This is a genomic window from Shewanella sp. MF05956 (assembly GCF_059758055.1).
This window is the reverse complement of record NZ_JCAYNV010000019.1, coordinates 1-57,671: the sequence shown is the minus strand read 5'-3', so window position 1 is coordinate 57,671 and position 57,671 is coordinate 1. Positions and strand designations below refer to the sequence as shown.

Below are 57,671 nucleotides of genomic sequence, written 5' to 3'. Positions count from 1 at the left end.
TATTTATCTAAAGAGCGTGTTCTTAGACGGCCGGAATCGATAGATATCGTCCAAATTTGGCTTCTGTCGGCTAATTCTACTTTATTCGTTTTAGTGCTTTTCTCCCAAATACTGATGCAATCAATCATCGTATTCACTAATAACTCAGCAAATGAAGCCGTTAATTCTGACGGTGACAATGGCAAAGTTGCCTGCTGTTGGGTGTCGTCTTGTTCTGTTATATCGTCATTAGATAATAAAAATAATTGCTGTTTATGCGACTCGATTATGGTCATTAAATGCTGCTGGGTTTTACGTTTTCTATAAATATAAAAGCTCACAATAAAGCCAATTAACAAGCCAATACTGGTAATGCCAAGGATTAAATTAAGTAGCTTATCTATTTTTTGGCTCTTCTGCTGACTGGCAACTTGCTCTTCTGCTAATGCTCGTTGCACGCGTTCATTCTCTATGTCGCTTTGAATGACTGTAATGTTCTCACTGTATTTTTTTTCCAATAAGGCTTCGTGTAACTGTTGATATTTCTTTAGATAAACCAGAGACTCGTAGGGGCGGCCATTGTCATAATATAATTCGCTAGCATAGTGATAAATGTTCATTTTTTGCAATGAGTCTTGTTTCGTGTCGCTATAGTCCATTGCACTTTCAATAAATTTTATGGCTTGAGTCGCATCTTTTTGATGTGTGGCTATTTGGGCTTTTAAATAGAAAATTACATCATGAAACGAATGGTCGTCGCGGGTTAAATATTCCGATAATGTGTCGGCGACATTTAGGGCTGGAGTAAATTCATTGGCATTGATATGGATCGTCGCGACATTAATTAGCGCAGAAAGCCTGTCGTCACCGACAAGGTTATCGTTGTACGCTTCGATGACCTTATTACTGTAGAAATTTTTCTTATTGAATTCATTGTTTATATTATATATCTCAGCAAGATTTCCGTAGAGATGTGACATATAACCGATAACATGAAGATCTACATTATGAGTGGTGTAGCGTAAATAATGTTTAAGTGATAGTTCAAAATAGCGCTGTGACTCTTTAAATTTTTCGAGCTTTTTATAGATCAAACCAAGATTGTTGAGGGTTATCGCAGTATAAAAGTCATTACCTAACGCCTCTTTAATCGCTAAACTCTTCTGGTAGTAACTTAATGCTTTGTCATATTGATTCAAATACTGTTCAGTTAGTGCTAAATCGTTATAGCTTTTCGCCAGCCAAATTTCAGACTCTTGGGCTTTAGCAATGCTAAAAGCTTGTTCAAATAAGGTTTTAGCTTCTTGATAGGACTTTCTATAAAGTTTTTCAGCGGCTTTCTTACGTAACCAAAGATATTGAATTTCGATATTTTGAGTAAAAGTAGCGCTATTTTTAACGTCATCAAGCATTTGTTCCGCAGCGACTTTGTCACCTAACTCTTGGTTAATATCATATAAGATAAGTTGTAACTTGGCGGCGATGATGGGGTATTTATCAATATCTAATATTTTGAGCTGTTGGCTGCAAAAGCTCAGGCTGGCTTGAGGGGAAATCTGTTTTATACGGGCTTTACATTGCTCTAATGTTAAGCTGGTTTGTTGTGTCGCCTCTTCTTGGGCTGTTAACTTAGCCGCGGTTGCAGGCATATGCATCGAATAGATCGATACCAATGCAAATAGAAAAACAGCTGTAAGTCCCTGCACTTAACCACCAAGTTCAATCATTAATATCATTTAAGTATTATTACACCGTCAAATAGGTGCAATTTCAGTTAACATATTAACAACATAAACCGATAGTCAACGTAAATACAAGAGATAGTAGCGATTGGCCATGTCTAGAGTTAAGTAACCGTTCTAAAATCGAAAGCTGTTTTTTTATTACTTAGCCTTTATACTTCGCAGCTGTTTTGTCTGCGTAGAAAGTAAAAATGAAAAGTTGGATATTGTTAAGTGTGGCTATTTTAACGGAAGTGTTAGCCACTTCAGCGCTTAAAGCCAGTGATGGATTTACTAAAGTCGCGCCTTCAATCATCGTTGTAGTTGGCTATGTGTTGTCTTTTTACTTTCTCTCTTTGGCATTAAAAGGGATCCCTGTCGGTATTGCTTATGCGACTTGGGCTGGCCTTGGGATTGTGCTTATTACCTTAATAGCCTGGGTGATGTACGGTCAAAAGTTGAATTTAGGTGCACTAGTGGGTATGGGATTTATTTTGATTGGTGTGGTGATAATGAATTTATTTTCAAATGTGACGCCGCATTAGCGTAGAAAGACAGGTCAATCAAAAAGGGCTTAACAATGTATGTCATTGTTAAGCCCTTTTTAGTTGAGGTTAAGTCGAAGCAACCAAATGTTGCTTCGATTACAAGCTCATTACCACGCCATGTCTAAAATCTTACGGCTGGTGGCCAAATCGACTTTGCCACTTTCAGACAGTGCTGTCATGCCGTGTGCTTCTAATGCATCGACGACTAGCGAAAGTTGCTCTTGAGTGACACCATGATCGCGTAAACGTACAGGTAAACCCACTTGTTTGAAAAAAGCCTCTGTTTTATCAATAGCTTGCTCTACTCGGCTAACTTCATCACCTTCAGTAATATCCCAAACGCGTGCTGCATATTGCACTAACTTAGCGTGTTTTTGTTCTTTCAACACACGCCATAGTGATGGCAATACTACTGCTAGTGTTTGTGCATGGTCTATATGGAAAAGTGCGGTTAGTTCATGGCCAATCATGTGAGTAGACCAATCTAATGGAACGCCTGTGCCTATCATGCCGTTTAGGGCCGATGTCGCACTCCACATTAAGTTTGCACGAGCATCATAGTTTGTTGGCTCTGCAACTGTGATTGGGCCAATTTCAATGAGGGTACGCAAAATACCTTCTGCCATGCGGTCTTGTACACGAGCATCAACTGGGTAAGTCGCATATTGCTCAAGCACATGTACAAACGCATCAACAACACCGTTTGCGACTTGAATTTTTGGTAAGCTGAAGGTGAGTTCAGGATCAAGCATCGCAAATGTTGGGTAAGCACATGGGTGGTTTACGGGGAACTTGCCACCTTGATAGCTGACGACAGCAAAGGCATTCATTTCTGAACCCGTAGCTGGCAGGGTAGCAATAACACCAAGAGGAATAACCTTATCATTTGCTACTGGAACAGGCGTGAAGCCGTGATGCAGCAATGTCGTGGTATCGCCATCAAACTGAGTTGCCAGGGCAATAAATTTAGTGCCGTCCATCACTGAACCACCACCAACAGCGAGTAAAAAGTCGATGTTTTCTTTACGAGCAACTTCAACGGCTTTAACTAGTGTGTCGTACTTAGGGTTAGCTTCAATACCGCCAAATTCAAATACTGTGCGGTTACCTAATGCTGCTTTAACTTTATCTAGTGTGCCGAAACGTTGTACGCTGCCGCCACCGTAAGTGATTAATACTCGAGCATTTGCTGGGACCAGTTGGTCTAACTCTGCGATACGGTCTTTACCGAAAACAACATGAGTAGGGTTACGATAATCAAAATTAAGCATAATGGGGGCCTTTTGGTTTAACGGTGAAACAAATAAGTGGCTTATTGTGTATACCGATTTTTGATACACAACAGCAACAATAAATCATGTGGTTATGATAATCCTTTTCGTCAAAATAAACATACACAGAACTATCGTGTTCATGCCTATTTCTACCTATATTGTTATTTTATGACTATTTATTGATTATTTTAATGCCTTTTACTGCTTTTTTGGTAGTATAGATGCAATGGTTTTTTAAGGGGGAAGGTATGAATGAGATAGCAACATTAATGGCACAGCTTGCACCAAAAGAAGGGGTTAATAATACTCATTTGGCTGGGGTACGTATGTTTCGTGGCTCTCAGTATGCTTCTCGAGGGCCATTATGCTATTCCCAGGGAGTGTTGATTGTGGGTCAGGGCAAAAAGCGTGTGTATATAGAGGACCAAAGCTTTGATTATGATCGTCAGCATTCATTAGTGATGACCGTACCGCTCCCAGTAGAATGCGAAACCTTTGCCAGTATTGAAGAGCCTGTATTAGTGTTAATGGTTGATATTAACTTAGTGCAGCTAAATTACATCATCAGGTTAATGGATGAGCATCATCAAATTCCAAAAGACTTAAATGAGTCGCGCCAGAGTGGCTTTTTTATTGCCGACAGCACTGAAGACATGGACTGCAGTGTGATTCGGTTATTGCAGGCATTACAGTCGCCGTTAGAGGCAAAAGTGATGGGCGAGGCGTTAGTGCTTGAGTTGTTATATCGACTATTAGATTCGCCAAATGCCGCGCCGCTGTATGCCTTGTCGTTAAGCCATACCCGCTTGTCGAGAGTGGAAAAAGCCCTCAGTTATATTCACAAACACTATGGTGATTCGGTCGAGGTCGATACATTAGCGGGTTTAGTGAATATGAGTCCCTCCGCGTTTCATCGCTGCTTTAAAGAGGTGACATCATCGTCGCCGATTCAATATGTTAAGAAAATTCGCTTAAATAAAGCCAGAGAGCTACTGCAATTACAAAAGCTGAAAGTGAAAGACGTGTCTAGCCAGGTGGGTTATGAAAGTACGGCGCAATTTAGCCGTGAATTTAAACGTTACTTTGATCAAAGTCCTGGTGAATGCGCGAGGTTATAATGCGCATTTACATCGCGTTCGCTTATTGATGAAGGGATTAATATGTTTGCAGTACCGACAGAAATAACATTTTTTGAGTTTTTGACGCCATTAGTCGCGTCGGGTCAAAAGACGATTACAATACGTGATAGCAGTGAAAGCCATTATCAACCAGGCAGTATAGTTGAGGTCTTTACATTAGAAACTCATGTAAAAGTGTGCGACATCGTGATTTTGGCGGTTGAACCGCTGGCATTTGGTGACATCAATGAGTTCCATGCAACGCAAGAGAGCTTGCCATTGGATGAGCTGAAGCAATTAATCAACAAGGTTTACCCTAATCAACCAAGTCTATTTATGATTTCATTTTCGCTAGTTAAAGCCTAGCACTGGCGGGAAAACAAGGTATCTCCCCGTTATTTATAACATTTTACTCGTCGTGAAAAAAATCCTTAACAGCAGTGTCTAAAACATGATCTGCTTAACAATTGATTGACGCCAACCATGTTAGTTTGCATATCTATTGGCTAACTCACGTTTTAGCTGTCTCTATGATGGTATTTTTACTCTCTGCTTACAGTATACGTATTTAGCGTCGCGCTTTTTTATCAATGGTTTGCTCTCAGGGCTTCATTCAATTAGGATTTTTTATGTCTTCAATTATTCAATCAGCCAGCCAGGAGTTGATTAAACCTTACCAAGCGAATATTACCGTGCCTAATTGGATGATCAGTTCAATGGAGCGGGTGATGCAATATTATGTCGACAAAAACCTGCGCCTTGACACTATTTCGACCGACCGTATGCCTAAGCCGGTGGAAGGCAAAAAGTACATGCTGTACGCTCACATTCCGTTTTGCCATACCTTGTGTTCGTTTTGTACTTTTCACCGTTTTTTATTCCGCGAAGACAAAGCGCGTGAGTACTTTATTGCGCTACGCAAAGAAATGCAGATGGCAAAAGATTTAGGCTATGAATTTGAGTCTATGTACATTGGTGGCGGCACTACAACGGTATTAGAAGACGAATTAGCTCGTACCATTGAGCATGCAAAGAACCTGTTTCCTGGCATTAAAGAAGTGTCTTGTGAGTCCGATCCGCAACACCTAGCCAGCCCTGAATTTAAACAACTTAAAGGCCTAGTTGACAGAATGTCGATTGGGGTACAAAGCTTTGATGACGGCATTTTAAAGATGACCGATCGTTTAGATAAGTTTGGTTCAGGCCAAGAAACATTTGACCGTATTATGGCGGCCAAAGAGTTATTTCCGATTATCAACGTCGATTTAATTTTTGGTTTTAAAGGCCAAACTGACGAGATTATTCAGTCAGATCTTGATATGGCCTCTAAGCTCGACCCGCGCCAAATTACCACTTATCCGTTAATGATTACACACCAAACTCGTAAAAGTGTTAAAGGCCAGTTAGCAGCTCCTCATGGTGAAATGGTTAATCAGTATCGCCAGATTTTAAACAGCTTAACCGGTCAGTATAACCAGCTATCAGCATGGGCATTTGGCAAAACCGATAATGAAGGTTTTGATGAATACGTAATTGATTATGATGAATACCTCGGTGTGGGTTCAGGCTCATTCAGTTTTTTAAATGACACTTTATATGTGAATACATTTTCGCTTAAAAAATATCAACAACGCATCGCGCAGGGCCGTATGGCCGTTGAACAACAGAAAAAATATCAATTAAAAGAAGTGATGCAATATCGCTTCTTATTAGGCATGTTTTCGGGGCGATTATCGCGTCAGTATTTCCGCGATACCTTTAACGTGAATTTAGATACAGCTTTGTTTAAAGAGATGGCATCAATGAAAGCCATGGGCGCACTAAAAAATGATCCGCTTAATCCAGATGAATTGATTGTGACCGACAACGGCAAAATGCTGGGCCTATTGATGATGAAAGAGTTTTATTCTGGTATGGACAATGTGCGTGCGCAGTTACGTCAACCGTTGGCTGAGACTGACATGTAATTATGTCGATAGCCGTGTGATCTATGCCGATTTTGTTATACTGAATACTCTTTTTTCGGAGTTATTTTAGGTATCGCTATGGCCAATATTTTGTTACTTGCAAATATAAACTGTGACCGTATTTTACGGCTTGATAAGCCGTTACAAACCGGTGGCAGGTTTCATTATCAAGATGGCGGTTTGCGTTTAGGTGGCGGCGGTGCCAACACAGGTTTGGGTTTGGTGTGGGCTAAGCACAATGTGTCGTTGGTTAGCGAAGTTGGCAGTGATGATATTGGCGATTGGATTTTAGCGAAAGCGAGTACCCTTGGCTTAGATTGTCGCCTGGTGCATCGCTTTAGCGGCAATACCTGCGAAATGTTACTCGTCATGACACCCGATGGCGAACGTACCATTATTCGACCACAACGACCGATATTTGAATTACCCGCGGCGCCAGATTGGCAACAATGGGACGCATTTTACATTAACTCCTCCGCCAATGGTGCAGAGCTATGGGCGCAAGATGCCATTAGCCATAATCCAGATTGTATTGTGGTTGCGCAATTAGCTAAAGACCAACGCGAGCGACCTTGTCATGTATTAATTGCTTCTATTACCGATATGCAAGGCAGATGTAACCAAGCGCCATGGCAATTTGCTCAAACCATCGCGGGAAATGCATTACAGTATTTTATTGTGACAGACGGCGAGCAAGGCGCGATAGTTTACAGCGCTGAAGCAGAGCAGCATGTTCCAGCGGTTCTTGCTGATGTGGTCGACACCACTGGTGCGGGTGATGCTTATGCTGCTGGTGTTATCCATGGGTTATGTCAAAAGATGTCGATTACTGAAGCGATGCACGAAGGGGCATTATGGGCATCATTTGCGGTTGCGACGCAAAGCTCTATTCCAGGTGAGGCATTGCAAAACTATCTTGCGTAAATTGACTAGTGAACACCTGGATTGTCATTTTTATGTCATTAATCCCGTTTAATATGTTCATGTCTGATTAACTTGTATCGTATTACGCTGAGTTAACCGCTCACCTTACTTTTAACGATACATTCTCCCTGTTATTTATCGCCTTACTATCCACTAGTAAGGCTTTTTTTTGTCCGAAAATTGGGTATATTGACTGTACGTTGAAATGTCAGCAGGGATAAGCGGGATGAATAAAAATTGGGTTAATCGTATTTCGGGTTTGTATTTAGGTGACCAAGTGCAGATGCACAATGGGGTAGCCAGCTGTATTAACCAAAAGCATTCCGTAACACAACTAACTGTGCTATTTGATCGCGTCGTCGGTAATTGTGAAGCCGATCCTAAGCACCATGGTGGTTTAGACCGAGTATTACATCATTTTCCCCGTGAACACTATGGCCAGTATCGTCGTTGGGACTTAATGTCGAGCTTTCGTGATGCGCCGTCAATGGGTGAAAATATTAGTACCGTTGGCTTAAACGAGGCACAAGTTAACATTGGCGATATTGTGCAAATCGGTGATGTGACGCTACAGGTTACTCAACCTCGATCGCCTTGTTTTAAGCTTAACTTGCAGTTTGAACACCCTAAATTTGCCCTAGCAATGCAAGAAAGCCGCATGTGTGGTTGGTTTTATCGCGTTCTGTCTGAAGGTGATATAAAGCAAAATGACAGTATTCGTTTAATTGAACGAAAAACAGACATTAGTATTGCCAAGGCAATGCAGATTTACTTTTTACCTGAGTTTGATGTTATACAATATCAAATGTTACTCGAGTGCGAAGGATTAGCTCAAAGCTGGGTTAATTCACTCCAACGAAGAATTGAACAACACAATATAGAAGATTGGGCGATGCGCTTATACGGTAAAGCCAGTTAATTAAATACTGTTAGACAATAACGTATACAAAATAACAGCATGATAAGGAACATCGAATGTCTGAACCGACAGGTGAAGTAAGTAAACAAGCAAAAGATATGGGTTTATTGATCCACGCCGCAAGCTTTGCAGGTTATGTGTTTCCATTTGGTAGCGTATTAGGTCCGTTGATAGTGTGGTTGATGAAACGAGATGAGTTTGAGTTTGCCAATCAGTGCGGTAAAAATTGCCTTAACTTCAAATTGAGTTTAATGATTTATGCGATGATTTCAGCTGTTTTGATATTGGTGGGCGTTGGGGTATTACTGCTAGCAGCGTTAGCATTATTAGATATTATTTGTACGATTATCGCGATAGTCAAAGCCAGTGACGGCATTGCTTACCAATATCCACTGTCGATTAAGTTTTTGAAATAGACCATACAAGCTCTTGGTTTTTTACTGTGTAAAATTATAAATTCTTCTTGTAAACTTATCGCGAAAAAATGCCACTCAATTGAGTGGCATTTTTATATTAACGCGTGTTAAAGCATTGAGTGTGCAACGTTAAGGTCTGTTACACCTTAAATCGTGCTACTAAGACGTCTAGTCGGCTTGCGAGTTGGTTCAAGGCTTTACTTGCTTCAGCAGCCGCTTGCGCTGTGTCAGAAGTACGTTGAGTAATATCGTTAATCTCAGTCACGTTGCGGTTAATGTCTTCAACCACAGTAGATTGCTCTTCAGTGGCCGCGGCGACCTGGATGTTCATGTCGCTAATAAGGGCAATCCGCTCGCTAATACCGCTTAATGATTGGCTGGCTTCATCTACTGCAGTCACACCTTCTTTTGAACGGCTGCTCGATTGTGCCATAGCACTTACTGCGCGGCCTGCTTCTGATTGCAGCTTATCAATCATGGTTTGCACTTCATTGGTCGATGCTGCTGTACGTGAAGCAAGGTTACGAACCTCGTCAGCCACTACTGCAAAACCTCGGCCAGCTTCACCAGCGCGAGCCGCTTCAATCGCGGCGTTCAATGCAAGCAAGTTGGTTTGTTCTGAAATTGCGCGGATAACATCTAAAATACTGCCAATCGATTTAGTGTGAGTCGCTAGGGACTCAATGACTTCACCAACCTGGGCAACATCTTTAGATAGCTGATTAATGGTTGAACGTGCACGAGTCACCACTTTTTGACCATCAACAGATTCTGTATCAGCATCGCGAGCGGTTACTGCTGCTTGTGCTGCATTAGCGGCAATTTCATTGACCGTGGCGCCCATTTCATTAATGGCAGCAACAACCATCATGGTGCGGTCTTTTTGTAAATGGCTGTCGTCAAGTGTTTGATGTGCTTGATTTGATACATCAATTGCCGACAAACCAAGTTGTTGGCTGGTTTCAGAAACCTCAATAACGGTTTCCTGGATTTTGCTAATAAAGCTATTGAAGCCACGGGCCAATTGGGCTATCTCATCGTCGCCATTTACCGGTAAGCGCTGGCGTAAATCACCTTCACCTTCGCCAATGTTTCTGAACATTTCAGCAACTTGAGCAATAGGGCGGCTAACCGAACCGGCAACCAGAATGGCAATCGCAATGAATACACCAGCAATTAACACTGTCCATAACAGGATTTGATAAGCCGATTCTTCAAGTAAGGCAAACACTTCAGCTTCAGGGACTTGCGCAACTAAATACCAATCCATCGATTTAATGTAGCTACTGGCGATTAGCATGTCTTCGCCGTTAACATTGGCTTTAACGAGGTTAAAGTCATTCTTGTTGAGTAAGCCGTTAGTATTGGCGTTAGGGTATAAATTAGTTAACGTTGCCTTACCTATTTGGCTGGTGTCTTGGTGCAGTTTGACGTCACCTTTAGTATCAACTAAATATATAAAACCGCTGTCTTCAATTTTAAACGAAGCCAGTAAGCTCACCATATCATCTAACGATTTTGCCAGACCCACCAAACCTCGTCCATCAGGCTGTTGATAATTAATGTAAAGCTTAACATCGCCGTTACTAGGCTCTGTGAATACATTTAGCATGCGTTCTTGTTTACTATCGCGATAATCAAAAAACCAAGCATCTTGCTGTTGGTTTAATATGCGCAAAAACCCATCTTGGTTGTAATAAGCTGCGGTTTCACGGTCGGCATAGGATGCTTGAGCTAAATCATATTGATTTTTTATACTATTGAGTTCAGCGATAACGATTTTTTCTTGGTCTGCAGGACGACCATTTTCAAGCCATTCAAGCAACATTTTGCTTTTGGCTAGCTGTTCACCGGCGTTCATAACACTACTGATCTGGAGATCAATTTCATTACGAATTTGCATGAGTAAACTCGGCATTTCTGATTCAAGCATACGCTGCTCAACCACTAGTTTTGCACTTCGCTGACTTAGCAACCCAACTAACATGGTTGATAGCAGCACAGCAAATGCTACTGTGAGCAAGATTTTTTGCTTAATGGTAAGGGTGTTAAATGTATTCATCTACAACGGCCTCTAGAAGTTTCTCTTGGTTATATCGGTCACAATGGCAATAAATTGATAGTTATTTTGTATTTATTACTAAAGTACAAAATCGTGAATGGTGTAGGTCTTTGTGATGTTATGACGCTAATGATAGTCGAAAAAATAAAAAAAACGCACCTATTTTTAGGTGCGTTTTTTTGACAGTAGCCAATTAATTAACTATTGGCGAACAACGAGTTATCAACTAAATCGTTTACATGTTTGGATAGTTTGGTCCGCCGCCGCCTTCAGGGGTTACCCAAGTGATATTTTGGCTTGGATCTTTAATGTCGCAGGTTTTACAGTGAATACAGTTTTGACCATTAATGACAAACTTTTTCTCGCCAGCATCTTCGACGACTTCATAAACACCCGCAGGGCAATAACGCTGTGCTGGCTCGTCAAATTTGACTAAGTTAACCGAGATGGGAATGCTTTGGTCTTTCAAGTGTAAATGGCAACGCTGGCCTTCTTCATGGTAGGTGTTCGACAAATACACCGACGATAATTTATCAAAGCTGAGTTTTCCATCTGGCTTTGGATAATCAATCTTGCTGTATTCGCTCGCTAAACCCATTGAAGCATAATCTGGCGTTGTGTCGCGGAACGTTACAGGGAACTTACCACCAAACCAATTTTGGTCGATATAGTTAAATGCGCCACCGACAATAGTGCCAAACTTATGTAAAGCTGGGCCAAAATTACGTGATTGATAGAGTTCTTCATGAAGCCAGCTTTCTTCGAAGCGCTGCTGGAAACAATCTAGATCTTTACCACCCTCTAAGCCGGCAATTAACCCTTCACCTAGGGTGGTAGCAGCAATTATTCCGCTTTTAATTGCCGTGTGCGTGCCTTTAATTTTAGCAAAGTTCAAGGTTCCAGCATTACAACCAATGATTAATCCACCAGGAAAGCTCATTTTAGGCAGAGAGTTTAAACCACCTTTAGCAATTGCTCTGGCACCATAAGTTAAGCGTTCACCACCGGTGAGCGTTTGGGCAATCACTGGATGCGTTTTATAACGCTGAAACTCGTCAAATGGGCTTAAATGTGGATTTTTATAGCTTAAGTCGATAATTAATCCCACGGCGACCTGGTTGTCTTCCATGTGATATAAAAATCCGCCACCAGACGAGCCATTCACTAATGGCCAGCCGCCAGTATGGACCACTTTACCTTGCTGATGCTGCTCGGCAGGGATTTTCCAAATTTCTTTAAACCCTAAGCCGTAATGCTGAGGGGTTTTGCCATTGTCTAAATGGTATTTCTGAATAAGCTGTTTACCAAGGTGGCCGCGGCAACCTTCGGAGAATACGGTGTATTTAGCGTGCAACTCCATGCCTGGCATATAACTGTCTTTAGGTTGGCCGTCTTCGCCGACACCCATATCGCCAATGAGAATACCTTTAACGCTGTTGTCTTCATTAAACAGCAGTTCACTGGCAGCAAAACCTGGGAAAATCTCAACACCCATGGCTTCTGCGCGGTTCGCTAACCAACGTGCGAGGTTACCTACACTAATAATGTAGTTACCTTCGTTGTGCATGGTTTTAGGCACTAAGCTATTAGGCATTAAGCGTGATTTAGTGTCTGAATTAAGTAAGTAAATCTCGTCGTGGCTGACTTTGGTGTTTAGCGGAATATCTGAGTCGCGCCAGTCGTTGAATAATTCATCTAGCACGTCTGGTTGGAATACTGCCCCCGATAAAATGTGGGCGCCCACTTCCGAGCCTTTTTCTACCACACAAACGGTGATTTCTTTTTCGGCATCTTTTGATATTTGCATTAAACGACAAGCGGTAGCTAAACCTGCTGGGCCAGCACCGACAATTACGACGTCGAACTCCATTGACTCGCGTTCCATGTTCTCACCTTTCAAAGTATCCCGTTCATCGCGGGTTTATTGTTTTTCTATAACGATAGTTAAACGATCGTTTATCCTTTTACTCACCTTACCGCAAAATTCACTTTTGTCACAGTAGCAAACACAATCTTATCTACGTGAGTCGAGTCACAAATAGTAAACGATGTAAGCATTTCGAATAAGATATTCGCCTAAAGGGGTATTTGTAAAACCATAAATAGGCCTATAATTAAGTCTGACGGTTCTCCGAGCTTTTTGCCCTACGTCAATGATATGGGTATTTAGCCGTGGTAATTTTGCCACCGGGGTGAGTAAAGAAATGCACTTACCTCCCACACTTGGAAAGGTTAACATGTCCCAGTTACAAGACAATTTTGGTCGACGTTTTCATTATTTACGTATGTCAGTTACTGACGTATGTAATTTTAAATGCACTTACTGCTTGCCTGACGGCTATCACCCTGATGGTAAACCTACGTTTTTAACGCTCAACGAAATTGAAAATCTCGTTGCTGGCTTTTCTGCTGTGGGTACGCAAAAAATTCGCATCACTGGTGGTGAGCCCACCCTCCGTAAAGACTTTACCGATATCGTACGTATCGTTGCTAACACTCCTAATGTCAATACAGTGGCAATGACGACTAATGGTTATCGTTTACAGCAACATGCTAAAGAATGGTATGACGCTGGTTTGCGCCGCATCAATGTGTCGGTTGATAGCTTAGATCCTAAAATGTTTTACCAAATTACTGGCGAGAATAAATTCGACCAAGTTATGCGCGGTATTGACGCTGCACTTGAGGCGGGTTTTGAGCGAGTAAAAGTGAACGCCGTGTTACTTAAAGGCTTAAACGATAAGGATTTACCGCGTTTTTTGCAGTGGATTAAACACACGCCTATTGATTTACGTTTTATTGAGTTGATGGAAACCGGTTTAGGTCACGACTACTTCAATGCGCATCATTTAGCGGGTGTAGACATTAAAAAACAACTTGAGCAAAACGGTTGGTTATACGATTTACCCAGTGTTGATGATGGACCTGCGCAAAACTTCAGTCACAGTGATTATCAAGGCCGTATTGGTCTTATTATGCCGTACGCCAAAAACTTTTGTGCCAGCTGCAATCGCTTAAGAGTGTCAGCCAAAGGTAAATTGCACTTGTGCTTATTTACTGAAAATGGCGTGGATTTACGTGACTTGCTGCAAGATGCCTCTCAGCGTGATGAGTTAATTTCGCGTTTACATGGGCAGTTAGCACAAAAGAAAGAAACTCACTTTTTGCATCAGGGCATTACTGGTGTCACTAAGCACCTTGCCTCTATCGGTGGTTAATCGCCACCTTTCTTCGTTTAACGTGCGTCACTAACCTGCAAATTCTATTTGATAAGGTATTCATATCATGAGTAATCGTTTTACCCACATTAATGCCGATGGCAATGCTCACATGGTCGATGTGACTGAAAAAGCAGTCACAGAACGTGAAGCCAGAGCTGAAGCGTTTATCGATATGGCGCCAGATACATTGGCAATGATTATGAGTGGCAGCCACCATAAAGGCGATGTGTTTGCGACGGCTCGCATTGCCGGTATTCAAGCGGCTAAAAAAACCTCTGATCTTATTCCGTTATGTCATCCTTTAATGCTCACCAAGGTAGAAGTCGATCTTGAAGCTCAACCAGAGCATAACCGCGTGCGTATCACGAGTTTATGTAAACTGTCTGGTAAAACCGGTGTTGAAATGGAAGCGCTAACGGCGGCATCTGTGGCGGCATTAACCATTTACGATATGTGTAAAGCGGTGCAAAAAGACATGATTATTTCGCAGGTGAGGCTACTTGAAAAACGCGGCGGAAAATCTGGCCACTTTACAGCCTAGTCACTAGTGTAAGTTATTTATTATCGATTAAATGCATTGAGAGACCACTATGATCCAAGTATTATTTTTTGCGCAAATCCGTGAGTTACTCGGTACTGCGAAAGTGGAGCACAGTAGCGCCAATATCCATACCGCAGAACAGCTTCGCGCCGCATTGGCTGCCACCGATGACAAATGGGCTAAAGTGCTCGCATCAGACAAACTGTTAGTTGCGGTTAACCAAACTATTAGTCAATGGGATGCACCCGTAAAAGCAGGTGATGAAGTCGCATTTTTCCCTCCTGTAACAGGAGGTTGAGTATGAACGCAGTAACAACGGTACGTGTGCAAACTGAAGATTTTAACGTAGCAGATGAATACGGCTTATTGGCCAACGATAACCAAGATGGTGCTGTGGTAAATTTTATCGGCAAAGTGCGCGATTTTAATGATGGCAGTGTGGTCACAGACTTAACGCTTGAGCATTATCCTGGCATGACTGAGTCGGTTTTAGCACAAATTTGTCAGCAAGCCCGAGAGCGTTGGCCGTTAAATAAAGTCACCATTATTCATCGCGTTGGTACAATGGCGTTGGGTGAGCAAATTGTGTTTATCGGTGTCACGAGTGCTCACCGTAAAGCCGCGTTTGCTGCATGTGAATTTTTAATTGATTTTTTAAAGACTAAGGCCCCTTTTTGGAAGCTTGAAGCCAACGATGCTGGCAGCAAATGGGTCGAAGCTCGTGACAGTGATGAACAGGCTGCTAAAATGTGGCAAAAGTGATGTCGTGAACATCAGTTTTGCGCTGCTGAACTCACTTTTTTGCGAGCGAATGCAACAGTCATTACAATTTAACCATCGCACTTAAATGATAGTGTCGCTCAACCATAGGGTCGGCTATACATGTCTTTCTTTACGTTATCTATAACGCGTTTAATACGCCAAAGTGCTGTTGTTGCAACGTTAGCGATAAGTTGTTTGAGCCTTATTCTCCCTGTATCAGTTGCCCATGCGGCAGAGGCTCCCGCTATTGCCGCTGCGGCAAACATTAAGTTTGCCTTAGATGATATCGCTAGCCAATTTGAGCAACAAACAGGTCTAAGTGTGCGCATCAGTTATGGCTCATCGGGCAATTTTGTCACTCAAATTCAACACGGCGCTCCCTTTGAAATGATGCTCAGTGCCGATGAGTTTTATATTGAGCAATTACATAAAGCCGGTTATACCCAAAATGCAGGGGTTATTTATGCGATTGGCCGTTTAGCGCTTGCGGCACCAAAAAAATCAGAGCTGATTCTTGATCCTGATTTAGTCGGGTTAGGGCAATTTATTACTGATGGCAAACTCACTCGCTTTGCCATTGCCAACCCTGAACATGCTCCTTATGGTGAGCGCGCTCGTGAAATCTTAAAAGCTAAAGGCTTGTGGGATGCCGTGCAACCTAAACTGATCCTTGGCGAAAATGCCTCACAAGCGGCACAATTTACCATCAGCGGTTCAACTCAAGGAGGCATTGTGCCTTTGTCGTTGGCACTCGCGCCGCAATTTATCAAAATGGCTAATTATGTGGTGATCCCCGATGATTTATATCAACCGCTGACTCAACGCATGGCGTTAATGCCAAATGCCTCAGAAACCACAGAGCGGTTTTATCAATATATGCAAAGCCCGCCAGCCCAGAAAATCTTAAGTGAATTTGGATTTAACTTACCTAATACTACAGCGATGCACGACTAATGGATTGGCAAGCATTATGGTTGTCGGTCAAGTTGAGCTGCTTTACCGTTTTATTTTTGATCCCGTTAGCCATACTGGTCGGCCGAGGTTTGGCCTATTATCAATTTCGCGGTAAATCCTGGCTAGAAGCCTTAATTCTGGTCCCATTGGTATTGCCTCCTACTGTAATTGGTTATTATTTGCTGGTGGGCCTGGGCAACCAGAGTGTTATAGGTCACTACGTTGAACAGATTTTTGGTCAACAGTTAGTGTTTCAATTTTCCGGCCTTGTTATCGCATCTATTTTAGTCAATATCCCGTTTGCTGTGCAGCCGATACAGCGTGCTTATGAAACCATTCCGATTGATATTCGTGATGCCGCAGCCTGCTGTGGTATGAGCCGTTTACGGATTTTTATCAAAGTTGAGTTACCCATGGTATGGCCTGGTGTGTTAACTGCGTTAGTGTTGTGCTTCTCCCATGTATTGGGTGAATTTGGCGTAGTATTAATGCTGGGCGGCAATATTGCTGGTGAAACTAAGACTATTTCGATTGCGATTTATGACAGCGTGCAAGCGTTTGACTTTGATTCTGCGGGAATGATGTCGTTAGTATTGCTGGTGTTTGCGGTGAGTGCACTTGCATTAACCACCAGTATGTCACGGCGTTTAGGAGGGCATAATGGTACCTCGCAACGCTGATTTAGTGTGTCATATTAGCCAAGAATCACCGATACCATTAGCTGCAAACTTCACCTGTAAAGCTGGTGAGGTGCTCGCAGTGGTAGGGCCGTCAGGTGGTGGCAAAACCACCTTGTTGAGAATGATAGCTGGGTTAACTACACCTAAAGATGGTCAGATTCGATGCGGGGACGCCCTTTGGTTTGATGCTAAAACGTCGCTTTCGTTAACCCCACAACAACGTCATATTGGCTATATGCCGCAACATTTTGGTTTATTTCCGCATTTGTCGGCATTAGATAATGTGATAGCCGGGCTTGACCATGTGCCAAAGGCATTACGCAAGCAGCGTGCGTTAGATTGGTTAGAGCGGGTTAACCTTCATGGCTTGCCAGATAGGTTGCCTGCACAGCTTTCAGGTGGTCAGCGTCAACGTGTCGCGTTAGCGCGTGCCTTAGCTCGTGAGCCTTCAATATTATTGCTTGATGAACCCTTTTCAGCGGTAGACCGTGAAACGCGTGAGCGCTTATACATTGAACTTGCAAGATTAAAGCAACAGCTGTCAATCCCAGTGGTTATGGTCACGCACGATATTCATGAGGCCTTATTATTAGCCGATAAAATGATGCTGATAAGCCAAGGTAAAATGTTGCAACAAGGCAAACCATTTGAGGTATTGTCTCATCCACATGATGAGGCCGTCGCAAGGCAAATGGGCTTACGTAATATTTTTGATGGCCAAGTCGTTGAGCAAGACATTGAACGCAATATGACGTGGTTTAAGCTGGGTGATGAATTAATTGTTAGTGACAGCGCTCCTGCGCTCGTCAATGGCCAAGCCATTCGTTGGGTTATTCCCAATCAAGGTATCCGTTTTAATGCCATTAGCAGTGGCCGTTTATGCAAAAGCATTAATAAGCTCGATGTATTAATTGAGTCGGTATTAGTGATGGGCGAGTCGTCGCGGGTGATTGCGTCGGTGATTGGTATCGGTTCGGTATTTAATGCCGATGTGCCAACGCATTTGGTTGATAAGCTCGGTTTGCAAGCCGGTATACAAACAACCATCGCTTTAAAGTCCGAGCAAATTCATATCTTAAACGCCCCATCTTCAAGTTAACCTTTGGCGATAACGCCCTGTTTTACGGTATTTATGATCAATTATTAATCTTAGATTTCTTGGGACTTTGGCCGCGGTTAGGTAGAGTAGTGCGGTAATAAAATTTTCATTAATATAGAGGCTAGTGATGGTTCGGTTGCTATTAGCAATATGCTTTCTTCCTTGTGCCGTGATGGCAACTCCATCTATGCATACTTTGTTGATCAATGGCGAGTTTTTAAAGCCAATTGTGGTCATGGAGCAATTAGAACAACAAGACAAAGGCACAATTTGTGACTTTGATGTTGATGTGGAAGAAGGGTTACTCGTTTACAAAATTTCTATGGTTAACGTAGAAACACGTAAAATGAGTAAATATCAGTACCGAGCTTTAGATGGTGTGCTGCTAAATGAAAAATCATCAGTGTATAGCTCTGATGATGTTGGCTCTGTGAGCGCGGCAAAAATGCTCCAAGCCAAGCACATGACATTTTCTGCACTGGTCGCTTTAGCGATTGAAGATCAACAAGGATATTTAACGCAAGCGGAATTGGACCACGATTTATCCATTAGTTATCTCGAACTAAAACTCCTCAATCAAGATAGTAAGAATACCATTGCTTTCGACATTGAAACCTTACGTCCACTTCCACTGCTCAAATGGGATTAAAGACTCTATGACTAAGCGCATTTTATTGGTTGAAGATGACGCCACTACATTAAAATATGTGGCTGACGGATTTACTGCACAGAAGTATCAGGTAGACAGTGCAACAGATGGTCAAGAAGGCTTAACATTAGCCAAGCACAATCAATATGACTTACTCATTTTAGACCGAATGTTACCTAAGCTCGACGGCTTAACCTTATTGTCGGCATTGCGTACCAGCGGTAATAAAACGCCAGTATTAATCTTGTCAGCACTCAGCCATGTCGATGAGCGTGTTAAAGGCTTACGTGCGGGTGGCGACGACTACATGACCAAACCGTTCGCATTTGCAGAGTTATTGGTGCGTGCAGAAAAGCTGGTACAACGTAATGTTGTAGAGCCAGCCGCAACAGATATTGAAGTTGGCGGCCTGAAAATGGAGCTGCTGACGCGTAAAGTGACACTAGATGACAGTGAGTTAATGCTGCAACCAAAAGAGTTTCAGCTACTCAAGTATTTAATGGAACACCCTAATCAAGTGATTAGCCGTACCCTGCTATTTGAAGCGGTATGGGATTATCATTTTGACCCTCGCACCAATGTTATCGATGTGCATATTGCAAAACTGCGTCGTAAGTTTGAAGAACTTGGGCACGGTGAATTAATTGAAACAGTAAGGGGTGCGGGTTATCGCCTCTGCAAAGGCCATTAAGCCATATCAAAGTAGTGCGTGGCGCATCACGCTTATTTTCTCGACGTTAGTGACCATCTTAATTGTGATGTTGGTATTAAGCCTGTATCGACAATTAGTGATAGAGCAGCAAAACCAGGTTGATAAGCATCTTGCGGCAGAAATGCAGCGCTATCAGCAGTTAGCATTAACGGTTAATCGCCGCAGTTTTGCAGCACAGATCCGCGCCGCCGATCCTAAAACGGCGCTTATCGCCTGGCGTAACAGTGTTGATATGGTCGGGGCATTGACCTTTTTACCTGAAAACATGCCGCAGTTACCTGAAACCAAAGACTTTCCTATCTTTACCGGTGGCCCAGATAAGCTGCATATCTTAACGGGTGGATTAGTGATTACACGTTACGGTCCCGTGCTCATTGCTACCCGAACCGATCACCTCGCAACCCTCATTGAAAAGTTTATCAATGCTGCTTTCTGGGCTGTAGCCTTTACCTTAGGTTTAACGTTGGCATTGGGTTATATTTTCTCAAAAGCCATCCTTAGACGACTGGTCGAATACAACCGTTTAAGTGAACAAATTGAAGCCGGACATTACGAAACACGTTTACCTGTCAGTGACAGCCAAGATGAGTTTGACATGTTAGCGCGGCAATTTAACCTCGTGCTCGATACCTTGGAGCAAAACCTACGCGCCGTGCGTGGTGTCACTGATAATATTGCCCATGACTTACGTACGCCGTTATCGCATTTACGTATTGGGATTGAGCAACTTGCTGATAAACCCACTCACCAATTAGCCGATGCGACAGCAGAGTTACTTGAAGAGCTAGATCATTGTTTAGGCACGTTTGATGCGATGTTATCATTAACTCGAATCGAAGAAGGTCAGCAAACGCTTGATTTACAGCCAGTGAGTTTACAACAGATTTGCCAAGATTTATTTGAAATGGCTGATGCCATCGCCGAATCGCGCGATCAAATATTAGAGATTTCGCTGGAAAACGATGTGCATATTAATGGTGATAAATACCTATTATTCCAAGCGCTATTTAATTTAGTCGATAATGCGATTAAGTATTCACCGGTTGGTGCAGCAATTTGCATTAAACAGCGTGGCAAGCATATTCAGATTAGTGATAATGGTCCAGGCATTTTGGATGAAGATAAAGAGCGGGTATTCGACCGTCTAGTTCGTCTTGATCCGAGCCGTCATTACAAGGGCACGGGTTTAGGTTTATCGATGGTAAAAGCGATTTTATCGCGCCATAAAGCCACTATTTCATTAGATGACAATAATCCTGGATTGTTAGTAAATATTCATTTTAAATAACCCAAGGTTTAGCTGCGGGTATTATCGAGTTGGATTCATCAATGTATCAATTGCTGAGCGAGCAACCTGACTTTATTGTCATCAATAAAGCGCCTCATGTTCACTTTCATAGTCAAGATGGTAATGCAGGCGTTATTGCGCAAGCTGAAGCCGATTTAGGCTATAAGTTGTATCCGGTTCATCGTTTAGATACTCCCACCTCAGGGTTGTTAATCGTGGCTCGTTCGCCACAAGCCGCCAATGTGTTTACACAAATGTTTACGGCCCATCAAGTGCAAAAATACTATTTAGCCATTGCATTAGGTAAACCTAAAAAGAAGCAAGGTTGGATTGTCGGCGACATGGCAAAATCTCGCCGCAGTATGTACAAATTACTACGTACGACAGAAAACCCCGCTATGACGCAGTTTTTTTGCATGGGTATTAGTGAAGGGAAGCGCGCATACCTTTTAAAGCCATTAAGCGGTAAGACCCATCAATTACGTGTGGCATTAGCCAGCATTGGCGTGCCTATTTTAGGTGACACACTTTACGGTAAAGATACGAGCGATCGTTGTTACTTGCACGCATATAGTTTGTATTTTAACTATTTAGGCCAGCAATATGCCTTCCAGCAATTACCGACTCAAGGCGAGTGGTTTGTCGATACACCATTTATGACGATAGTCGCCGAGCAATGGCAACAACCCGATAGCTTAGCTTGGCCAACGAAAAGCTAGCTTGACCTGCAATATCAGCAAATATTCTATTGGCTATAGCCTATTTATTGAGACGATATTTTCAACTCTTTGGTGCAAATAGTGTTGCGGCCGGTATTTTTAGCAAGGTACATCGCCTCATCGGCTAATTGTAATAACTGCTCTACATTGATGTGGGTTTTGCTGGTCGCATAACCAATGCTTAAGGTGAGATTAATCTCTTGCTGTTGCCACTGTACAGATGTGCTATTGATTTTAGACTGAATTTTCTTGGCAACTATGTTGGCCTCATCAGCATTGGTTGATGGCAGAATAATCAAAAACTCTTCACCTCCGTAGCGGCAAATAAAATCGACTTTGCGTAGTGATTGCTGCAATAACGTCGCGGTATGTTTTAATACGGCATCCCCTGCAATATGGCCATAAGTGTCATTGACCTTTTTAAAGTGATCCAGGTCCAGCACCAATAAGCTATAAGCTGATCCGCTACGCTGCCACAGTGCATCCACTTCATCTAATTTATCGAGTAAGGCGTGTCGGTTCCATAACCCTGTGAGTTGATCTCTATTCACTAAACGAGCCACTTTATACACCAGCCGTGTCAGGGCATTACCGTATAACACTAAGTTAGTGAGCAGCAATAAAATGATATAGCTCCACATGACTATTGGCGCGTTAAGTTTATTGGCGGCAGAGAGTTTGGCCAAATCTTCAGGGTAGAGAAACAGTGCTACAGCTCGGGTGAGAAACAGGGCGCCCATAATAAAAAAAGGCACATTAATTAAAATGGCATAAAACATAGGCATGTGTTTTTTAGCTGTTTTGACGTTATCCAGGCCTGTGAGTGAGATCAACGTGGCCGCGGTGATGCTCATAATAATCACCAGATAAACGGCATACGCCAGAGAGGGCGGAACCAATAACATCAACAAGGCGCAGCTGGTTAACAATACCAGGTCAAACAGATACGATACCGGACGTTTAAATAAATGCTGGCAACCCCAACGCACCAATGCAAACCCCAATAAAATGGTCATGTCGGCAGTAAACCAGTATAAATAGTTAATGGTTTCGCTGCGTTGCGTGTAGAGCAGCACCCCTCCCACAGTGAGGGTGTTTGCTAGGGCGAAGCGCCAACTTGCTCTAGGAGCAATGCGGAACACGCCTGCGTATATTGCCCATGCAATGGCACAACTGCTACCGATTAAGCAAAAGAATTGAACGAAAATAATACTTTGGTTATGTTCCATATGACCTATCAGTATTGTTGCATTGGCTGGAGAATAGCGCGCCGGGAATTAACCATAGCACATCGTTAATAGAATACCTTGATAAGCGCGTTGTTAAACTGTTTGTAATCTTTATTGTAAATGTGTTGTTTAACAATCTGTATCTTATGCTATTTTTATAATTGTATTCTCTTAATTAAGCAACATAATAAGGATGAAAAATGGACACAAACAAATTATTACTGGTCATCATTGCGATATTGCTACCACCGTTAGCGGTATTTTTGAAAAAAGGCTTGGGTAAAGATTTACTGATTAACGTATTGCTGTGCTTTTTCTTTTTTATCCCGGGGCTTATTCATGCTTTGTGGGTGGTGTTACAAGAAGATTTATAAACGCTAAGCTATCTGCTGGCGGTTCAGGGGTTAAGCTAAGTTAAGCGTTAGAATGAATAGAGCCTGAGGGCGTTTGACGCTATAATCGCGCTGGTATTTTGTCGATGATGTGAATTATATGAACCGTAAAAAGAAAATTAACCAAACATTGAAAGCCAAGGCCAAAAAAGCCAACGCCAAGCTACATGCCGCGAATAAAAATCCGTACGTTGCGAAAGCGGATCGTGAACGTTTAGCGCAACAAGCATTAATGTCTGCAGAGGCCAACGCCAACGACGTGCCGGTAGAATAATAAAAGCACAGGAGTATTTATCCTCTTGTGCTTTTATTTTGGTTGATTTGGGATAGGTTACGTTTTTTACGCGCCGCTACCGCATACTTTGCATTGCGGTTGTTTCGGTAATGTCATTTGCCTAAACTCCATGGTCATCGCATCAACCATTAACAACTTTCCTGACAAAGCTTGTCCCATCGCGCTAATCACTTTGATGGCTTCCGTTGCCTGAATACAACCAATCATTCCTACCACGGGAGCTAAAATACCCGATTCGACACACGTTAATTGTTGCTCACCAAACAATGCACTAAAACATTGATAACATGGTGTATCAGCTTGATAGTCAAATACGGTTACTGTGCCTTCCATGCGTATAGCCGCCGCAGACACTAATGGTATCTTGTGCTTAAAACAGCTCTTATTGAGCTGCTCGCGCACCATAACGTTGTCGGTACAATCGAGTACCAAGCTGTGCTGACTGACTAACGTGTCGATTTCGGCATCATCTAAAAACGCATTTAACGCATTAATTTTGATGAGCGGATTGAGTTGAGCCAATGTTTGCTTAGCTGAATCGACTTTGGCTTGACCAATATTGGCATCAAAGTGTAAAACTTGACGTTGTAAGTTGGATAGCTCGACCGTGTCAAAGTCGACAATGGTTATTTCCCCTACGCCTGCTACAGCAAGGTATTGGCTAGCTGCACACCCTAAACCGCCGGATCCAATAATCAATACCTTTGCCAGTTTGAGTTTTTCTTGGCCTTCAATGTCCATTGCTTTAATGGATATTTGACGGCTGTAGCGCAACATCTCGTTGTCGCTCAAAATATCTTGGTCTACAGGCTGCATAATGCTCCTAGCAAAGTACGCTATTAAATGGCTCAACGGTGACGGTATTGCCCTTAGCCAAATCACCTTGATATTGCTCTAAAATGACAAAACAGTTGGCTAAACTCATTGACGTCAACATGCCAGAACCTTGGCCGCCGGTAATCGAAACTTGCAATTCGCCTGACTCATTTTGGCTTAATATGCCGCGTTGGTATTCTACTCGACCGGGTTGTTTGCGGATGTCTGTTTGTAATGTCGCTTGGCAAAACAGAGGGGCTTTGGGTGTCAACCCCTGCATTTTATGCAAAATAGGCAGAACGAGTTTGTAAAACGTCACCATCGATGACACCGGATTACCGGGTAACCCACAAAAGACTGCATTGCCAATTTTACCAAACGCAAACGGTTTGCCTGGTTTAATGGCTAATTTCCAAAAAGTAATTTGGCCTTCTTCAGATAAAATTTGTTTCGTAAAATCAGCCTCGCCAACAGATACGCCACCTGAGGTGAGCACCATATCGGCTTTACTTGCGGCCTCTTTAAATGCGCCGCGAATGGCTTCTTTATTATCGCTAATTACGCCAAGGTCTATCCATTCAACATTGCTTTTACTCAATAAGCCTTGGATTGAATAGCGGTTCGAATCATAAATTTGCCCAGGAGCAAGTTCGCTGCCAACAGGGCGTAGTTCATCACCGGTAGAGAAAAACGCGACTTTTAATTTACGAGTAACGCGCACCTGGCTAATGCCAATAGTGGCCAGAACGCCCATTTCAGCAGCTCGGATAGTCACGCCGCGATGCAATACTTTAGTGCCGGCTTGTAACTCTTCTGCCCGTTTGCGTACATTAGCGCCTAACTTATGTGGATGGCCGATAGTAATGTTATCGCCGTTAGCTTGAGCGTTTTCTTGCATTTGCACCGTATCATAACCGACTGGTAAAGGGGCGCCAGTCATGATGCGGATACACGTATTAGGCTGCGCTTTACCGTGAAATGGATGGCCTGCAAACGAACTGCCAACTAATGGCAGAGTCGTACTTTCTTGGCTACTGTCTAAATCAGCATACCTAAATGCGAAGCCGTCCATAGCTGAGTTATCAAATGGCGGTAAATCAATACTCGAGGCTAAGTCTTCTGCGAGCACTCTGTCCATTGCATGATTCAGCGTGACGAGTTCAGTGTCTTGCGTTGCCTCTACTTGAGCTAATAATTGCTCAATAGCTTGGTCTGGATGCAATAATGTCGGTTGGGCGCAAGGGTCTTGATTGTTTGGCATCTGAACTTCCTTAATGAATACCTAAGGCACTCTTTTAGTGCCTGAGTTAAAAATGATGTTCGCTATTAATAGCGCTTAGTATGCCATGATGGTAAAAGAGTTTTATGATCATACTTAAGGTTTTTCTCGTTTATGTCACAAACTGAAGCGGTTTCTTCATGGTATTTATACATTATTCGGTGTGCTAATTCGCATTTGTACACTGGGATAACGACCGATGTTAAGCGTCGATTTGCTGAGCATCAAAGTAGTGGACCCAAGGCTGCCAAGTTTTTAAAAGGTAAAGGCCCGTTAACACTGGTTTATCAAGAGCCACAAATTGATCGCAGTACGGCATTAAAGCGTGAAATTACCATTAAAAAGATGTCGCGCCAGCAAAAATTACAACTGGTTACACAATTTGCCGCATTAAACACAAATATCGCTGATGACTAATTGTTTTTACGGCTAATCTTGTTAAGTCAGATCACTGTGGATTGAAGGTATTGATATATAAATCAGGGTTTTTTTCGATAGTATTGTGTTTATTATCAGTGCAGGTGTGTGCTGAGGATGTCGTACGTATACAACCTTCGCAATCTCTAGATAATACCTCCTATCAATATTATGTCGACTTATTGCAATTAGTGCTCGACACCACCTCTGATGAATTTGGTCCTGCGCATATTGTGACGTTGGAATCGTCTCTATCACAATCGCGCGGCTTTGTGATGTTAAAAAATAAGCAGCTAGATGTGTATTGGGCGGGTACAAGCCTTGAGCGTGAACGCGATTATCTTGCGGTAACGGTGCCATTAGTGGGTGGCTTATTGGGTAATCGTGTGCCAGTGATTGCGCGTAATCGCTTAAGTGAGTTTGCCAAGATTACGACGGCAGAGCAATTACAAAAAATGGTTGCTTGCCAAGGTAGCCAGTGGCCAGATTCAGATATTTTGGAGTACAACGGTTACCGGGTTGAGCGGGTGATTTCTTTCCCGTTAATGTACACCATGCTAGAGCAGCAACGTTGTGATTATTTTCCGCGTGGCATTAACGAAGCCTTTGCAGAAGTGGGCGCTCAAGGTCATGAAACATTGATGGTGTATGACAAATTAATTTTACGTTACCCATTACCGATGTACTTTTTTGTGAACAAGCAAAATCAGCCTCTGGTTAAACGTCTTACCCAAGGACTGTTACAATTACTCGCCAATGGCAAATTAAGCGAATTTATTATGCACCATCCCACCACAACCTCCATATTCCCCTTAAGTCGCTTTCAAAATAGCCGAATATTGCTACTCGACAATCCTATTTTGCCGGCCGATTTTTATGAGCGAGAATATAATCATTGGATTGATTTCCCTAAAGAATAAAAGCGCCGAAGCGCTTTTATTCTTTTTAAAACGAGTGAGTTGAGCTATTTCATGGCTCTAAGCACCGGGTAAACCAAGTATTGTTGGTCGTAATACGGACTACGCTGATAAAACCAACGTAATCTAGCTTTACTGTTTTTTGCAAAAGCAGGGTCTTTGAGTGCTTGAGCAAACTCCGTTTGTAATGCCGGATTATCAGCTAACATTTTTGCCGCCAACGGCTCGACTGCGTAATCTTCAATGTATTCTGTTTGAGTGAAAATGGTATTGAAAAACCCCCAGTAAAACAGCGAATCCTCAGCCTGCGGCTCTAATAACAACATGGCTAAATCCCCTAAAGGTTGATCGGTTGTAATACGAACAGTTCCTACGGGAAGTTGAGCATTCACTTTGCTAGTCGTAGTTGTGGCCGTAACAGTTTGATGGCCTTCATAATCAGCACTTGAAAAACTGGGGTCGCTAAATTGATATTGCTGTGCTGCAATTTGTGTGGGTTTTTCAAGTCGAGTCATACGAATGCCATGCAGTGATAAACGTTCAATCACTGTGGTCCATTGCGGGGGAATATAATAGGCAACAGGTCGTGAAACAATAATGTCTGCTTTGGTGTTGGCCACCACAGGAATATTGGCATACAGCTTAGGCTCACCTGTCCAGCGTACGACCTCAGCGCCGCTTATTGGGCTGGTTTCAATGCGGTAATCAATGCCTTTAAAATCGCGGCCTTGAGGTAATACTTCATTTTTCCAGGTGAGCGCTAGTTGGCTTGAGTTGCGGTATTTGTCTGCGTAAATGGCTGATTTTAATTTAGTGCTATTTTTCGCCACCGTTTTTAACGTTTGCTCCAACATCACATAGGTACCGAGGACGCGTTGTTTGTAAGGTTTAAGGCTGTGATTTTCGATTAAAATAGTCGGCAAATGACGGGCATCGCCATAACCATTTGAAAAGCGTGGGCTGGGGTTCCATAACGACACCCCTTTGGCCATGTCGGCATTATCGACAGCAAACACTAACTGCCCAGGAATATGACCTTGCTCAGTGAGTGCGGCTTCTATTGCGGGGCGATAGACCGTTTCTAACCAGTTAAAACTGCTAGGGCTGTAACCTTGTTTTACGTTGTAGCCGAAAGTGACATCGTACTGGTAGTCAATGCCATCGGTAACGTGTACATCGATGTACAAATCGGGTTGCCAAATATTGATGGCGCGGATGAGGTGCTGCATTTCAAGCGCATCCGCTTTGGCATAATCTCGGTTTAAGTTGAGATTATTAGCCGTGGTACGCCAGCCCATATTGATTGGTCCACGCTGATTAACCCGATTATATTCACTGCTGCGCTCGTGGGCATCAACACTTAATATGGGTACAAATAAAAAATTAACGTTTTCGAGTAGCGCGCGTTTATTGCCATGGCTCATGTCTCTAAGCAGCATCATTCCGGCATCTTTACCGTCGATTTCCCCTGAGTGGATACCGGCTTGCACAAGCACTGTGGCCTTACCATTATCGCTTAACGTTTTTGCCGTTTCAGCACCTTCACTTGAGGCGACGATCATCCATATATCACGGCCTTGTGGGCTTTTTCCTAGGCTGACTTTATGCAATAAATCACTACTGTCGACGAGTTTATCTAACCACGCGACGGTGTCGTTGTAGTTTGGTGTACTCAGGTAACCTTGCTGTTCAAAAGGTGTCGCCCACGGTTGTTCTGCGTTTATGAGAAGGGCTTCACTCGCACCAGCCCACGGTTTGATTGGCGGTAGTATGCTGTCGTTTATAAAGGTATTGGCTTGCTCAATAGCCGTTTGCGCTGTTGGCTGAATCATATCTTCAGCTGCAATACTCAAGGTTGCGCAAAATAACAAAGGGCTAACCCATAAACTAGCAAGCAAAGTACGGTGCATGAAGACCTCTAGGTAATGATGTTGGGTATAAACTGAAACGGCATCATAGCACTACCCTTTAATGAATATGAGGCTACACAATAAAAAATCCCAACGTAAGTTGGGATTTTAATGGTGTCTCTTTGGGTTAACCGAGTCGTCGTTTAGACTTTAGGACCAGCCTGCTTAATGGCATCAGAGACGTGATACTTGGCAAAGTTGTCGCTGAACTCTTGCGCTAATTGTTGTGCATACTGGTTGTATTGTGCAGCATCGCTCCAGGTGTTAACCGGATTAAGTAGCTTGCTGTCTACGCCTGTTACAGCCACAGGTACATTAAGATTGAGTTTATCGATGTGGACGGTTTCCACATCTTTTAGCTCACCACTAACAATCGCATCGACAATGGCACGAGTTGTTGGAATGTCAAAACGCTTACCGACACCGTGTGGGCCGCCAGTCCAGCCAGTATTAACTAAGTACACTTGGCTACCAAATGATTCGATACGCTTCATGAGTAGTTCGGCATATACGCCGGCTGGACGCGGGAAAAAGGGCGCGCCAAAACAAGTTGAGAACGTTGACTGAATGGCAGAGGTTGAACCCATTTCAGTCGAACCCACTTTTGCCGTGTAGCCAGACAAGAAGTGGTAAGCAGCTTGCTCTTTACTTAATACCGATACTGGCGGTAAAACACCTGACACGTCACAAGTTAAGAAAACGACAGCATGCGGTTCAGCGCCACGATTTTCAACTTTACGTTGAGCAATATGCTCAAGTGGGTAAGCTGCACGGCTGTTTTCAGTTAAGCTAGTGTCGTTGTAGTTAGGTACGCGTTGTTCATCAAGTACCACGTTTTCTAATACCGTACCAAAACGAATCGCATCCCAAATCACAGGCTCATTTTTTTGGCTTAGATCGATACATTTAGCGTAACAACCACCTTCGATATTGAAAACCCCACCTGGCGCCCAACCGTGTTCGTCGTCACCAATTAAAAAGCGCTTCGGATCGGCTGACAGGGTGGTTTTACCTGTGCCAGACAAACCAAAGAATAAGGTGGTATCGCCTTCATGGCCTACGTTTGCCGAACAATGCATTGGCAAAACACCTTTAGCGGGTAGCAAGAAGTTTTGCACTGAGAACATCGACTTTTTCATTTCTCCAGCGTACTTCAAACCAGCAAGCAGCACTTTGCGTTCGGCAAAGTTAAGGATCACGGCCGCTTCTGAGTTAGTGCCGTCACGCTCTGGTTCACACACAAAGCCTGGGGCATTAATAATTTGCCATGTGTCTTTGTTATTACGGTTAAAGACTTCAGGGGTAATGAATAAGTTGCGGGCAAAAATCTGGTGCCATGCATATTCGGTTGTCACTTGAACTGGAATGTAGTGGTCGTCATCGGCACCGACTTCAAGCTCAGACATAAACAGTTCTTTGTCTGCAAGGTAGGCTTCAACACGACCCCATAAGGCATCAAATTTACCGGCATCAAACGGGCGGTTCACTTTGCCCCATTCGATATCAGCTTCGGTAGCGGGGTCTTTAACTATAAAACGGTCGTTAGGTGAGCGACCTGTTCTTTCTCCGGTTTTGGCCACTAATGCACCGTTGGCGGTGAGCTGACCTTCTCCACGAAGTAGCGCGATTTCAACAAGCTGGGCTGTCGTAGGGTTAAGGTTAACGCGGTGTGATAAATCCGCCATAGTGTTGATCTCCATGTCTTTTAGGTCGGGTTTCGCAATGAATCGTTATTATAGGTTTCGCGGTGCTATTTTTAGCTCGGTATTATTATTGCGCGCTGGCTGTATAAGCTAATGGGGCGATTGTATCTGAAGTTGACGCTTTGGTAACGAACAGTTTGGTAATTTTTCTGAAAGTTTTTGGCGTTAAGTATTATTAAGTCAAATTTTAGGCATAAAAAAAGCGCGTTATGCGCTTTTTTTGTAATTGATTACGTAATGGGAATCTTTATTGCTGTGAATCACTACTGTGGCTGCCTGCGTATAAAGCGGCAATATCGATAGCATCAAATGAATAGGTAATTTTACAGTATTCACAACCCATATCGATTTTACCCTCTTCAGCTAAAATCACTTCAATTTCTGCTTGAGAGAGCGTCTTGATCGCTGAACCACTTCGTTCACGTGAACACGTGCATTTAAACGTCACATCAACAGGATCAAATAAACGCACTTCTTCCTGGTGATATAAGCGGTGCAGCACATCTGGCGCATCTAGGCTAAACAACTCTTCGGCTTTGATGGTGGCCGTAAGGGTTGATAAGTGTTCGAAGTCATCATTTTGATCAGACTTTGTCGGTAATACTTGCAATAGCATACCGGCAGCTTGTTTGCCGTTAGCAAATAACTTGATTTGCGTAGGTAACTGCTCAGACTGATTAAAATACTCTTCTAAACAGGCGGCTAAATCGACATGTTCTAACGACACAATACCTTGGTAACGCTCACCTTCGTCTGGTGTTAGGGTAATGACCATATAGCCTTTACCAAACATGTCCTGCAAACTTGCATCGTCTGCAATGTCGCCTTTCCAGCGTGATACACCACGTAATACTTGTTCGTTATTGCCGTTAATTACCGCTAATGATACCGGACCGTCGCCTTGCAGTTGCACGCTAATGTCACCGGTAAACTTGATCGTTGCGGTTAATAACGACGTTGCAGCCATTAACTCACCTAACAAATGTTGTACTGCAACTGGATACTCGTGAGCAGATAGCACCTCTTGATAGCTATTCTCAAGCTGGACTATTTCACCGCGAACATCTGCATTATCAAATAGGTAGCGATGTAAAATATCGTTGTTCATCTTTACTCTCTTAACTCTTTTTAGTCGCTTAAACGTCTTTAAAGCGCATAAGCTGTCGTCGTTGTTTTTTATCCGGCTTATGATCTGGTGCCGGATTATTCAAAATATTGAGCCGTCTCGCTTCAGCGTTAATGATGCGTTTGCTAATGCTCTCGGGGGTTTCTTCGTACAAAGTTTGCGCAATATTAGCACCTTGTCGATGGCCGGATAACACCATGATAATCAATTCTTTATCATCATTACCCTGGCGCAGACGAATTTTTGCACCGACTTCAGCATTCTTGCTGGATTTCGTCCGTTGGCCGTTGTAATGTACTTTACCGCCGTTAATCATGTCTTTTGCAATGGCGCGGGTTTTATAAAATCGTGCCGCCCATAACCATTTATCTAACCGAATAATGCTCTTTTCGGACTGAGTTTGATTCAAATGGCCTCCAAAACAGGGATGATTTCACAGACTGAGTAATCTAACTGCCATACAATGTCAGTATTATTGCAATATGGGGTTAAATTGAGCCTCATTTGTGCGCGCAAACTTAGCATATTTGGTGCAGTTTCGCCAATTGATATGCGCTAGGGTTGTTGCTTTATCTTCTGTAGGTTAGCATGACGACTAAGTATTACTTTTCAACAATTAGAACAGAGACCTGTACCAAGACGTATAGAGGGTCCAATTATATATGGATTTATTAGATAAACTGATCACCAAAGCAGCCACTGTGCCGCATAAGCCGTTAAGTGTAGCTGTATTTTTGTGTGGATTAGTCATTGTGTTGCTACTTGCTGCACAAATTACATGGAAGTTGATGCCAGTGTCATCGCAATCTGCGACGTGGCAACCATCCCCCATTTCTGCAAGCACTGCTAAGCGCATAGAGCTTTCTGGTGTGCGTAACCTATTACTGTTTGGCCGTGTTGATGGCAACCCGAATAAACCTAAGCCTGAAGCTGTTGAGCAAATAACCGATGCACCTAAAACTAACTTGTCTATTCAGTTAACGGGTGTGGTTGCCTCAACTGCTGAAGAACAAGGTTTAGCGGTGATTGAGTCTAGCGGTCAGCAAGACACCTACAGCTTAGGCGATAAAATTAAAGGCACATCGGCATCATTAAAAGAAGTCTATGCCGACAGGATTATTATCACTAATGGTGGTCGCTACGAAACCTTGATGCTAGACGGTCTTAAGTACACAACGCAAAGCCAGGCCAACGAGCAGTTACAACAAGCTAAGGTCGATCAAAAAGTGACTCGAGTGGATCGTCGCAGTAATCAAGATTTTTCCGAAGAACTGTCTAATTCACGAGATGAATTATTAGCCGACCCCAGTAAAATTACCGACTTTTTAGCCATTTCACCTGTGCGTAGCGGTGAAGAGCTTTCTGGCTATCGCTTAAACCCGGGTAAAGATGCGGCCTTGTTTAAGCAAGCGGGTTTTCAGGCTAATGACTTAGCGAAATCAATTAATGGATTTGATCTGACCGATATGGGTCAGGCTTTAGAAGTGATGGCGCAACTGCCTGAGCTCACCGAAATGGCTGTCATGGTAGAGCGTGAAGGGCAGTTGGTCGAAATCATGTTTAGTTTGCCACAATAATTTGGCGTTAGAGGATTGAGTAAAATGAATAACAAAGGGATCCGACATAAGATTATTGCTGGAATGTTAGTGGGTGCTGCCATGATGGCTGCGCCGATGGCCTGGTCGGAACAATATGCGGCTAATTTTAAAGGCACTGATATTCAAGAGTTTATTAATATTGTCGGTAAAAACCTCAATAAAACCATCATTGTTGATCCTACCGTACGCGGTAAAATTAACGTCCGTAGTTACGACTTATTAAATGATGAGCAATATTACCAATTCTTCTTAAACGTGTTGCAGGTTTATGGCTATGCCGTGGTTGAAATGGAAAACCACGTCATTAAAGTCATTAAAGACAAAGACGCTAAAACATCAGCCATTCGTGTTGCCGATGATAATGCGCCTGGCTTAGGTGACGAAATGGTGACCCGCGTGGTGCCATTGTATAACTCTGAAGCTAAGCAACTTGCGCCTCTTTTGCGTCAGTTAAACGACAATGCTGGTGGCGGTAACGTGGTTAACTACGACCAAGCCAACGTATTAATGATTTCTGGTCGAGCTGCGGTAGTCAACAAATTAGTTGAAATCGTGCGTAGAGTCGATAAGCAAGGTGACACAGCGGTTGAAGTGGTGACATTAAACTACGCATCGGCCGGTGAAATCGTTCGTATCGTAGATACCTTGTACCGTTCAACGGCTAACCAAGCGCAATTACCTGGGCAAGCTCCAAAAGTAGTAGCCGATGAGCGCATGAACGCTGTGGTTGTCAGTGGCGATGAAAAAAGCCGTGAGCGCGTCATTGAGTTAATTCAACGTCTCGACGCTGAGCAAGCCAATACGGGTAATACCAAAGTACGCTATTTACGTTATGCCAAAGCTGAAGACTTAGTTGAGGTATTAACCGGTTTCGCACAAAACCTACAAGAAAATAAAGATGGCGGCACCGCAGCACAGGGCAGCACAACTAAACGTCGTAATGATATTAATATCATGGCGCATGCAGACACCAACTCATTGGTGATCAGCGCTGAACCCGATCAGTTACGGACCATTGAAAGTGTAATTAACCAGTTAGACATTCGCCGTGCACAGGTTTTAGTTGAAGCGATTATTGTTGAAATTGCCGAAGGTGATAACGTCGGTTTTGGTGTGCAATGGGGCAGCACTTCCGGTGGTTTAACCCAATTTAATAATATCGGTCCAAGCATCAGTGAAATTGGTGCAGGGGTTCTCGCTGCGCAAGAGGAAGACGGTACCTCTGTATCTATTATCAATGAGGACGGTACTGAAAAGAAAACAACCAATCCTACTACAGATGGTGATTACACTTTAATAGCCCAAGCGCTTGGCAAAGTGAATGGCATGGCGTGGGGCGTGGCGTCTGGTAACTTTGGCGCGTTAATTCAAGCGGTATCCAGTGACACCAATTCAAACGTATTAGCCACACCTTCAATCACCACGTTAGATAACCAAGAAGCATCATTTATTGTCGGTGATGAAGTCCCGATTATTACTGGCTCAACCTCCAGCTCAAATAACGACAACCCTTTCCAAACGGTTGAGCGTAAAGAAGTGGGCGTTAAGCTAAAAGTGGTGCCGCAAATTAACGAAGGCTCGTCGGTTAAATTAACCATCGAACAAGAAGTGTCGGGTGTAAACGGTAATACAGGTGTTGATATCAGTTTTTCCACTCGTCGATTAACCACCACTGTGATGGCCGACTCAGGTCAAATTGTGGTTTTAGGTGGTTTGATCAATGAAGAAGTACAAGAAAGTATCCAAAAAGTACCAATCTTGGGCGATATTCCATTTTTAGGTCATCTGTTTAAATCTTCTTCAAGTAAAAAGACCAAGAAAAACCTGATGATTTTCATCAAGCCAACGATTATCCGCGATGGTATGACAATGGAAGGTATTGCAGGTCGTAAATACAATTACTTCCGTGCTCTACAACTTGAGCAACAGGGTCGTGGTATTAATTTAATGCCAAATACCCAGGTGCCAGTGCTAGAAGAGTGGAGCCAAGAAGCCTACTTGCCAGATGAAGTCAATGACATGCTTGACCGCTATAAAAGCGGTAAAGGATTGAGCACTGACATGCGTGAATCAGATGCGGCTTTAAAAGTCATCGATGAAAGCATGCAAAAGGACAGGGCTCAAGACAATGATTGATAGTGCAATGACAGAGCCGTTAGCTCAAGTATCAAGTGATGTTGCCCTGGAAGTGGTCGAAGGCGATGAAGTTTTTCACTCGAACAGTAAAGAGCGTCTGCCGTTTGCGTTTTCGCATCGCTTTCAGTTGGTATTAGCCAAAGAAAACGAGCAACTTTGTTTATTTTATACCGACAATACACCGCTAAACGCCATGCTAGAAGTCAGGCGTTATGCGGGCGTTGAGCTAGCCGTAATAAAGTTAGAAGTGGCTAAGTTTGAAGCTAAGTTAACCCAGGCTTACCAAGCTAACTCTTCAGAAGCACAACAGCTTATGGAAGATATTGGTAATGAAATGGACTTGTTTACCCTAGCCGAAGAATTACCGCAAACAGAAGACTTACTTGAAGGTGACGACGACGCGCCCATTATTAAATTAATTAATGCGTTGCTGTCTGAAGCGATTAAAGAAGAAGCGTCAGATATTCACGTCGAAACCTATGAAAAACAGCTTGTGGTACGTTTTCGTATCGATGGTGTACTAAAAGAAGTCTTAAAGCCAAACCGTAAATTGTCATCCTTATTAGTGTCGCGTATTAAGGTGATGGCGCGTTTAGACATTGCCGAAAAACGTTTACCGCAAGATGGCCGTATTTCATTGCGTATTGCCGGCCGTGCAGTCGATGTACGTGTGTCGACCATGCCATCGAGCCATGGCGAACGTGTGGTAATGCGTTTATTAGACAAAAATACCGGTAATTTAGATCTACAGCAGTTAGGTATGACGGCGGGTATTCGTGAACAATTTGATGAATTAATCCGTAAACCTCACGGCATTATTTTGGTGACCGGTCCAACCGGTTCGGGTAAAAGTACCACCTTGTATGCCGGCTTAACTGAGATTAACTCTAAAGATACCAACATCCTAACTGTTGAAGATCCTATCGAGTACGAGCTAGAAGGTATCGGTCAAACTCAAGTAAATACCAAAGTCGACATGACCTTTGCTAGGGGCCTGCGTGCTATTTTACGTCAAGATCCCGATGTGGTCATGATTGGTGAAATTCGCGACCTTGAAACCGCTCAAATTGCAGTTCAAGCCTCGCTAACGGGTCACTTAGTCATTTCAACGCTGCACACTAACTCTGCATCGGGCGCAATTACACGTCTACAAGACATGGGCGTTGAACCGTTCCTCGTGTCATCCAGTTTACTTGGCGTTTTGGCTCAGCGCCTTATTCGTACATTATGCCCAACGTGTAAAGAAGCCCACGAGCCAGATGAACGTGAACGTGAATTATTAGGCATTACTGCTAACGATACCCAAATCATTTATCGCGCCAAAGGGTGTAAGGCTTGTAGCCAAAATGGTTATCGTGGTCGAACCGGTATTCATGAACTTCTTATTGTTGATGACAATATCCGTGAGTTAATTCATGGTGGTCGTGGTGAGTTAGCCATTGAAAAATATGCCAGAAAGTCGATACCAAGTATTCGTCACGACGGCATGAGCAAGGTGTTAGCGGGTGTTACCACGTTAGAAGAAGTGCTACGCGTGACTCGCGAGGAATAATCAATGGCAGCGTTTGAATACAAAGCCCTTGATAGCAAAGGCAAACAGCAAAAAGGAGTGATAGAGGCAGATACTGCACGTCATGCTCGTAGTCAGCTACGTGAGCAACGTCTTATGCCGCTTGAACTGCAACCTGTTAGTGAGAAAGAAGCCCGTTCGCAACGCGGCGGCTTTAGCCTTGCTAACCTGTTTAAAAAACGAATTTCTGTTGCCGAGCTTGCATTAATCACTCGGCAAATTGCCACCTTAGTGGCGGCAGGCTTACCGATTGAAGAAGCATTAAAAGCGGTTGGGCAACAATCTGAAAAAGCCCGCTTGGGTAATATGATCATGGCGGTTCGTTCTCGAGTCGTTGAAGGTTATAGCTTAGCCGACTCTATGGCTGAGTTTCCGCATGTATTTGACGATTTGTATCGCGCCATGGTTGCCTCTGGTGAAAAGTCGGGCCATTTAGAAGTGGTACTGAATCGTCTTGCTGACTATACCGAGCGTCGCCAACAACTTAAGTCCAAACTCACTCAAGCCATGATTTATCCTATTGTGCTGACGGTTGTCGCCATTGGTGTCATTGCCGTATTACTTGCCGCAGTAGTGCCTAAAGTCGTCGGTCAGTTTGAACATATGGGCCAAGAGCTTCCTGGTACCACACAATTTTTAATCCTAGCGTCTGACTTTGTGCAACATTGGGGTGTGCTGGTGGTCTTAATTTTGTTTGGCGGTTTAATATTATTTCAGCGCATGCTGACCAGGCCAAGTATGCGAATGAAGTACGATAGCGCGTTACTTAATACACCTATTATTGGTAAAGTTAGCAAAGGCTTAAATACTGCACGTTTTGCCCGCACCTTAAGTATTTTGTCTGCCAGTTCAGTGCCACTACTTGATGGCATGCGTATTGCGAGTGAAGTATTACAAAACGTCAAAGTGCGCGCCGCGGTAGATGATGCAACGGCGCGTGTGCGTGAGGGAACCAGTTTGGGTGCCGCGTTGACTAATACTAAGTTATTCCCTGCGATGATGCTGTATATGATCGCCTCAGGTGAAAAAAGTGGCCAATTAGAAAATATGCTCGAACGCGCCGCAGACAACCAAGACCGTGAGTTTGAGTCTAACGTCAATATCGCCTTAGGGGTTTTTGAACCCATGCTAGTCGTGAGTATGGCGTCGGTTGTACTCTTTATCGTGATGGCTATTTTGCAGCCAATATTAGAATTAAATAACTTAATCAGTGGCTAAGCACAATACGCAAAGCCAGCTAGCTCAAAATTTTGAGTCATTTTTAGAAGGAAGTCTTTAATGCAACAACACAGTAAACAACGCGGTTTCACCTTACTCGAAGTGATGGTGGTGATTGTTATTTTAGGTATTTTAGCGTCAATGGTTGTGCCTAACTTAATGGGCAACAAAGATAAAGCGGATCAACAAAAAGCGGTTTCAGATATTGTTGCGCTCGAAAATGCTTTAGACATGTATAAATTAGATAACAGTATTTACCCAACAACAGAGCAAGGCCTTGACGCATTAGTACAAAAAACCACGTCATCGCCAGAGCCACGTAATTTTCGTGACGGTGGTTATGTTAAGCGTTTACCGCAGGATCCATGGCGCAATGACTATTTACTGTTAAGCCCAGGTGAAAATGGCAAAATTGATATCTTTAGTTCGGGTCCAGACGGACAACCAGGGACTGAAGATGATATTGGCAGCTGGAATCTACAAGACTTCCAATAATATGCATTTTCGTCGTCACGCAGGGTTTACCTTACTTGAGGTATTACTGGTTGCATTGTTAATGGGTTTGGTGGCTGCTGCAGTCACCATTTCTATGAACGTCGCAGGGCCAGAACAAGCGCTTAAAAAACAGGCGCAACGATTTATGTCGGCGACTAAAATGGTGCTGGACGAAAGTGTGCTCAGCGGCCAATTTATTGGCATTGTGATTGATGAAGACGAATACCAATTTGTATTTTATAAAGAAGGCAAATGGATGCCTGTTGAGCAAGACCGTTTACTGGCGACTCAACAAATGGAATCAGGGATCGTGCTCGACATTGTGATTGATGGCATGCCATTAGTACAAGAAGATGAACAAGATGAGTCGTGGTTTGACGAGCCGTTTATCGATGAAGAAAGCGAAGAAGATAAGAAAAAACATCCTGAACCACAAATTTTACTCTTTCCAAGTGGCGAAATGACCCCATTTGAACTTAATTTTTCCACCGTAGATGATGAGCTAAAACCCGTCAATGTATTAGTGGTTGGTGATGCACTGGGGCGTTTAACGTTAGGGCGAGTCGATGAATAATTCACCTCGTACTATTCGCTCATTGAATAAAAATTTAGGTATGACCTTGCTTGAGGTGATTGTTGCATTAGCGGTGTTTTCGATTGCTGCGGTGTCGGTAACCAAAAGCTTAAGCGAGCAAATGGCCAACATGCCCATTTTAGAAGAACGCACGCTTGCCCAGTGGGTTGCCAGCAATCAAATGGTTGATATTAGATTAACCAGTGACTTTCCCGATATTGGCAAAAAAGAAGGCCAGGTCGAATTAGCTGGGCGCGAATGGTACTGGCGACAAGAAGTGGTAAAAACCACTGACGATAAATTTAGAATGATTAAAGTGAGTGTCAGTGACGATAACCGCTATGAACGAATTGTGGCTCAGGTAAGCAGTTATGTGCACAACAAAGCCTAATATAGGCGGTTTTACCTTACTTGAAATGCTCATCGCGATAGCGATTTTTGCCATGCTGGGTATTGCGGCCAACTCGGTTTTATCTGCGGTAATGAAAAACGATGAAGTCACTAAAGACTTTGCTGTTCGTCTCAAAGCTTTGCAACAAGGCTTTGGTGCATTAGAGCGTGATTTAGGCCAAATGGTGGCTCGTACGCCACGATCATTTGAAGGCGATCGCGGTAAGCAGTTTTTTCAAGCAGGCGATAATATTCTCGACTCTGACACCCAAGCATTAATGTTTTTCAGATTAGGCTGGCTAAACCCAGATGGCATGTTACCCAGAGGCAGTGTGCAATCGGTTGCTTATGTTGTGCAGGCGGGGCGTTTAGAGCGTTGGTATTATCCGTATCCTGAACCCATAGTGGGCGCCGAACCGTTAAAAAGTCTAGTGATTGACCATGTGGTATCGATTGAGTATTCGTTTTTTATTGATGATAAATGGCAAACTAAAGCTGATGGAACCGTAATGCCAAAAGGTATTGCCATGGAAATCGAAATTGAAGGCCTAGGTAAAATTCAGCGACGTTTTTTATTGCCTAAAGGCGCACCCGTTACCGATTCAAAAAATGATTCAAAAGATGATTCAAAAGATGATTCAAAAGATGATTCAAAAGATGAGGGTACAAGCTAATGGGCGGCCAAAAGCAGCGAGGTGTCGCGCTTATCGTCGTAATGCTGATTGTGGCGTTAGTGGTCATTATTGCCACCAATATCACCAGCCGTAACCAGTTATCTATGCGCCGGACGTTAAATATGGCGCAATATGACCAAGCTTATTGGTATGCCATGTCTGCTGAAGAGCTGGCTATGAAAGTGCTGAAGCAAGATTTTGAAGACGCCGAAGGCACAGTACATTTACAACAATATTGGGCGTTAGCTAATGTGGTTTTTCCGGCAGAGTACGGCGAAATTGTTGGCGAAATTGAAGATATGCGAGCCTGTTTTAATGTCAATGCCGTGGGTGAGCCGTCAAGCAGTACCGAAGATAATCAACCTAAAATGACCTTAGCAGCAAGGCAGTTTCAATCCTTGTTAATAAGTTTAGGTGTTGATGACTTTGGTGCTGAGCAACTAACGCAAACCTTAAAAGATTACATCGACGTGGATACGGTATCGAGTGCTTATGGTGCAGAAGATGCTGAATATGAGTCACGTAATGTGCCGTATCGCGCAGCAAATACCTTGATGCAACATCGCAGCGAATTACGTGCGGTGCTTGGGTTTAATCAAAATGTGTACATCAATATTTTAGATTATGTCTGCGCAATACCCGGCGACAGTCGACAGTTATTAAATGTGAATACCGTTAAAGTGGAACAAGCCGCCTTACTTGCTGCAATGTTAGAGAATGAAGTCTCCGTAAGTGAAGCTGAAAATATTATCAACGAACGTCCTGCAGACGGTTACGGTACCATTGAAGAATTTTGGGAGAGCTCATCGCTTAGCAGCATTAAAGCGGAAGCGGACCTCAAGTCGAGTTTTGTAGTCGATAGCGAGTATTTTTTATTACACGCGGGCGCCAAAGTCGACAACGCAATATTTAGAATGGACAGTGTGCTTAAGCGCAATGGCAATAATTTAGAAGTGCTCACCCGTCAGTATGGTGGCCAACAATAATAACAAGCTCATAGCGTATAAAAGACGTATTGAGAGCGGTGGAGAATAACAGTGTCTGAACGGCTATTTATCCGGTTAGGAAAAACATCAGAACACCCATGTTCATGGCTTGTCTGGTCAGAGCAAGAGCAAGAAATTATTGCCTCAGGTGAGTTGGCTGACGCCGCGAGCCTGAGCAGTTTAGCTGAACGTGCGGGCAATCGTCCTGTTGATGTACTTGTGCCAGCGGCCAGTATGACATTGACCCAAATCGCTTTGCCTGAAAAAGGCCAGCGCCAAGCGTTAAAAGCCTTGCCTTACATGCTAGAAGAATCGCTCGCAACAGACGTTGACCGCATGCATTTTGTGGTGGGTCCGCGCGAGGGCGAACACCTCAATGTAGCAGCCGTTGCCCATGAGCAAATGCAAACCTGGCTAGCCTGGTTACAAGACGCGGGCTTAAAAGTAAAACGCATTGTGCCAGACTGTTTAGCATTGCCATTAGAGCAATGTCGATGGGCAGCAATGAGCTTAGGTAATGAATATCTTATTCGTACATCTGAAGGAGGCGGCATAAGCCTACCTAAAGCGTGGTCAGCCTTTGCACTGCCTCAGTTAGTTAAGCAAGCGACAGCTCATAATGATAACGCGCAAATTAACGTAGCTTGTTATAGCGACGATATTGCGATTGACGGTGTACAGGTAGACAGTAAGCCACTTGATCTGCCAATGATGGTATTGGCCAAAGGGGTGTTGAACGCCCCCATTGATTTACTCAGTGGGATCTACAAGCCTAAACGCGAATACAGCAAACATCTGTTAGTGTGGAAAAATGCCGCGATTATTTTAGTGCTCGCCATTGTATTGGCATTGGTGAATAAAGGTTTGATGATCCATCAGCTTAATAATGATACTGAAGTGCTACGTGCTCAAAGCGAAGCCATTTTTAAGCAGGCTGTACCAGGAGTGAGTCGGATTGTTAATATGCGATCGCAAATGGACAGTACCTTACGCAGTATGCAAGGCCAAGGTGGCGGCGCGGCATTTTTTGAGATGCTCGACGGACTCAAACCGGCATTCAGTAAAGTGCCAGATCTTAAGCCAAATAGTTTGCGCTTTGAGGGCAATCGTAACGAGTTACGTATGCAAGTGACCGCGCAAAATTATGCCCAAATTGATCAATTTAAAGAGATCGTAGCCAAAGATTATCAATTAGACGGTGGCGCAATGAACAGCACGGACGAAAACGTGACCAGCACCTTGACCTTGAGGAGCAAATAAGATGAATAATTTGCGTACCTGGTGGCAAGGTTTAGTGCAGAGAGAACAGCAGCTCGTTGGTTTTTGCGCTGCGATTCTCGTAGTTGGGATTATGTATTGGGGTATATGGACACCAATATCAAATGCTCAAATAGAGGCGGAACGCAGCCATAATGCTGCCCAGCAAACCTTAAATTATGTCAAACAAACCGCCAATAAAATTGCCGGTTTAAAGCAAGCAGGCGCTCAAGCAAAAGTGCGTGGCAGCTTAAGTTCAATCGTTAACCAAACGGCTGGGCAATATCAATTAGAAATCACCCGAATGCAGCCGCAAGGTGACAAAATACAGTTGTGGATGGACGATGTTCCGTTTGATGCATTGCTCGGTTATTTACACGATTTAGTTGAACAAAAAGGCTTAACGCTAGACAGCGTCGATTTAGCCGAATCTGATGTTACTGGCTTTGTTAAAGTCAGACGTATTCAGCTTTCACAGTAAGGATTTTTTGTGAGTTTATTTTTTAAAATACTGGTTGGCGTGCTGGTTTATTTTGTGTTTCTCGTCGCGTACATTCCTGCAAACTGGTTAGTCAGTATTGCACCGCTCCCTAACAATGTGGTCATTAGCGGCACAGAAGGGACACTATGGGAAGGCAAAGCAGCATTAGTTTCAGTTGATCAGCGTCAAGTTGAGCATGTGAGTTGGCAGCTAAGCCCTTGGGGCTTGTTTATGGGCCAAGCCAATATTGATTTCAGCATTGGCAATCGTGCAACACCGGTTAGCGGTAAAGGCAGTGTAACCTGGTCTCTTGCGGGGATCAGTGGTAACAATATTCGCCTTGATGTACCTGACAGTTTTTTACTTGCCGGAGCCCGTTTACCTTTTAAAACTCAAGTGAGCGGTGATGTGAGCTTAATGATTGAAGTGCTAGAACAAGGTAAGCCTTGGTGCGAACAATTAAGTGGCAAGTTATTTTTAAATAATACCGACGTTAAAAACCAATTTGGTGCGTATCCGGTAGGTAATATCGCGCTAGGCTTGAGCTGCCTTGACGGCCAATTACAATTAGCGACAGATGAAACTCAAAATACCATCGGCTTAACGGGTACCGCTATCTTAGGCGAAGCAAACTTAGTTAAAGTCAGCGCTAAAATTAAGCCGACAGATACCCAACCAAAAGATTTACGCGACGCGTTACAATTTTTAGGTCGCCAAGATAGCCAGGGATATTATCCAATCAACTATCAGGGTGTTGTGCCAGGGTTGTAAATCAATACTGATATTGTTGGCTCACCAAATAGAAGTAAGTAAAAAGCGCGTTGATAGCAATACCAACGCGCTTTTTACTTACTTTTGTACTCGTTAAAGTGCGTCTAATAAGTCACTCTCCGCGGGAAACTGCTTAAATACCGTGTGCGGTTTTTTACTGTCGGGATTACTCACACCTAATTGATAGCCCACACCAGCGCGCTTTGACGCCGCTAAAATCACTTCACTGTCATCAATAAATAAGCATCTAGCAGGCTCTAAATTAAATTTATCAAACGCATAACGCCAAAAGTTGGGATGTTCTTTGGGGTAGCCACTTTCATGACTCGACAATAACTCATCTAAGCCATCGGCTAAATTGGTGTGAGTGAGCTTTAACGCCAGGCTATGAGGATGCGCATTGGTGAACAAAATTCGCCGCTTACTCGCACCCGCGAGTGCTTGTAAAAAGGGCATGCTGTCCTGGCGTATGTTAATTCTGTCTGCAGCCGTATGATGCAAAGCCAAAATATCTAACCCTAAATGTTGCTGCCAATAATCTAAACAGTACCAATCTAGGGTGCCGACAACATTATGGTACGCTTGATTCACCAAATCATTAGCATCGTCTAAGCTAATCTGGCGTAACAGGCTTAATTGTTGTGGCACTAATTGCAGCCAAAAATGGTTATCAAAATGCAAATCTAGCAGGGTGCCGTCCATATCGAGCAGCACTGTGTCTATGTTGTTCCAAGGAAACATGTAAATTCCGGTTGTAGAATATACGTAGAATAGTAAGATTGTACCTTGTCTTTATTAATTCGTCACATGAGGCTGCAATGACACAGCGGCATAAAAAGCCGGAAATCCTGCACACAGAAGTCGTTGCTAAAAGCCGACTGTTTCAAATTGAGCAGGTTCACCTTAAGTTTTCTAATGGCGTTGAACGCCAATACGAAAGAATGAAAGGCGGTAGCAGAGGGGCTGTGATGATTGTCCCTATTCACGAAGGTAAGCTGTTATTAGCCAGTGAGTATGCCGCAGGCACTGATAATTATGAATTAGGGTTTCCTAAAGGATTGATCGATCCTGGAGAAACGGCCATTGAAGCCGCAAACCGAGAGCTACAGGAAGAGATTGGATTTGGCAGCCATAAACTGACACTGTTAAAAGAGTTGTCACTTGCGCCTGGCTATTTCTCAAGCAAAATGCAAATCTTTGTCGCTGAGGATCTTTATCCTAGTCGTTTAGAAGGAGACGAACCTGAGCCGATAGATGTTATTCCGTGGCCTTTAGCAGACTGGCAATTATTACTCGACAATGGTGATTTTTCAGAGTCTCGCAGTGTGAGTGCATTATTTTTAACCCAGCAATATCTAGCAACCTCAGAGACATCGAAAACAGAGTCTTAGCGATGGTTCATCGTGCACGGCATTTGCGCGAGATAATAATTTAGGCAAATAACCGCGACATAAGGGGGTAAAAGCTAATTTAACCCTCTTAGAAGGTCATCCTTATCGAACCCAGCGATTGGAGTAGTAATGAAGCCAGAAGATGTAATTGACCAAGTTATCGGCATCGCCACTGAGGCCGGAGAGAAAATCCGCGAGATCTACTTAAAGGGTAGCTTTAAACGTGAGATAAAATCAGACAATACGCCTGTAACATCGGCAGATTTGGCTGCCCACGATATTATTTGCCAACAACTTGCTGTGTTGACTCCAGACATTCCCATTTTAAGTGAAGAAGCTGCCGATATTCCATTAAGTGTGCGCGAAACATGGAAACGCTATTGGTTGGTTGACCCACTAGATGGTACAGGCGAGTTTATTGCTGGCAGCGGCGATTTTTCTGTGATCATCGCATTGGTTGAGCACAATCGTCCTATTATGGGTATCGTTTATGTGCCAATGACTAAGGTGTGTTATTACGCCATTGCAGGATTAGGTGCGTATAAGCGTGACGGTAAAAATGAAGTCCGCATTACCAGTAAACAATTAACTAATAATGAAACTGATAATTTGCGATTAGCCGTAAGCCGTCGCCAAGATCCTCAATCTGTGTTGAAGTTGCTCAATAAACCTAATCATTGCGAATTGGTTGTTATGGGTGGCGCGGCATTAAAGAGTTGTTTAGTCGCAGAAGGCCGCGCTGATTGTTATGTGCGTTTAGGTCCTACCGGTGAGTGGGATACGGGCGCGGCGCAAATTATTATTGAAGAAGCCGGTGGTGCTTTGATTGATATTAACTTGCAGCCAATGACGTACAACGAACGTGAAAGCTTAGAGAACCCGAATTTTATTGTGGTGGGTAGCCCCAATTTACCTTGGGATATTTTACTCACGACCTAATTGATGTGGTCGGGGAATATATTTTTAGTCGCATATTGCTTTTGCATTAGTGTGTGAATATTGTATCTCAATTGTTAGTGAACTGTTTATTGAGAGCAAAACACATGAGACGCAAAGGAATGTATACTGCTTCAACTTCGATGTTATTCATCCTCGGGGCGATTGGGTTGTCAGGTTGCGGAGGCGGTAGTGACGATACCTCTACTGACAGTGGTGGAAGCCCTGATGGACGCTTAACTGGCGATATTGTTTATTACGCCGCAGCGTGTGATGTCAGCCAACCTGCAGTAGGAACAGACCTTATTGTACATCGTAAAGATGGCAGTATTTTAAGCCAATCAAAAGTGCCTTCAACAGGTAAGTTTGATATTGCTTGGCCATCAGATGCTTATCACTTTTCATATGCACAACAAATCAATGGCGAGTTATTCGTTTACAGTAAGCTCAATGTTGTTGCGGGTGATATTGGCATTGTGGGTGAGCGTAATAGCAATATCGATTCAGCATGTGCTTGCAGCGACTTTAATTTTTCATTGAGTGATGTTAATACCAATTATAACGGCTATACCGTTTATATTGACGGTAGGAGTGATAGGTCTAGTGCTAAGGTGTGTAAACAAGATGGGCAATTCCCCCCTGTTAATTTGGTGCTAACCCCAACTTATGCTGATGGTTTGACATCTTATGCAGCACAAATCGATGTTAATAGTTATGCTGCTAATAGCACGATATATGTTTCCCCTTCTATATTTGAAAACGCTGAAAATGAAGGTGTCGAACTCAACGCCGAATTAAGCAGTGCCAACAACAATATATACTCGCCGAGTTTTAGAACGTTTTCAGAAACCGATTACGGCCGAGTAAACTGGATTGAATGGCCCGTGTCTGCGCATGTTTTCCCGGGATTATTTGCTAATAATTTTATTACTTATTCTAATTTTGAACCGTTAGGGGGTGACGATTATGGTCAAGTTTTTTACTACACCAGCCGGCGCCATCGCGTAACCGATCCTGACGCTACTCAAGTAGTACAATTACAGCAAAACCAGCAAAAAATGTTACAAAGCACCGACGCCATTTTATCTAGTTTTAGTGAGGATGGTGCCAGTAACTATGATTTTACTGGTATTGGGACGGGTAAAACATTACTTCAGGTTGATTTTGGTCAAAGCGGTATAGCGAATTGGACAATTGAAGCGCCATTAAAAGGGACGTTTCCTGATTTGGATTTACCGACAAATTTACAAACGCCGTTTGAGCAAATTACCCAGGCGAATTTATCGGTCATGATTTATGGTTACTTTAGTCATTCGTCGAGCCAATATAATCAATTCCGCACAAAAGTAGTCGAAATACAACGCGCTGATTTGAAAACTCGGTCAGAATTTTATGATAATTATGTTATTGAGCAAATTTCCGTAGATATTTATTAAGCTTACAAACAAACGCCCTCAAATGAGGGCGTTATTTTTAGACTGTCTTACGATCGTCTAACCATTGATGAATCGCTTGCCGATCACCTTGAAAAATAATGCGATCTTGTTTCTTTTCTAATTGAAACTGATACATAGGGTCATAGTAAATCTCAAGTAACACGCTAATCCACTCTAGATGTTTACTCACATCATTTTGATTCAGCTGCTGTAATAACGCATCGTCTACCAATTGTTGCAGCTCACTATGCAGCTTACCGCCTAAGCGCTTACGGATCCCCGTAAGGCTCTGGCTGAGGTAGTCGCTAAATGCAGCAAAACCAGCTTGCTCACCAAACTTAGCAACATAGTCTGCCAGCTTTTCGGTGACATAGTCGTTGAGTAAGCGAGGCAGGCGAATGTCTCTGGGTTCATCCAGTAATACGATATCCGCAAGTTGCATGGCTTGATAAAAAGCATGGGGGAGTGCAGAGCGACCAATCAGAAAGCTCTCATCTTCAAGCAATAAATGTCGATGCTGTTGCTGTTGATGTTTGAGCAATGATACTGCAAGATTATTTTCAAAGTTGATTTGCGTTGGCTGCGGGTCAATGTTTTTACCAAAGCTCGAGCCTTTATGGTTAGCAATACCTTCTAAATCAACCGACTCATCACGCTGATGAATAAATTCGGTTTTACCACTGCCGGTAATGCCACTTAAAATCAGCATACTGGAGTGCTTTGGCGCACTGTCTATCGCTTCAATTAAAAAGCCGCGCATTGCCTTATAGCCACCTTGTATATAAGGCACATTAAGACCCGATTCTTTTATCCATTGTTGCGATAGCTTAGAGCGCAGTCCACCCCGAAAACAGTATAAATAGCTTTCTGGATGTTGTGACAGTTGAGCCTGCCAGGCTTCAATTCGCGCTTGTTTTACCTTCCCTGTCACTAATTGATGGCCTAACGCAATAGCGGCGTCTTGGCCATTCTGTTTGTAGCAGGTACCGACTTTTTCGCGCTCACTATCTTGCATTAACGGCAAATTTACCGAATGACTAAACGCGCCTTTAGTAAACTCTATTGGGGCGCGCACATCAATTAGTGGTCTGTTTTCGAGTAGTAAACGGCCATATTCCGAACTGGGAATGATGTCGTTCATTGAGTTAACTCAATGAGTATATCGTGACCAACATTAACAGGGGTGAACTCGGCCATTGAGCCAATACACACCGCAGCAATATTATTGGCCGTCAGTAACGCTTGCAGTTCGGCTTCGCTTTCTGCATTTACAGTCACTAATAAACCACCGCTAGTTTGTGGGTCGCATAAAATGGCTTTTTGGTCGTCGGTTAAAGGCGGTAGATGCTCGCCGTAGCTGTCAAAGTTACGATGGGTGCCGCCAGGCACACAGCCTTGTGCTAAGTAATCAGCAACCTTTGGCAGTAAAGGTACGTTATGTAATGCGAGGTTAGCTTTAAGTTTTGCTCCTTGGCACACTTCAATTAAATGACCTGCTAAACCAAAGCCAGTGACATCGGTTAAGGCATTCACGCCAGTGATTTTAGCTATCTCGATACCAATTGTGTTGAGCTGGCACATGGCTTGTGGTGCTATTTGACTATCTTCGTCACGTAATTTTTTTTGTTTTTGCGCAGTAGTCAAAATACCAATACCCAGTGGTTTGGTGAGATATAAACGATCTCCAGCTTTAGCTGTGTTGTTTTGCTTGAGTAACTCAAGTGGAATTTGACCGGTGACGGCTAAACCAAAAATAGGTTCTGGAGCATCAATACTGTGGCCGCCGGCAAGCATAATACCAGCATCCGCGCAGGCTTGACGTCCGCCATCGACGACTTGTTGTGCAATCTCTGGTGGCAATACATTGACTGGCCAACCTAATATTGCAATGGCCATAATTGGCGTGCCGCCCATGGCGTATATATCGCTAATCGCATTGGTTGCGGCGATACGGCCAAAAGTAAATGGGTCGTCAACGATAGGCATAAAGAAATCTGTGGTACTGATAATGCCGGTATGTTCATTGAGTTTATATACGGCGGCATCATCACGCGTTTGATTACCCACTAATAAGTTGGGATCAGTAAATACAGGTAGCTGCGATGCAAGAATGGTACTTAGGACTTTAGGCGAAATTTTACAGCCGCAACCGGCGCCATGACTATATTCAGTAAGTTTAACTGCTTGCTCAGACATAATAAGATGATCTTTAGATGGCGTATTGAGCCGTAATTATAATCACTATTAGGCAGAATATCTTGTGTTTTAGTCGTTTATCAAACTAAGTCGTCGTTTTCTAATACGTAAAATATTATTGTGAACATTGTTTTTTATTTTGTTTGCTGTTAACTTAGCAACCATAAAAGGTAATGGAATTAGGTAGCGCAGTGGCCAGACGCAAAGAGCACACTCATGAGCAAATTAAACAAATGGCGATAGCCGCGGTAGTGCAGTATTTACAGCATGACAGTATCCATTCGTTGAGTTTACGAAAGGTTGCTGCCGAAATCGGTTATGTGCCAAGTACTTTGATTAATATCTTTGGTAGCTACCAATACTTATTATTAGCAGTATCTGAGCATACGTTAGTTAGCTTATCTGCGGTGTTGCAGGGATTAACTACACAACAACCGTTGTTGAATATTCAAGATATGGCTGTACGGTATAGTGACTTTGCACTGCAACATAAAAGTTGTTTCCGATTAGTCTTTGAGTTGTCTATGCCCAACGAGCAACCCTTACCCGTAAATCATTCAGCGTTAGTCAAATCATTATTTGCGTTAGTCGAGTCGCAGCTGCGTTTATGTATAGCAGACATTAGCGATCAAAAAGTGGAGTTAATGAGCAGGGTACTTTGGGGCGGTATTCATGGATTAACGTGTTTAGCGTTAGATGGAAAACTATTTGTCACACACAGTGACTTGCAAGCAATGCTTTGCAGTCATGTACAAGGATATATTGCCGGAATGGGCATAAACAAGGAGTTCGTATGATATTAACCAAACGCTTTTTTCCTTATTTTGCAACCCTGTGTTTAGGGGCGCTAAATGATAATTTTTATAAAAATGTCCTGTTATTATTGGTGACCTACAGTCAGCTTAATGCATTACCTATCGACGTTAATTTGTTTGTCAATTTGGCCGCTGGTGTATTCATTTTGCCGTTTTTCTTGTTTTCTGCTCATGCGGGTATCGTGGCTGATAACATGAATAAGGCAACATTGATCAAACGCTTAAAGTTACTAGAACTGATCATCATGTCCACAGCCGCTATCGCGATTGTGAGCCAGAGTTATATGGTTATGTTGTTGCTGTTGTTTTTAACCGGTAGCCAATCGGCTTATTTTGGCCCTGTGAAATACTCGTTATTGCCTCAAGCACTGAGTGAGGCTGAATTGGTAAAAGGCAACGCATTGGTTGAAATGGGCACCTTTTTATCAATTCTTGTTGGCACACTAAGTGCTGGTTTAGTGGTGTCTAATGAAAATGGCTTAACGTGGGCAGCTATCATTGTGTGTGTGCTTGCGGTGTGTGGTTATTTGGCAAGTAGAGCGATTCCATCACTGCCTGCACAGGGTGAGTTAAATCCAAATAAGTTTTCACTTTTCTCAGGCACTTGGCGCTGCATTAGTAAAGCCCGTGAAACGACATCAATCTGGATGGCTATTTTAGCGATTAGTTGGTTTTGGTTTGTCGGTGCGACCTATCTGACTCAGTTTCCTAATTTTGCCAAGCTGCACTTACATGCAGATGCTACGGTGGTGTCTTTACTGTTAGCGCTATTTTCTGTGGGGATTGCGGTCGGGTCTTTTGTGTGTGAACGTTTTTCGTTTGGCCATGTTGAACTAGGTCTGTTGCCGTTTGGAGTATTGGGACTCAGTGTATTTAGCTTTGACATGATAGGCGCAATCCCGCTACAAGTAGTTGAGCCAGGTTTTGTCTATAGTTTTGAGTCTTTTGTTGCTAACGCACAGCATTATCGTGTGATGATTGATTTGTTTCTGGTGGGGTTAAGCGGCGGACTCTTTATTGTGCCTTTATATGCGTTTATTCAAACCCGCGCAGAAAAACAAGAGTGTGCGCAAGCTATCGCTGCAAACAACATTATTAATGCGTTGTTTATGGTTGGCTCGGCGGTGTTATCGATAGTCTTACTTGGGGTATTTAGTTGGAGTATTCCTGAGTTATTTATGCTTATCGGTGTGCTTAACTTAGTGGTACTGATTTATGTTTACTCTCAAGTGCCCGAGTTTACTCAACGGTTTATTAGCTACTTGCTTAGCCACGTAATGTATCGGGTTAACGTGCAGGGCAGACAGCACATTCCGGCCCAAGGGGCGGGGATCATTGTGAGTAACCATGTGAGTTACGTTGATGCGTTGATTATAATGGGATCATCAACTCGGCCAATTCGTTTTGTGATGGACAAGTCGATTAGCGAAATTCCGTTATTAAAGTATGTGTTTAGGCATGCTGGCGTTATTCCTATTTGCTCACCTAAAAAGTGCGAAGCGACTTATCTTAATGCGTTCGAGCAAATTCATAATGCGTTAGCCAATGATGAACTAGTGTGTATCTTCCCTGAAGGGCGTTTAACCTCAGACGGTGATATTGGTGAGTTTAGACCAGGCATTGAGATGATTTTACAACGCGATCCTGTACCGGTTATACCGCTAGCACTTAATGGGTTATGGGGTTCGTATTTTAGCCATAAAGGCGGACATGCATTAACGACTAAACCAACACGTTTTTGGTCTCGGGTGAAGGTGAATATTGCGCCTGTGGTTGCAGGTGATACCACCAATCGTATGGCGCTTCAGCAGCAAGTGACACAACAATTCGAACAATAAATAGTAGAGATACAATAAACAAAAAGGCCAGCTTGATTAAATCAAGGTGGCCTTTTTCGTTGCGCTCAGTTTATTGAGCGTAAGCCGCTGTTAAACTTTTCCAATGACGCTGTCTTTCTAAAAACTGACTGCGTAAATCTTGTACTTGTTGCTTAAGATTATGGTCGGCTAATTGCTTACGTTTCGCTTCTAGTAGGCTTTTTTTCGCTTGATAATATTCAAGCAAGTGTTGTTTCATTAAGTCGTATTCAGCCTGAAACTTCTCAATAATTTCATCACAGTTAGGCAAGTGAGCCACTTGATTCTGTGCTCGCAAAAGTTGCATTTGCAAACGAGCACTTTCAATACGCTCTTGTGGTACTTTGCGTAAGTCAGTGGTTAAGCCGACCCAACTCATACTTTTAATTAACCACTTGGTTGGATCGTAGTCCCACCACTTAATGCCATTGCGGTAATCGTTTTCAAAAATATGGTGAAAGTTGTGATAGCCCTCGCCATATGTCAATAAAGCGATAAATGCATTATCACGAGCCGTGTTTTTATCTGTGTACGGCTGTTTTCCCCAAATGTGTGCTAATGAGTTAATAAAGAACGTACAGTGATGTACTACTACTAAGCGCAGTAAACCCGCCATTAGCACCATAGAAAGTATGTCACCGTTTAACCAACCTAAAAATGCCGGTAAACCAATGTTCATTAAAATGACTAACGCAAGGTAATGTTTATGCTGCCACATGACAATGCGATCGTTTTGTAAATCCCGCACATTATTGTAATCGCTGTAACGACTCGCTTGGTATTCACGCAACATCCAACCTATGTGGCTATACCAAAAGCCCATCTTAGCTGAGTACGGATCTTTATCATTATTATCAACATGTTTGTGGTGTATACGGTGATCGCTACACCAATGTAATGCACTATTCTGTAGTGCTAATGCACCACCGAGAGCATATAAAAATCGAACGGCCGGATGAGCCTTATACGCTTTATGAGACCAGAGTCTGTGGTAACCAGCAGTAATAGACAACCCACTCGCGTAAGCAAAAACAACAAATGCAATCCATTCAATGCCGTCAAAGCCATGGGTGAAACCACGCCAAGGGATCAATACCACAGCGCCAAGTAAAGTGATGGCAAATAACAGGGTATTAAGCCAAATGATTGGAGGTTTTTTCATTTAGTAGGATTCCAATTATAGGTTTTAGCAAGTTGAGCGTACATTTGTACGCTAATTTAACTTAGGTAGTAGGCATGGGTCAAGTTTAACAGGGCTGTGTTTCTGTTTTAAAAACGGTATTATCTGTTGCTAAATATTGACTGATTGGATGAGTAGATGGGTGTTAGAGCACAACAAAAGGAAAAAACGCGTCGTGCATTAGTCGATGCAGCATTTAATCAATTAAGTGCAGAGCGTAGTTTTTCAAGCTTAAGTCTACGAGAAGTTGCCCGTGAAGCTGGTATTGCTCCCACTTCTTTCTATCGTCATTTTAAAGACATGAACGAACTCGGATTAACCATGGTTGATGAGGGCGGTTTAACCTTACGTCAAATGATGCGCAAAGGACGTCAACGTGCTGAAGCGGGTGGCAGTGTAATTCGTATTTCGGTCGACACCTTTATAGAAGTGTTAGAGTCTAATCCAAACGTATTTCGTATTTTGCTACATGAACGATCTGGTACATCTGCAGCTTTTAGAGCGGCCGTTGAGCGTGAAATTGAGCATTTTATTTCTGAATTGGCTCATTACACTGAAGCACAAGCCAATCGCACTCCCGATTTAGCTCGAGCACAGGCAGAAGCATTGGTTATTTTGGTGTTTAACGCAGGAGCATCGGCATTAGATATCAAACGCAGTGAGCGTAAAGCATTGGCCGATCAGCTTGTGTTACAGCTGCGTATGGTTGCTACTGGTGCTGAGGCGTTGCAGCAAAAGATAGATAATCGTGCTTAACGGATTGTGTTTAAAAAGTAGAAATAATAAGGGCGCAAATCTTTGCGCCCTTATTATTTAGTAAACTGCTTACTTAACCTGATCTCGGGATAAGGGATGAACTTATGCTATTTAAAATCAATATGTTACCCATTCTCACTTTCAAGCTTGTCATTTGTTCAGCTAACAAGGCGAATTGACGCGTCAATAGCTAGCCTATTGTAAGTCGATTCAATGCAGTTAGTAGGGCAAAGGACTGTTTGAAAGGCATTTATTATCCCGAGCTCAGGTTACTTACGCACGAGTAGCACGCCGGATTCCATATGGTCTGTATACGGGAATTGGTCAAACAGGGCAAAACGGCTGATCTCATGGGTTTCGCTTAGTGTGAGTAAGTTGTCTTTTAAGGTTTCTGGGTTGCACGAGATATATAAAATACGCTCGTAGCCTTGTACAAGCTTTAACGTTTCAGGGTCGATACCTGCACGTGGCGGATCGACAAAGATGGTATTGCAGTCAAAACTGTCTAAATCGATACCTTCCAAACGTCTGAATTCACGCTTCTTCGCCATTGCATCACTAAAATCTTCTGCTGACATGCGGATGATTTGAACGTTAGTGACGTTATTGATGTCAATATTATACTGAGCGGCATCAACAGACGGTTTAGCTAATTCAGTTGCTAATACACGGTTGAAATTTTGCGCCAGAGCAATGGTAAAATTTCCATTGCCGCAATACAGCTCCAACAAATCACCTTGGCTTTGCTTAGTCGCATCGATTGCCCATTCCAACATTTTTACAGACACTTTGGCATTAGGTTGAGTAAAACTGTTCTCAATTTGCTTGTATTGTAATACCTGCTGATTAACCGTTAATGATTCGACAACGAAGTCTTTATCTAAATCGATTTTCTGTTTGCGGGCACGACCAATAATATTGACATTATACCTGGCTGCTAATTTCGCTTTTAACTGCGTTGCGTGTTCGCGCCACTCTTCGTCAAGCTGGCGGTGGTATAGCAATGACACTAATATCTCACCGCTTAATGTCGACAAAAAATCAATTTGGAATAGTCTATGACGTAATGCGGGATTAGGTCTTAATTCAACAATTAATTCCGCCATCATTTGATTAATAAGCACACCAGCAGGCAAATATTGATCGCAACGCACTTTTGCATTCAGTGCTTTATCAAACATGTAGTAATATAAGTCATCGCCTTCATGCCACATTCTAAATTCAGCACGCATGCGATAATTCATTGGTTCGGAAGCAAAGACTTCAAGTGCTGGTGGAGTGAAATCGGCAAAGGCCTGTTCAAGCTTGATGCGCTTTTGTTGTAATTGTGCATCGTAGTTTTTAGGATCCATTGCAGCTAAATTCATGTTGTCCACCTAAGGCTGTAAAAAAGGGCGCAAATATTATACTAAATGACGCTTATGTCTAGTGTTACGCGCCTTAGTATAAAGCGACAAGACGAATAATACTGAACATATTGATAATTGGAGCCAATATTGTCTGGACCTATTTTAGTGTTTGATTCTGGTATCGGCGGATTGTCGGTAATGAATGAGATTAGAAAACAACTACCACAGCATGATTACTGTTATTTGTTTGATAATGCACGCTTGCCTTACGGCAACTTGTCAGAGCAAGAGCTGATCACAGGTTGCGTTGCATTGATTGCACACCATGCGCTACGACTTAATGCGAGTATTGTTGTTGTCGCATGCAATACGGCTAGTACTTTAGTATTGCCACATTTACGTCGACTATTAACCATTCCTGTAGTGGGGGTGGTGCCTGCTATTAAACCGGCTGCGATGTTATCAAGCAAAAAGCACATTGGTTTACTTGCTACGCCTGGCACAGTGAAGCGAGATTATACTCAAACATTAATCCAACAATTTGCCGGAGACTGTAAAGTCGATCTGTTTGGTACATCCGATTTAGTATTACTAGCCGAACAGTATGTCGCCCGACAAAAAATAGATATGGATAAACTACACAATATTCTTGAACCAATAAAAGCGTCAGAGATTGATGTATTAGTATTGGGGTGTACTCACTTCCCGATGATAGCAGCAGAGATAAGTGATTATCTTGGAAAAGGCGTTGTATTACTGGATTCTGGAGAGGCAGTGGCTAAGCGGGTGAGATTTTTACTCAGTAAAGAACACAATGGTGACAAGAAATTACAAGCTTGTTATACCAAAGACATAAATGAAGGGCTCAAAGCGACATTAGTCGATTATGGTTTTAGTGATTTTTCGCTGGTAACCATAACCGACTAACACAGTACTAAATAAAAGGAATAGAGTTAGCTATTATCAGAGTCAGACTCTTGTGATTTAGCTTCTCTTACTTTTAAAGTACGTTCCTGGAAACTGTAGTCATTCAGTTTCGTCATTGCTTTCTGAGCACCTGCCTCAGACATTTCAACAAAACCAAACCCTTTACGACGTCCAGTTTTACGGTCACGGACTAAACGCACAGAATTAACCGGACCATACTCACCAAACAAAGCCTTCACTTCACCTTCATGAACACGATAAGGCAAATTACCTACATATAATGTCATAGTTGGACCTACATAAGGCTCATCAGCAGAATTTGCTGAGCTTGTAGGTATAAAGGTGAAAATTAACGTTGCCACGACAACACCAGCAATAAACGCTACAGAAGAAGATGTACCGCCAAACTGAGAAAAAACAAAAGCGCCTAGAAGCGCCGCAATCAAAACAATCACGAATGATTTCTGCATAAAATAATCTCTAATGAATATGAAAATGATAAATTACTGTTAAAAACCGTTACATAGTAATTAAAATTTACCAGATACACCAGACTACTGTTGAAAAATTGAGCTCAAATTCACTTTAATATCAGAAATAAGCATTTTGTTATCTAGGTAAAGGTGGTTCTTTAAGCAAAAAAGCCAAAAAAGAATCGATCTGAACAAAAGTTCAACGTTCGAAACTTTTATTGCTTAAAAGCGCTTGCACTAAATCTTAAGCTGCCTATAATGCGCATCCACTGACACGGCAGACAGCGAAAGCAAAAGCCGGTGAGTGTTATCAAGCCATTGAGGTGGCAGAGATAAAGGCAAAAAGAAGTTTGAAAAAACACTTGACGCCATAAAGGGAATGCGTAGAATACGCAGCCCTGACCTACTGAAACGGTCAACGCTCTTTAACAATTTATCAAGTAATCTGTGTGGACATTCACAGGTATTGAGTTATTCGAAATTGTCTTCTTGTTCTTCGGAATGTAGGCAATCAAAAAATTTAAACTCAATGCGATGATGAGTGTTCATAGTAATATGTACAAACGTTT

Annotated in this window: 57 protein-coding genes, 1 pseudogene and 1 riboswitch (1 of these 59 running past the window's edge); of the genes and pseudogenes, 41 read left to right on the top strand and 17 right to left on the bottom strand. The window is 42.9% G+C overall.

Annotated features, from left to right (window positions below; genetic code table 11):
- A protein-coding gene (locus tag AC19MX_RS18280) for a tetratricopeptide repeat protein (RefSeq protein WP_498299360.1) crosses the window boundary here: on the bottom strand, positions 1–1,634 show its 5' portion. The gene continues 169 nt to the left of window position 1, outside the view; 1,634 of the gene's 1,803 nt are visible here — the first part of the coding sequence; it begins with the start codon at positions 1,632–1,634; the stop codon falls past the left edge of the window.
- A 278-nt stretch (positions 1,635–1,912) separates the two neighbouring features.
- Between AC19MX_RS18280 and AC19MX_RS18275 the strand changes: the two genes are divergently transcribed.
- On the top strand, positions 1,913–2,245 hold the full coding sequence (locus AC19MX_RS18275) for a DMT family transporter (RefSeq protein ID WP_498299358.1): 333 nt from the start codon (positions 1,913–1,915) through the stop codon (positions 2,243–2,245).
- 110 nt (positions 2,246–2,355) lie between these two features.
- Here AC19MX_RS18275 and AC19MX_RS18270 read toward each other — a convergent pair whose 3' ends face one another.
- Positions 2,356–3,519, bottom strand: coding sequence for an iron-containing alcohol dehydrogenase (locus AC19MX_RS18270; protein WP_498299356.1), 1,164 nt, complete (start codon positions 3,517–3,519; stop codon positions 2,356–2,358).
- Positions 3,520–3,770: 251 nt separating this feature from the next.
- Between AC19MX_RS18270 and AC19MX_RS18265 the strand changes: the two genes are divergently transcribed.
- The 6 genes from AC19MX_RS18265 to AC19MX_RS18240 all read left to right on the top strand — a co-directional run bounded on the left by AC19MX_RS18265 (position 3,771) and on the right by AC19MX_RS18240 (position 8,866).
- Positions 3,771–4,640, top strand: a complete 870-nt coding sequence (locus AC19MX_RS18265) for an AraC family transcriptional regulator (RefSeq protein ID WP_432404107.1) — start codon at positions 3,771–3,773, stop codon at positions 4,638–4,640.
- Positions 4,641–4,682: 42 nt separating this feature from the next.
- Positions 4,683–5,006, top strand: coding sequence for a N(4)-acetylcytidine aminohydrolase (gene yqfB / locus AC19MX_RS18260; protein ID WP_498299355.1), 324 nt, complete (start codon positions 4,683–4,685; stop codon positions 5,004–5,006).
- 263 nt (positions 5,007–5,269) lie between these two features.
- Complete coding sequence (locus tag AC19MX_RS18255; RefSeq protein ID WP_188958710.1) at positions 5,270–6,607, top strand: coproporphyrinogen III oxidase family protein; 1,338 nt, start codon at positions 5,270–5,272, stop codon at positions 6,605–6,607.
- A gap of 78 nt (positions 6,608–6,685) precedes the next feature.
- The gene (locus tag AC19MX_RS18250; protein ID WP_498299353.1) at positions 6,686–7,531 is read left to right on the top strand and encodes a PfkB family carbohydrate kinase; all 846 of its coding nucleotides are present in this window, start codon (positions 6,686–6,688) and stop codon (positions 7,529–7,531) included.
- A gap of 226 nt (positions 7,532–7,757) precedes the next feature.
- Positions 7,758–8,450: an MOSC domain-containing protein gene (locus tag AC19MX_RS18245; RefSeq protein ID WP_498299352.1), complete on the top strand. Its 693-nt coding sequence runs from the start codon at positions 7,758–7,760 to the stop codon at positions 8,448–8,450.
- A gap of 56 nt (positions 8,451–8,506) precedes the next feature.
- Complete coding sequence (locus AC19MX_RS18240) at positions 8,507–8,866, top strand: DUF4870 domain-containing protein (protein WP_498299351.1); 360 nt, start codon at positions 8,507–8,509, stop codon at positions 8,864–8,866.
- Between the two features lie 139 nt (positions 8,867–9,005).
- On the opposite strand, the gene AC19MX_RS18235 is transcribed toward AC19MX_RS18240, so the two are convergent.
- Together AC19MX_RS18235 and AC19MX_RS18230 are read right to left on the bottom strand one after the other, a co-directional pair.
- Positions 9,006–10,928 (bottom strand): methyl-accepting chemotaxis protein, encoded by a 1,923-nt coding sequence (locus AC19MX_RS18235; RefSeq protein ID WP_498299350.1) that lies wholly within the window; start codon positions 10,926–10,928, stop codon positions 9,006–9,008.
- A 235-nt stretch (positions 10,929–11,163) separates the two neighbouring features.
- Complete coding sequence (locus tag AC19MX_RS18230; protein WP_432404090.1) at positions 11,164–12,813, bottom strand: electron transfer flavoprotein-ubiquinone oxidoreductase; 1,650 nt, start codon at positions 12,811–12,813, stop codon at positions 11,164–11,166.
- A 232-nt stretch (positions 12,814–13,045) separates the two neighbouring features.
- A riboswitch (molybdenum cofactor riboswitch) is annotated at positions 13,046–13,178 on the top strand.
- On the opposite strand from AC19MX_RS18230, the gene moaA reads away from it, so the two are divergent.
- From moaA to AC19MX_RS18175, 11 genes are all read left to right on the top strand, one after another.
- Positions 13,166–14,146: a GTP 3',8-cyclase MoaA gene (moaA, locus tag AC19MX_RS18225; RefSeq protein WP_498299349.1), complete on the top strand. Its 981-nt coding sequence runs from the start codon at positions 13,166–13,168 to the stop codon at positions 14,144–14,146. It overlaps the preceding riboswitch by 13 nt.
- Before the next feature lie 112 nt (positions 14,147–14,258).
- Positions 14,259–14,690 carry a cyclic pyranopterin monophosphate synthase MoaC gene (gene moaC / locus AC19MX_RS18220; protein ID WP_432404232.1) on the top strand — a complete coding sequence of 144 codons (432 nt, stop codon included), beginning with the start codon at positions 14,259–14,261 and terminating at the stop codon, positions 14,688–14,690.
- A gap of 49 nt (positions 14,691–14,739) precedes the next feature.
- Entirely contained in the window at positions 14,740–14,988 is a 249-nt protein-coding gene (gene moaD, locus AC19MX_RS18215) for a molybdopterin synthase sulfur carrier subunit (protein WP_432404084.1), read from the top strand.
- A 2-nt stretch (positions 14,989–14,990) separates the two neighbouring features.
- Positions 14,991–15,452, top strand: a complete 462-nt coding sequence (moaE, locus tag AC19MX_RS18210) for a molybdopterin synthase catalytic subunit MoaE (RefSeq protein ID WP_498299348.1) — start codon at positions 14,991–14,993, stop codon at positions 15,450–15,452.
- 120 nt (positions 15,453–15,572) lie between these two features.
- Positions 15,573–16,406: a molybdate ABC transporter substrate-binding protein gene (gene modA / locus AC19MX_RS18205; protein WP_498299347.1), complete on the top strand. Its 834-nt coding sequence runs from the start codon at positions 15,573–15,575 to the stop codon at positions 16,404–16,406.
- Entirely contained in the window at positions 16,406–17,086 is a 681-nt protein-coding gene (gene modB, locus AC19MX_RS18200; protein ID WP_432404072.1) for a molybdate ABC transporter permease subunit, read from the top strand. Before modA ends, modB begins: the two co-directional genes overlap by 1 nt.
- On the top strand, positions 17,067–18,185 hold the full coding sequence (locus AC19MX_RS18195; protein WP_432404067.1) for an ABC transporter ATP-binding protein: 1,119 nt from the start codon (positions 17,067–17,069) through the stop codon (positions 18,183–18,185). The genes modB and AC19MX_RS18195 overlap by 20 nt, the downstream gene beginning before the upstream one ends.
- A 187-nt stretch (positions 18,186–18,372) precedes the next feature.
- The gene (locus tag AC19MX_RS18190) at positions 18,373–18,834 is read left to right on the top strand and encodes a hypothetical protein (protein ID WP_432404062.1); all 462 of its coding nucleotides are present in this window, start codon (positions 18,373–18,375) and stop codon (positions 18,832–18,834) included.
- Between the two features lie 7 nt (positions 18,835–18,841).
- The gene (locus AC19MX_RS18185) at positions 18,842–19,525 is read left to right on the top strand and encodes a response regulator transcription factor (protein WP_188958739.1); all 684 of its coding nucleotides are present in this window, start codon (positions 18,842–18,844) and stop codon (positions 19,523–19,525) included.
- A 67-nt stretch (positions 19,526–19,592) separates the two neighbouring features.
- Entirely contained in the window at positions 19,593–20,834 is a 1,242-nt protein-coding gene (locus tag AC19MX_RS18180) for a sensor histidine kinase (RefSeq protein ID WP_432404228.1), read from the top strand.
- Positions 20,835–20,875: 41 nt separating this feature from the next.
- On the top strand, positions 20,876–21,553 hold the full coding sequence (locus AC19MX_RS18175) for a TIGR01621 family pseudouridine synthase (protein ID WP_498299345.1): 678 nt from the start codon (positions 20,876–20,878) through the stop codon (positions 21,551–21,553).
- Positions 21,554–21,597: 44 nt separating this feature from the next.
- Here the strand turns inward: AC19MX_RS18175 and AC19MX_RS18170 are convergent, their stop codons facing one another.
- The gene (locus AC19MX_RS18170; RefSeq protein ID WP_498299344.1) at positions 21,598–22,782 is read right to left on the bottom strand and encodes a GGDEF domain-containing protein; all 1,185 of its coding nucleotides are present in this window, start codon (positions 22,780–22,782) and stop codon (positions 21,598–21,600) included.
- A 200-nt stretch (positions 22,783–22,982) separates the two neighbouring features.
- Here AC19MX_RS18170 and AC19MX_RS18165 point away from each other — a divergent pair, with 200 nt between their 5' ends.
- Complete coding sequence (locus AC19MX_RS18165; protein WP_160055483.1) at positions 22,983–23,156, top strand: YqaE/Pmp3 family membrane protein; 174 nt, start codon at positions 22,983–22,985, stop codon at positions 23,154–23,156.
- A 118-nt stretch (positions 23,157–23,274) separates the two neighbouring features.
- Positions 23,275–23,448 carry a DUF2986 domain-containing protein gene (locus AC19MX_RS18160; protein ID WP_498299343.1) on the top strand — a complete coding sequence of 58 codons (174 nt, stop codon included), beginning with the start codon at positions 23,275–23,277 and terminating at the stop codon, positions 23,446–23,448.
- A 66-nt stretch (positions 23,449–23,514) separates the two neighbouring features.
- Here AC19MX_RS18160 and moeB read toward each other — a convergent pair whose 3' ends face one another.
- Entirely contained in the window at positions 23,515–24,285 is a 771-nt protein-coding gene (gene moeB, locus AC19MX_RS18155; protein WP_498299341.1) for a molybdopterin-synthase adenylyltransferase MoeB, read from the bottom strand.
- 7 nt (positions 24,286–24,292) lie between these two features.
- On the bottom strand, positions 24,293–25,546 hold the full coding sequence (gene moeA / locus AC19MX_RS18150; protein ID WP_498299339.1) for a molybdopterin molybdotransferase MoeA: 1,254 nt from the start codon (positions 25,544–25,546) through the stop codon (positions 24,293–24,295).
- Positions 25,547–25,681: 135 nt separating this feature from the next.
- Here moeA and AC19MX_RS18145 point away from each other — a divergent pair.
- Positions 25,682–25,981: pseudogene (locus tag AC19MX_RS18145) on the top strand (GIY-YIG nuclease family protein); the annotation flags it as partial.
- 50 nt (positions 25,982–26,031) lie between these two features.
- Entirely contained in the window at positions 26,032–26,901 is an 870-nt protein-coding gene (locus AC19MX_RS18140; RefSeq protein ID WP_498299338.1) for a transporter substrate-binding domain-containing protein, read from the top strand.
- Between the two features lie 44 nt (positions 26,902–26,945).
- Here AC19MX_RS18140 and AC19MX_RS18135 read toward each other — a convergent pair whose 3' ends face one another.
- The 4 genes from AC19MX_RS18135 to hslR all read right to left on the bottom strand — a co-directional run bounded on the left by AC19MX_RS18135 (position 26,946) and on the right by hslR (position 32,046).
- Positions 26,946–28,730 carry a M14 family metallopeptidase gene (locus AC19MX_RS18135; RefSeq protein WP_498299393.1) on the bottom strand — a complete coding sequence of 595 codons (1,785 nt, stop codon included), beginning with the start codon at positions 28,728–28,730 and terminating at the stop codon, positions 26,946–26,948.
- A gap of 221 nt (positions 28,731–28,951) precedes the next feature.
- Entirely contained in the window at positions 28,952–30,508 is a 1,557-nt protein-coding gene (locus tag AC19MX_RS18130) for a phosphoenolpyruvate carboxykinase (RefSeq protein ID WP_432404036.1), read from the bottom strand.
- A 250-nt stretch (positions 30,509–30,758) separates the two neighbouring features.
- A complete protein-coding gene (gene hslO / locus AC19MX_RS18125; RefSeq protein ID WP_432404033.1) occupies positions 30,759–31,619 on the bottom strand; it encodes an Hsp33 family molecular chaperone HslO in 861 nt (286 codons plus the stop codon).
- Between the two features lie 28 nt (positions 31,620–31,647).
- Positions 31,648–32,046 (bottom strand): ribosome-associated heat shock protein Hsp15, encoded by a 399-nt coding sequence (gene hslR / locus AC19MX_RS18120; protein ID WP_432404030.1) that lies wholly within the window; start codon positions 32,044–32,046, stop codon positions 31,648–31,650.
- A gap of 253 nt (positions 32,047–32,299) precedes the next feature.
- On the opposite strand from hslR, the gene gspC reads away from it, so the two are divergent.
- From gspC to AC19MX_RS18060, 12 genes are read left to right on the top strand one after another with little or no spacing between them, the layout of a single operon-like run.
- Positions 32,300–33,214: a type II secretion system protein GspC gene (gene gspC / locus AC19MX_RS18115; protein ID WP_498299337.1), complete on the top strand. Its 915-nt coding sequence runs from the start codon at positions 32,300–32,302 to the stop codon at positions 33,212–33,214.
- A 24-nt stretch (positions 33,215–33,238) separates the two neighbouring features.
- Positions 33,239–35,371, top strand: coding sequence for a type II secretion system secretin GspD (gene gspD / locus AC19MX_RS18110; RefSeq protein WP_498299336.1), 2,133 nt, complete (start codon positions 33,239–33,241; stop codon positions 35,369–35,371).
- 7 nt (positions 35,372–35,378) lie between these two features.
- Entirely contained in the window at positions 35,379–36,923 is a 1,545-nt protein-coding gene (gene gspE, locus AC19MX_RS18105; RefSeq protein ID WP_498299392.1) for a type II secretion system ATPase GspE, read from the top strand.
- 3 nt (positions 36,924–36,926) lie between these two features.
- Positions 36,927–38,159, top strand: coding sequence for a type II secretion system inner membrane protein GspF (gspF, locus tag AC19MX_RS18100; protein ID WP_432404019.1), 1,233 nt, complete (start codon positions 36,927–36,929; stop codon positions 38,157–38,159).
- 60 nt (positions 38,160–38,219) lie between these two features.
- On the top strand, positions 38,220–38,654 hold the full coding sequence (gene gspG, locus AC19MX_RS18095; protein WP_498299335.1) for a type II secretion system major pseudopilin GspG: 435 nt from the start codon (positions 38,220–38,222) through the stop codon (positions 38,652–38,654).
- Position 38,655: 1 nt separating this feature from the next.
- Positions 38,656–39,228, top strand: coding sequence for a type II secretion system minor pseudopilin GspH (gspH, locus tag AC19MX_RS18090; protein WP_498299334.1), 573 nt, complete (start codon positions 38,656–38,658; stop codon positions 39,226–39,228).
- Positions 39,221–39,619, top strand: a complete 399-nt coding sequence (gene gspI / locus AC19MX_RS18085; RefSeq protein ID WP_498299333.1) for a type II secretion system minor pseudopilin GspI — start codon at positions 39,221–39,223, stop codon at positions 39,617–39,619. The genes gspH and gspI overlap by 8 nt, the downstream gene beginning before the upstream one ends.
- A complete protein-coding gene (gene gspJ / locus AC19MX_RS18080) occupies positions 39,600–40,292 on the top strand; it encodes a type II secretion system minor pseudopilin GspJ (protein WP_498299332.1) in 693 nt (230 codons plus the stop codon). The genes gspI and gspJ overlap by 20 nt, the downstream gene beginning before the upstream one ends.
- A complete protein-coding gene (gene gspK, locus AC19MX_RS18075; protein WP_432404001.1) occupies positions 40,292–41,278 on the top strand; it encodes a type II secretion system minor pseudopilin GspK in 987 nt (328 codons plus the stop codon). The genes gspJ and gspK overlap by 1 nt, the downstream gene beginning before the upstream one ends.
- A gap of 51 nt (positions 41,279–41,329) precedes the next feature.
- Positions 41,330–42,538, top strand: a complete 1,209-nt coding sequence (gene gspL, locus AC19MX_RS18070; RefSeq protein ID WP_498299331.1) for a type II secretion system protein GspL — start codon at positions 41,330–41,332, stop codon at positions 42,536–42,538.
- Between the two features lies 1 nt (position 42,539).
- Positions 42,540–43,016: a type II secretion system protein M gene (locus AC19MX_RS18065; protein ID WP_498299330.1), complete on the top strand. Its 477-nt coding sequence runs from the start codon at positions 42,540–42,542 to the stop codon at positions 43,014–43,016.
- Between the two features lie 9 nt (positions 43,017–43,025).
- On the top strand, positions 43,026–43,787 hold the full coding sequence (locus AC19MX_RS18060; protein ID WP_160055525.1) for a type II secretion system protein N: 762 nt from the start codon (positions 43,026–43,028) through the stop codon (positions 43,785–43,787).
- A gap of 93 nt (positions 43,788–43,880) precedes the next feature.
- Here AC19MX_RS18060 and yrfG read toward each other — a convergent pair whose 3' ends face one another.
- Positions 43,881–44,528, bottom strand: a complete 648-nt coding sequence (gene yrfG, locus AC19MX_RS18055; protein WP_498299329.1) for a GMP/IMP nucleotidase — start codon at positions 44,526–44,528, stop codon at positions 43,881–43,883.
- Positions 44,529–44,605: 77 nt separating this feature from the next.
- Between yrfG and nudE the strand changes: the two genes are divergently transcribed.
- The 3 genes from nudE (at position 44,606) to AC19MX_RS18040 (ending at position 47,550) form a co-directional block, all read left to right on the top strand.
- Positions 44,606–45,178: an ADP compounds hydrolase NudE gene (gene nudE / locus AC19MX_RS18050; RefSeq protein ID WP_498299328.1), complete on the top strand. Its 573-nt coding sequence runs from the start codon at positions 44,606–44,608 to the stop codon at positions 45,176–45,178.
- 129 nt (positions 45,179–45,307) lie between these two features.
- Positions 45,308–46,117 carry a 3'(2'),5'-bisphosphate nucleotidase CysQ gene (cysQ, locus tag AC19MX_RS18045; protein ID WP_432405746.1) on the top strand — a complete coding sequence of 270 codons (810 nt, stop codon included), beginning with the start codon at positions 45,308–45,310 and terminating at the stop codon, positions 46,115–46,117.
- A 104-nt stretch (positions 46,118–46,221) separates the two neighbouring features.
- Complete coding sequence (locus AC19MX_RS18040) at positions 46,222–47,550, top strand: hypothetical protein (protein ID WP_498299327.1); 1,329 nt, start codon at positions 46,222–46,224, stop codon at positions 47,548–47,550.
- 37 nt (positions 47,551–47,587) lie between these two features.
- Here the strand turns inward: AC19MX_RS18040 and mnmH are convergent, their stop codons facing one another.
- Positions 47,588–48,691 (bottom strand): tRNA 2-selenouridine(34) synthase MnmH, encoded by a 1,104-nt coding sequence (gene mnmH, locus AC19MX_RS18035; RefSeq protein ID WP_498299326.1) that lies wholly within the window; start codon positions 48,689–48,691, stop codon positions 47,588–47,590.
- Positions 48,688–49,746: a selenide, water dikinase SelD gene (selD, locus tag AC19MX_RS18030; protein WP_432405736.1), complete on the bottom strand. Its 1,059-nt coding sequence runs from the start codon at positions 49,744–49,746 to the stop codon at positions 48,688–48,690. Before selD ends, mnmH begins: the two co-directional genes overlap by 4 nt.
- Positions 49,747–49,937: 191 nt before the next feature.
- Here selD and AC19MX_RS18025 point away from each other — a divergent pair, with 191 nt between their 5' ends.
- Both AC19MX_RS18025 and AC19MX_RS18020 read left to right on the top strand, forming a co-directional pair.
- Positions 49,938–50,543: a TetR/AcrR family transcriptional regulator gene (locus tag AC19MX_RS18025; protein WP_432405733.1), complete on the top strand. Its 606-nt coding sequence runs from the start codon at positions 49,938–49,940 to the stop codon at positions 50,541–50,543.
- Positions 50,540–52,399 carry an MFS transporter gene (locus AC19MX_RS18020; RefSeq protein WP_498299325.1) on the top strand — a complete coding sequence of 620 codons (1,860 nt, stop codon included), beginning with the start codon at positions 50,540–50,542 and terminating at the stop codon, positions 52,397–52,399. The genes AC19MX_RS18025 and AC19MX_RS18020 overlap by 4 nt, the downstream gene beginning before the upstream one ends.
- 70 nt (positions 52,400–52,469) lie before the next feature.
- Here AC19MX_RS18020 and AC19MX_RS18015 read toward each other — a convergent pair whose 3' ends face one another.
- Positions 52,470–53,579 carry an acyl-CoA desaturase gene (locus AC19MX_RS18015; RefSeq protein ID WP_432405725.1) on the bottom strand — a complete coding sequence of 370 codons (1,110 nt, stop codon included), beginning with the start codon at positions 53,577–53,579 and terminating at the stop codon, positions 52,470–52,472.
- 156 nt (positions 53,580–53,735) lie between these two features.
- Between AC19MX_RS18015 and fabR the strand changes: the two genes are divergently transcribed.
- Positions 53,736–54,353 carry an HTH-type transcriptional repressor FabR gene (fabR, locus tag AC19MX_RS18010; protein WP_498299324.1) on the top strand — a complete coding sequence of 206 codons (618 nt, stop codon included), beginning with the start codon at positions 53,736–53,738 and terminating at the stop codon, positions 54,351–54,353.
- A 269-nt stretch (positions 54,354–54,622) separates the two neighbouring features.
- On the opposite strand, the gene trmA is transcribed toward fabR, so the two are convergent.
- The gene (gene trmA, locus AC19MX_RS18005; protein ID WP_498299323.1) at positions 54,623–55,720 is read right to left on the bottom strand and encodes a tRNA (uridine(54)-C5)-methyltransferase TrmA; all 1,098 of its coding nucleotides are present in this window, start codon (positions 55,718–55,720) and stop codon (positions 54,623–54,625) included.
- Positions 55,721–55,849: 129 nt separating this feature from the next.
- On the opposite strand from trmA, the gene murI reads away from it, so the two are divergent.
- A complete protein-coding gene (murI, locus tag AC19MX_RS18000; RefSeq protein WP_498299322.1) occupies positions 55,850–56,629 on the top strand; it encodes a glutamate racemase in 780 nt (259 codons plus the stop codon).
- A gap of 26 nt (positions 56,630–56,655) precedes the next feature.
- Here murI and AC19MX_RS17995 read toward each other — a convergent pair whose 3' ends face one another.
- On the bottom strand, positions 56,656–57,099 hold the full coding sequence (locus AC19MX_RS17995) for an RNA recognition motif domain-containing protein (protein WP_432405714.1): 444 nt from the start codon (positions 57,097–57,099) through the stop codon (positions 56,656–56,658).
- Positions 57,100–57,671 lie beyond the last annotated feature (572 nt).

Coding starts and splice junctions, on each gene's coding strand:
- AC19MX_RS18275 (WP_498299358.1), top strand. CDS start 1,913: ATGAAAAGTTGGATATTGTTAAGTGTGGCTATTTTAACGGAAGTGTTA.
- AC19MX_RS18270 (WP_498299356.1), bottom strand. CDS start 3,519: ATGCTTAATTTTGATTATCGTAACCCTACTCATGTTGTTTTCGGTAAA.
- AC19MX_RS18265 (WP_432404107.1), top strand. CDS start 3,771: ATGAATGAGATAGCAACATTAATGGCACAGCTTGCACCAAAAGAAGGG.
- yqfB (WP_498299355.1), top strand. CDS start 4,683: ATGTTTGCAGTACCGACAGAAATAACATTTTTTGAGTTTTTGACGCCA.
- AC19MX_RS18255 (WP_188958710.1), top strand. CDS start 5,270: ATGTCTTCAATTATTCAATCAGCCAGCCAGGAGTTGATTAAACCTTAC.
- AC19MX_RS18250 (WP_498299353.1), top strand. CDS start 6,686: ATGGCCAATATTTTGTTACTTGCAAATATAAACTGTGACCGTATTTTA.
- AC19MX_RS18245 (WP_498299352.1), top strand. CDS start 7,758: ATGAATAAAAATTGGGTTAATCGTATTTCGGGTTTGTATTTAGGTGAC.
- AC19MX_RS18240 (WP_498299351.1), top strand. CDS start 8,507: ATGTCTGAACCGACAGGTGAAGTAAGTAAACAAGCAAAAGATATGGGT.
- AC19MX_RS18235 (WP_498299350.1), bottom strand. CDS start 10,928: ATGAATACATTTAACACCCTTACCATTAAGCAAAAAATCTTGCTCACA.
- AC19MX_RS18230 (WP_432404090.1), bottom strand. CDS start 12,813: ATGGAACGCGAGTCAATGGAGTTCGACGTCGTAATTGTCGGTGCTGGC.
- moaA (WP_498299349.1), top strand. CDS start 13,166: ATGTCCCAGTTACAAGACAATTTTGGTCGACGTTTTCATTATTTACGT.
- moaC (WP_432404232.1), top strand. CDS start 14,259: ATGGTCGATGTGACTGAAAAAGCAGTCACAGAACGTGAAGCCAGAGCT.
- moaD (WP_432404084.1), top strand. CDS start 14,740: ATGATCCAAGTATTATTTTTTGCGCAAATCCGTGAGTTACTCGGTACT.
- moaE (WP_498299348.1), top strand. CDS start 14,991: ATGAACGCAGTAACAACGGTACGTGTGCAAACTGAAGATTTTAACGTA.
- modA (WP_498299347.1), top strand. CDS start 15,573: ATGTCTTTCTTTACGTTATCTATAACGCGTTTAATACGCCAAAGTGCT.
- modB (WP_432404072.1), top strand. CDS start 16,406: ATGGATTGGCAAGCATTATGGTTGTCGGTCAAGTTGAGCTGCTTTACC.
- AC19MX_RS18195 (WP_432404067.1), top strand. CDS start 17,067: ATGGTACCTCGCAACGCTGATTTAGTGTGTCATATTAGCCAAGAATCA.
- AC19MX_RS18190 (WP_432404062.1), top strand. CDS start 18,373: ATGCATACTTTGTTGATCAATGGCGAGTTTTTAAAGCCAATTGTGGTC.
- AC19MX_RS18185 (WP_188958739.1), top strand. CDS start 18,842: ATGACTAAGCGCATTTTATTGGTTGAAGATGACGCCACTACATTAAAA.
- AC19MX_RS18180 (WP_432404228.1), top strand. CDS start 19,593: ATGTTGGTATTAAGCCTGTATCGACAATTAGTGATAGAGCAGCAAAAC.
- AC19MX_RS18175 (WP_498299345.1), top strand. CDS start 20,876: ATGTATCAATTGCTGAGCGAGCAACCTGACTTTATTGTCATCAATAAA.
- AC19MX_RS18170 (WP_498299344.1), bottom strand. CDS start 22,782: ATGGAACATAACCAAAGTATTATTTTCGTTCAATTCTTTTGCTTAATC.
- AC19MX_RS18165 (WP_160055483.1), top strand. CDS start 22,983: ATGGACACAAACAAATTATTACTGGTCATCATTGCGATATTGCTACCA.
- AC19MX_RS18160 (WP_498299343.1), top strand. CDS start 23,275: ATGAACCGTAAAAAGAAAATTAACCAAACATTGAAAGCCAAGGCCAAA.
- moeB (WP_498299341.1), bottom strand. CDS start 24,285: ATGCAGCCTGTAGACCAAGATATTTTGAGCGACAACGAGATGTTGCGC.
- moeA (WP_498299339.1), bottom strand. CDS start 25,546: ATGCCAAACAATCAAGACCCTTGCGCCCAACCGACATTATTGCATCCA.
- AC19MX_RS18135 (WP_498299393.1), bottom strand. CDS start 28,730: ATGATTCAGCCAACAGCGCAAACGGCTATTGAGCAAGCCAATACCTTT.
- AC19MX_RS18130 (WP_432404036.1), bottom strand. CDS start 30,508: ATGGAGATCAACACTATGGCGGATTTATCACACCGCGTTAACCTTAAC.
- hslO (WP_432404033.1), bottom strand. CDS start 31,619: ATGAACAACGATATTTTACATCGCTACCTATTTGATAATGCAGATGTT.
- gspC (WP_498299337.1), top strand. CDS start 32,300: ATGGATTTATTAGATAAACTGATCACCAAAGCAGCCACTGTGCCGCAT.
- gspD (WP_498299336.1), top strand. CDS start 33,239: ATGAATAACAAAGGGATCCGACATAAGATTATTGCTGGAATGTTAGTG.
- gspE (WP_498299392.1), top strand. CDS start 35,379: ATGACAGAGCCGTTAGCTCAAGTATCAAGTGATGTTGCCCTGGAAGTG.
- gspF (WP_432404019.1), top strand. CDS start 36,927: ATGGCAGCGTTTGAATACAAAGCCCTTGATAGCAAAGGCAAACAGCAA.
- gspG (WP_498299335.1), top strand. CDS start 38,220: ATGCAACAACACAGTAAACAACGCGGTTTCACCTTACTCGAAGTGATG.
- gspH (WP_498299334.1), top strand. CDS start 38,656: ATGCATTTTCGTCGTCACGCAGGGTTTACCTTACTTGAGGTATTACTG.
- gspI (WP_498299333.1), top strand. CDS start 39,221: ATGAATAATTCACCTCGTACTATTCGCTCATTGAATAAAAATTTAGGT.
- gspJ (WP_498299332.1), top strand. CDS start 39,600: ATGTGCACAACAAAGCCTAATATAGGCGGTTTTACCTTACTTGAAATG.
- gspK (WP_432404001.1), top strand. CDS start 40,292: ATGGGCGGCCAAAAGCAGCGAGGTGTCGCGCTTATCGTCGTAATGCTG.
- AC19MX_RS18065 (WP_498299330.1), top strand. CDS start 42,540: ATGAATAATTTGCGTACCTGGTGGCAAGGTTTAGTGCAGAGAGAACAG.
- yrfG (WP_498299329.1), bottom strand. CDS start 44,528: ATGTTTCCTTGGAACAACATAGACACAGTGCTGCTCGATATGGACGGC.
- nudE (WP_498299328.1), top strand. CDS start 44,606: ATGACACAGCGGCATAAAAAGCCGGAAATCCTGCACACAGAAGTCGTT.
- cysQ (WP_432405746.1), top strand. CDS start 45,308: ATGAAGCCAGAAGATGTAATTGACCAAGTTATCGGCATCGCCACTGAG.
- AC19MX_RS18040 (WP_498299327.1), top strand. CDS start 46,222: ATGAGACGCAAAGGAATGTATACTGCTTCAACTTCGATGTTATTCATC.
- mnmH (WP_498299326.1), bottom strand. CDS start 48,691: ATGAACGACATCATTCCCAGTTCGGAATATGGCCGTTTACTACTCGAA.
- selD (WP_432405736.1), bottom strand. CDS start 49,746: ATGTCTGAGCAAGCAGTTAAACTTACTGAATATAGTCATGGCGCCGGT.
- AC19MX_RS18020 (WP_498299325.1), top strand. CDS start 50,540: ATGATATTAACCAAACGCTTTTTTCCTTATTTTGCAACCCTGTGTTTA.
- AC19MX_RS18015 (WP_432405725.1), bottom strand. CDS start 53,579: ATGAAAAAACCTCCAATCATTTGGCTTAATACCCTGTTATTTGCCATC.
- fabR (WP_498299324.1), top strand. CDS start 53,736: ATGGGTGTTAGAGCACAACAAAAGGAAAAAACGCGTCGTGCATTAGTC.
- trmA (WP_498299323.1), bottom strand. CDS start 55,720: ATGAATTTAGCTGCAATGGATCCTAAAAACTACGATGCACAATTACAA.
- AC19MX_RS17995 (WP_432405714.1), bottom strand. CDS start 57,099: ATGCAGAAATCATTCGTGATTGTTTTGATTGCGGCGCTTCTAGGCGCT.